Genomic DNA, 57671 nt, shown 5'->3' on the forward strand with positions numbered 1-57671 from the left:
ACTCGGTGTCGAACCTGATCTTGCTGCCGCGCTCCGCGGCGTGCCCGATCAGGATCGGCTCGAGCAGGGTCTGCGGGAGGTCGCAGTTCTCGGACGGGCTGGCCAGCGTGTAGTCGGCCTTGCGGGCCGGGTGCGTCCCCCAGGTCCGGACCCGGCCGATCTCGTCGCCGGCGAGGCTGGTGCAGAAGACCGTGTCACCCATCAGCCCGGCGGGCGTGCCCTGCGCCTTGACGTCCTCTTCGATGCCCATGTCGCGCAGGATCTCCACCGTGCGCTGGTTGGTGATGTGCGCGCGCGGGGTGTTGGCCGTCCACCGGTACTTGGTGATCACCAGGTGGTCCACGCCGTAGGTGGCGAGGAACAGCGCGGCCGAGGCGCCCGCCGGTCCGCTGCCGATGACCAGGACGTCCGTGGTGACCTGGCCGGGGTTGTCTGGGTTGTCGCTCACGCTGCCTCACCTCTGGGTCCGCTTCGACCGGTGGAACGAGTATGCGAACTCCCCGGCTATACGTCCAATACGAAGTCACCGTCGCTGATATAGCCTCTGAATATGGATTTGCGGGCGCTGGAGTGCTTCCTGGCCGTCGCCGAGGAAGGCTCGGTCAGCCGCGCCGCCGCGGCGCTGCACATGACGCAGCCTCCGCTGAGCGTGCGGCTCCAGACGCTGGAACGCGAACTCGGCGTCCCCCTGCTGATCCGCCACGGCCGCGGCGTCGAGCTGACGGCCGCGGGCCGGGCGCTGGCGGAACGCGCGCGCCGCCTGTTTTCCGAGCTCAACACCACGACCGAGCTGGTGCGCACGATCGGTCTCGGCACCCGGGGACGGCTGACCGTCGCCGTCGGCCACACCGTCTCGCCCCGGCTGCTGCCCCACCTGATCGGCGGCACCATGCTCGAACCCGGCGTCGACCTCGTCCTCACCGAAGACGCCGATGCCGACGTGGTCGAGCGGGTCCACCGCCGCGACGCGCACGCGGGCCTGCTCCACCTCGAACCCGGCGGCCCCGGCCGGCCCCGGCACGCCGCGAGCCGAGCCCGGGCACTGGAAGTCGCGGTGGTGGCCCGCGAGCCCCTCGTCGCGGTGCTCGCCCGGACGCATCCCGCCGCCGGCCGGGACCGCATCGACCTGGCGGAGGTGGGCGGCGAACGGGTGGTGGTCACGGCCGAGGCCGGCGCGGGGCTCGCCGCCCACCTGCGCGCCGCCTGGGCCGACGCCGGACGTGCGGAGGACGCCCGCCGCGATGCGACCTCGGTCATGCACGCACTCGCCCTCGTGGAGGCCGGCGCCGGGGTGACCCTGCTGCCTGCGCAGTACAGCTCGATGCTCTGGCCGGGCTTGGTCGCGCGCCCGCTGCGCCGGCACACGGCCGTCGTCGAAACCGCCGTCTGCTGGCGCCCCGACGAGGACTCACCGGTCCTGCGCCGCTTCCTCCGGACGGCGCTGTCCACCCCCGAACCCGACATGCTGGCACCGGAGCACGCCAGGAGCGACGGCTAGGCGGATGGCCGGCAGGTCGGCAGCTTCTCGACGCGTCGAAGTACACCGCACCGACGATTCTCAGAAAGCTCTGAGATCCCGTCACTAGCGTGCACCGATACGTATTCGCCCCGGTTTCGGGAGGGATTCAGGGAGAGTGACGATTCGGATCGCCAGATCGATGCTCGTCCTCGCCTCGGTGCTCCTCTTGCCCTTGGTCGGCACATCCGTTGCCTCGGCGCAGACCCGGACGTGGCAGCTGGAGCAGTTCGACCGGACCAGCCGGATGTGTGTCCAGCACGGTCCCGACGGGCGTACCCACGGCTCTTACTTCATCTTCGTGGTGAGCGGGACGTGGACCACCGACCTCGCGTTCGGGATGCGCGACCTGCCTCCCGGCTGGACCGCCACCGAGCACTACCTCCCGCCGGGATCCAACCTCCACAACCCTGACGGCTCGATCACCGTCAACGGGTTCGTCGGCGTGCAGGGACCCGCGTCGGTGCCGATGGCGACGTATCGCTCGCACATCTGGGTGTCGGACGGGACCGTGACCGAGACCCTGCCGACCGATATCGTCGTCACCACCGAGTCCTGGGTGGACTGCATGAATCGGCGGTGAATCCCGGCGTGGACGCGACACCGGCTACTGACCGAGGACGTCGGCGACCCACTCGGCGATGTACGTGCTCGTGTGGGACAGGTGGTCGAGTCCGATGTGCTCGGTCGCGCCTTCCTCCGCGGTGAAGATCCGCGCAGTCGTCGATGCCGCCACGCTCCTGCTCGCCGTGGCCGGCCTGCTGAACGAGCCCCACCACCGAGCAGCGGTAAAGTGCCGTTGACCAAGCCTTGAAGGTTCCCGGAGGAGCTGGACGGCTGCCGTTCGCCTCAGTGTCGCGAAGCCGGCACATGCGTGGGCGAGCATCCGCACATGGAAATCCCGAGAGTCGGCGTTCCCGACGCACTGGCTGCCCGCCTCACCATGGCCGAGCAGCACGAGTACCTGTCCCGCCGATCGCTGCTCAAGGGCGCGGCGGCGACCGGCGCCCTGCTCGCCGCCGGCCCGCTGCTGCTGCCCGGCACCGCCTACGCCGATGGCGCGAAGGTGGCGCCCGCCGGCCGTCACCTCGCGTTCGGCCGCAACCCGCGCACCGACATCCGGGTCGCCTGGCAGGTCCCCACCCGCGTGAAGAACCCGTTCCTGCGGGTCGCCGAGCACCACGACCGGCGGGGCATCCAGTGGGGACACCGCATCCCCGCCGAGACCCGGGCACTGCACTCCGAAGTCGCGGGCGTGATCGCGCCGTACGACCAGTACTACCTGCACGCCGAGGCGAACTGCCTCACGCCGGGCCGCACCTACACCTACGCCGTCGGCCACGACGGCTTCGACCCGGCCAAGGGCGACGGCGGTGCCGCGGCGATCTCGACGTTCACCACCGCGCCCGCCCGCGGCTTCCCGGCCGGGAAGTTCACCTTCACCGCGTTCGGCGACCAGGGCGTCTCCACCACCGCGCTGGCCCAGGACGGCGCCGTCGCGAAGCAGAACCCGCGCTTCCACCTGCTCGCGGGCGACATCGCCTACGCCGACCCGAGCGGCGCCGGCCTCCCGCCGGGCACCGTCGCCGACGGCGGCCACGACCTGTTCGACCCGAAGGTCTGGGACGCCTACTACACCCAGATCGAAGGCGTCGCGGCTTCGGTGCCGTGGATGGTCACCACCGGCAACCACGACATGGAGGCGCTGTACTCGCCCGACGGCTACGGCGGCCAGACCGCGCGCTGGGACTTCCCCGGCAGCGGCCCGGCCGAGTGCCCGAGCGTGTACTCGTTCATCTACGGCAACGTCGGCGTGATCTCCCTCGACGCCAACGACGTCTCCCACGAGATCCCCGCGAACCTCGGGTACTCCCGCGGCTCGCAGACGGCGTGGCTCAAGCGGCGCCTGCGGTACCTGCGGCTGCAGCCGGACGTCGACTTCATCGTCGTGTTCTTCCACCACTGCGCCTACTCGACGACCAACCAGCACGCGTCCGAAGGCGGCGTGCGCGAGGAGTGGGTGCCGCTGTTCGACCAGTTCCACGTCGACCTGGTGGTCAACGGGCACAACCACATCTACGAGCGCACCGACGCCCTGCGCGGCGGCCGCATCACCCGCAAGGTCGCCATCGGCGACACGGTCGACCCGGACCGCGACGGCACGGTCTACGCCACCTGCGGCGGTGGCGGCCGGAGTGTCTACAGCTTCCCGGTCCCCGACACCTTCGACGGCGAATTCACCTCCTACCACTGGGTGCAGGGCGGTGGGAAGGAGACCGAGACCGTCGGCTGGTCCCGCGTCCGCTACACCGGCTACTCGTTCCTGGCGATCGACGCCGAGCCGGCCTGGTTCGGGCGGAAGACCACCCTGACCGTGCGCACCCTCCGCAACGACGGCGTCGAAATCGACCGGTTCACCCTGCGCCGCACCGCGGGCCTGCACACCGCAGCGGCGCACTTCGGCACCTCCGGAGTCGGCTCCGACCCCGGCGACGCCTGAGCGGCACGTCCCGGCCCGGCAGGAGCAGCCTGCGAACGATCGGCTGCTCCTGCCGGCGTTCGAGATTTTTTCAACCGATCCAGCCCGGGAGCCGTGTCCCCAGTGTGACGACACTTCTCGCGAAGGACACCCGGCAGGCCGCAGCCGTGCGCTACGCCCTCGCGCTCATCGCCCTCGTGCAGGCCGGGCTCGGGTTCGGCGCGCTGTTCCTGCCCACCGACGCCGGCATGACGGCCATGCCCGGGATGACGCACCCCGTCCAGCCGGCCGGTGTTTCCTGGAACCTCGCGCTGGGCGCCGGGTTGTTGTGCGTAGCCCTGTATCCCCGGCTGGCGAGCGCCTGGCTGCCGTTGTACGGCGGCTTGACGGTCGTGCTCGGCGTCGCCTCGGTGAGCGACCTTCTCCGTGGCCTGTCGATCACCGGCCGGATCTCGACCCACGCGCTGAGCGTCATCGGCCTGGTTCTGCTGCTCGTCGTGTACCGCCGCCGGCAGACTGAGGGCGTCACCGGTCCGCGGTAGCGCAGATCGACAAGACCAGCGAACTCTGGACCATTCCCCGAGCTCGCGGAACACCTGGCGGCGGTGGTCAACGCCGAACTCGACAAGAGCGGAGCGTTCAGTCGTCGGCGGGCACCCCTGATCCGGGCACGGCGTACCGGGCGGCGATGGTGCGGACGGCCTCGTCGACCACCTGAGCGACGCGTTCGGCGCTCACCTCCCAGCCCGGCACCAGGAGTTTCGGCCAGAAGACGTGGTTGGAGATCATGCCCAGGAACTGGGTGGCCACGAGGTCCACGTCCTCGACCCGCACCGTTCCCGCCTCCTGTTCAGCCAGGAGGTAGCTGCGCACGGACTCGAAGTAGGGCATCTTCCCGCGCGAGAACTGCGCATGGGCCAGCTCGGGGAACCGCGGCAGTTCGGCGATCACGATCCTGAACAGGTCGGTCATCCGGGCGCGGCCCAACAGCTCGGCGTACCGACGGCCGATGATGCCGAGCCCGTCGACGACGTTGCCCGCCGGCGGGGGATCCTCCTCGCCGGCGGCCGACCAGGACTCGGTCACGATGGCGTCGAACAACGCGGCCTTGCTCGGGAACTGCTTGAACAGGGTGGCCCGCGAAACGCCCGAGCGCTCCGCGATCCGCGCCAGCGATGTCCGGTCGTAGCCCAACTCGAGGAACAGTGCGGTCGCGGCCGTCACGATCAGCGCGCGCTTCTCCTGGGCGACGCGCTGGTGATACGTCGTCACGGCCCGGCTCATGGACCCAGCATACGAGGTGAGTGGCTTGACTCACCACTGCCACCGACCTAGTGTCGAAATGGTGAGTCGACCGGCTCACCATCGGCCCCCCAGGTACCGAAGGACCATTCGATGCCCCGTTTCGACAACCAGACCGTGCTCGTGACCGGTGGGACCGGCGGCCAGGGCTCGAGCCACGTGCGCGCCTTCCACGCGGCGGGAGCGAACGTGGTGATCGGCGACATCGACGCCGAACGCGGCGCCGCTCTCGCCGACGAGCTCGGGACCCGCGCTCGCTTCGTCCGCCTCGACGTCACCGACGAGCGCTCGTGGTCCGCCGCCGTGCCGGCCGCCGAGAGCGCCTTCGGCGCCCTGAACGTGCTCGTCAACAACGCGGGCGTGCAGAACCCGCCGGCGACGATCGAAAACACGGACCAGGCCACGTGGTCGCGCATCCTCGACATCAACCTCACCGGGACCTTCCTCGGCATCAAGGCCGCGGCGCCCGCTCTGCGCCGCGCGGCAGGAGGAGCCATCGTCAACGTCGCCTCGACCATGGGCCTGGGCGGCACGGCTCACTACGCGCCGTACGTCGCCGGCAAGTGGGCCGTGCGCGGCCTCACCCGAACCGCGGCACTCGAGCTCGGCCGCGACCACATCCGGGTGAACACCATCCACCCCGGCGTGATCTCGACCCCCTTCATCCACGAGCCGGCAGCCGGCGCGGACGCGGCGATCGCCGAGTTCTACTCACCCGAGCCGTTCGCCATCCCCCGGCTCGGGGAGCCGGCCGACGTCAGCCGTCTTCTCCTGTTCCTCACGTCATCGGACGCGTCGTTCATCACGGGGTCGGAGTACGTCATCGACGGCGGGCTCCTGCTCGGCCCCGCCCTGCAGGCCGATGCCGCATGAGCACTCCGGACTCGTCTTCGTCCCACCTGCCCGGCCACATCCGGCAAGCCGTCGAGATCACCCCCGCCGCGGGCACCCGGGAACGGATCATCGACATCACCACGCTGGGGCGCCGCACCGGCCGACCACGCCGCATCGAGATCTTCTTCTACCGAGCCGCGGGCGCCACGTACCTGTGCAGCGGCGCCGGCGGTGCCGCCACCGACTGGCATGCGAACCTTCTCGCCAACCCCGGCTTCACGTTCCACCTCAAGAACGGGATCCGCGCGGACCTGCCCGCGCGGGCCACGCCCGTCACCGACCCAGCCGAACGTCAGGCCGTGCTGGCGGAGATCGTGGCGGATCTCAACCAGCCCCACGACCCCGGCACCATCCGGCCGACCCGGCTCGAAGACTGGGCGGACAGCCGGCTGATGCGCATCAGCTTCCGCCATCGGCCGTAACCGTCCTCGAACGGCACTACCTCGCGATACCCTGCCCACGCGGATCCGGTGTAACGCCCGGACTCGGGACACACGACTTCCCGGTGTCCGGGTGCCTGGTGGAGGGAAACGCGTGAGCTGGCAGTTCGGGCCGTACCGCGTCGAGTCGCTGATCGCCCGCGGTGGCATGGGCGAGGTCCTGCGCGCCTACGACACGCGCCACGACCGCGTCGTCGCGCTGAAGCTGCTCGCGCCGGAGTTCGCCGCCGACCGCGAGTTCCAGGAGCGGTTCCGGCGGGAGGCGCACGCGGTGGCGCGACTGCGCGAGCCGCACGTGATCCCGATCCACGCCTACGGCGAGATCGACGGCCGCCTCTACCTCGACATGCGCCTGGTCGAGGGCGACGACCTCGGCACCCGGCTGGCCGCGGGCGGCGCACTGGCCCCCGCCGAGGCGGTCGACGTCGTCGCGCAGGTCGCCCAGGCCCTCGCCGCCGCGCACGCGGAAGGCCTGGTGCACCGGGACGTCAAGCCGTCGAACGTGCTCGTCGGCGCGACCGGGTTCGCCTACCTCGTGGACTTCGGCATCGCCCGCGCGGCCGGGCCCGGCACGGAACTCACCGCGACCGGCGGTGCCGTCGGCACGCTCGACTACATGGCGCCGGAGCGCTTCACGGACGCGCCCACCGACCACCGCGTCGACGTCTATTCGCTGGCCTGCGTCCTGCACCAGTGCCTGACCGGCAGCAAGCCGTTCGCGGCGACGACGGCCGCGTCGCTGATCGGCGCCCACCTGCACCAGCCGCCGCCCCGGCCGGGCGACCTGCGGCCCGGCCTGCCCGCGGCGTTCGACGCCGTCATCGCGCGGGGCATGGCGAAGGACCCCGCGGCGCGGTTCGGCAGTGTCACGGAACTGGCGGACGCGGCCCGGGCCGCGCTCGGCGGCACGATCCCGGTCCAGGCCACCGCTCCCCCGACGCACCAGGCCACCCGGGTCGCGCCCGTGACCGGAGGAGGGCGGCGGGCGTCGAAGGCACCGTGGCTGGTCGCGGCGGTCGCGCTGCTCGCTCTCGTGGCCGTCGCCGCGTGGTTCACGATCCTGAAGCCCTCGTCGCAGGCCGGGACGACGACGGCCGGCACGACACCGCGCTCGACGTCGTCGACACCACCGCCGTCGCCCACACCACCGGTGACGGCCACGACCACCCAGGTGACCGTCCGGACGTCCGTGGCCACCAGCATCTCCGCCGGCGCCGACCTCGGCCTGGCGACCGCGATGAGCACGCCCGCGTGCGACGGGTCCTTCATCGTGATTTTCGGCTCGGCCGTCACCCCGGCCCGCTACCGCGCCGACGTCCAGCGGTTCCTCGCCGCCCACCCTGGCGCGGCCTACCTCCACGCACCAACCACCGGCTGCGGCTCCCTGCGGCAGCAACTGAACGGCGCCGACATCTACGCCGTCTACAGTGGACCATTCGCGACGAAGGATGCCGCGTGCGCGCGACGCAGCGGCGGCGCCTACGTCAAGCGGCTCAACAACACGACTCCGCCGACCCAGGCGATCACCTGCTGAGCCCGTCCCAGGGACGGAACGGAGGTGCGTTACGCGGCCATCGGGGGAAGATCTTCGATCTCGGGCATCCAGGTGTGCTGCATGACCACGTGGAGGCAGTTGTCCCGTTTCAGGTCACCCCAGTAGTCGTTGTGACTGGCGAAGTCCTTCCACCGCAGCGCGGTCCACAGGGTGAGTTCTTCCTCCGTGAACTTGCAGGACGTCACGTCGATGTCGAGAAGCGGGTCGACGTCGGCGTCCTGGTTGCCGCCCGGGAGATCCGAACCGAACACGTCGGCGGGGATGAACACGTTGGTCCACTTCAGCGTGGGCACTCTCACCCCGCGCTTTCTCAACAGGTAGCGAGGCTCGTAGAGCCGGACGACGTCGAGCGGGCAGCCCATCGTGACCAGCGACCGGATCGATTTCTTGTGCCGTCGGTCCAGGTCCGGTTCCAGATCGAGACACGGATACAGGAAATCGTACGCCACCAGGCACCCGAAACTGTGCGCCACCAGGTGGATACGGCGATTTGCATCCTCCTCGATCACCGCGTCCACCGCGGCGGCCAGCGGCAGCGTCGCGCTCGAGGCGTGCATTTCGTTCTGCGTGTACTCGACCATTTGCCGGAGGAACGGCGCCGCCTGCTCCGCGATCGACTTGAATCTGGCGAGGACGAGCAACGCGACCCCGCCGATGCCGAGTCTCCACGCGCTGCTCAGCGAGGTCGGCAGAATCACCTCGGGCACCACGTCGGCCGCTTGGAGCAGAGCCCAGATCGAGAACAACATCGTGCCGATGAGGAAGGTCAGGGCCACAACGCCCAGCGCGATCTGCAGTTTGGCGCGCCAAGTCTTGGCGGCCTTCCACGCCGTAACACCGTTCCGCCTGCGCTTGACGGCACCGATGACCGGCCAGCCCGCATGGAGCACGTAGGTGAAGTTCAGCCAAACGCGGCGGGCGACGCCGATTTCAGGGCCGATCGGATCGAGGTTGGTCCGGTATTCGACCGTGTGGATGTCGACAACGGGTATGGGATTGGCCGTGTCGGTGCGGACGATGCGGCGTCCGTCGAGGAGATCCGTGGACGGGCTGCCGATCTTCTCGATGGTGTAAGTGCCCTTCCGGAGGTTGGCCTTGTAGGCCAGGAGTTCGGCTATCCGGGCACTGGAATTCTCCTCCGAGGTGGCGAGTCCCGGCAGGAAGAGGATGACAGGGTGCTGTGACATGGCGACTCCAGCTGTGGTGCCTAGTGCCCTGATGTCGCATTTGCCCGAACCCCCGTTACAGGGAGCTACCCGAACCTGAATCCGTTTCTCGAATGAAATGCTTTCGCGATTCGACCTGCAGCGAGATGGCGGTCACGAGACGCCGCCCCCGGTGGCGAGCCCCACCTCGGGCGTTCCGCCGGCGCCGGTCAGGCCCGCGTAGCGGTGCGCGAGTCCGCCGGGAAGCAGGTACTCGGCCAACAGATTGCCGGCGCGGCGGGACGGTAGCCCCATGTCGTGCATGAGCTCGTCCGCGCAGTGGATGTCGTACGGGCCGAAGTCGTAGCCACCGGAGCCTGGAAGCACCCGCTCCTGCCAGGCCAGGCGAGCGTCGATGCCCTGCCGCATCTCCTGCTCACTCGGCGCTGTGCGCAACGCCGACCGGAAGTGCCGGGCCAGCCAGTGCGCGGTGAGTTCCATGCCCATGATGTTGTTGAAGACCTGCCGGAAGCCGACGAATCCCAGCCGGTCGGTGCCGGGTGGGACGATGCCCCGATACAGGCGTATCCGCCCGGCGGGATCGTGCACCTGCACTTCCGGATCCAGGAACGGGAAGATCTTGTGGTGGCCGGTGGCGAACACGATGACGTCCGCCGGCACTTCCTCGCCGGTCGCCAGGCGCAGCCCCTTGTCCGTGTACGCCTCGACCGCGCTGACCTTGGCGGCGATCACGCCGCGGCGGACGGCCCGTGCGTAGCCGCGGGGCATCACTCCGGCGTGTGCCAGGTGGAAGGGAAGTGGGTGCGCGGGCCGGAGCTCCTTCGGCAGCCGGTGCAGCCCTGTGGAAATCAGCATGTCGCGGGCGATGAGCCGCCACAGGGCTCGCTTGACCCGGTCGTTGACGCGGTCGATCGGGCGGACGCAGGCCGGGTCGTGGTACCGGGGCAGCAGCGCCTCCCCGAACCGGGTGAACAGGATCCACTTGTAACCGACCAGCCCGAGCAGGAGCCGTTCGGGGACCATCCAGTTCACCTTGCGCTGCACGATCGTGGCCGAGGCCGCCTCGCGCCCGGCGCGGGTGACCAGGTCGAGCGCGGACTTGCCGCCGCCCACGACAACCACCCGGCGGCCGGCGAACGTGCCGGCCCGCACCTCGTTGGAGTGCAGCACGGTTCCGCCGAACAACGCACGTCCGGGCAGGTCGGGCAGCCGGGCGTGGTGATGGGCCCCGCTGGCGACCACGACGTAGTCGAACGTTTCGCGACGAACCTGCGCCGCCTCGTCCCCGGCGGCCCGGGAGCCGACCGACCAGCCGGCGGCGCCCACCCGGCCGGGCCCGTCCACCGGCCGGACGGAGATCACCTCGGTGCCCGGCCGGAGGCGATCCAGCACGCCGAACTTCCCGGCGTAGTCCTCCAGATAGCGCTGGGTGTCCACGGCGCCGGCGAAGTGCAGGCGGTTGGGCAGGTCCGCGAACTCGAAGATGCGAAGTGCGGACTGGTTGGCCAGCCCGTCGTAGCAGCCACCCGGTGCCCAGATTCCGCCGACCCGCTGGTACTTGTCGAAGACCGTGACGTCGAAACCGTGTTCCAGCAACACCTTGGCGGTGACGATTCCCCCTGGTCCCGCGCCGACAACACACGCTCGCACAGGCTGCCACTCCCCCGGGATCATCGGCACATCCGGCCCACCCATCATCCCGGCCGCGGCCCCCTGCGCCAACCCACCGTGCTCACGACGATTTCAGGAGTCGCCCACAGAAATTGTGGCCGATTTCGTACTGGCCACTTTTTCTCCCATTGTCAACGTTGACAACCGATCTTGTCCGGACAACGACCCGCTGTGCCGGGGCGTGTCGATCCGGGTGTCCCACAACGGCCGGACCCTCACCGTGCCCGTGGTCGACAAGTGCCCGAGCTGCGACAGCGCACACATCGACCTCAGCCAGCCGGCGTTCGCCCAGCTGGCCGACACCAACCTGGGCAACATCCCGGTGACCTGGTCGTTCGTGCGCTCGTGACCCCGCGCCCGCCTCAGCAGCAAGTGGTATGAACCAGTTCAGGAAGATCCTGTCCTCGCGGCCGTGGTCGTGGCCGCGCTCGGCGGCCCGGCAGGCGCGGTCTCGGGCCAGGACTTCCACTGCGTCGTCGGCGACTGCGCCGTGTACGCCGACCACTGCGTCACCGGTGAACAGCCCGCGAGCCTGGCCGAGTTCAACTTCGACACTCAGCTACGGCAACGCGTTCTCCCTGCCGATCACGATCGAGCCGGTGAACGCGACGGTGCCCCCCCAGGGGCCCGGCAAAGTTGTTTGTGCTGGTCATGTGGGGATTCCGTAGAGGGTGAGGGGCCGGGTGGCGTGGCGGGCTGTGTGGCGTAGGGCGGCTGCGATGTTGGTGCGGCCTGCTGCGCGGTGGGCGCTGATGGCGAGGTTGCGGAGGGTGGCCATGGCGCGGGGTGCGGTGCCGGTGCGGACGCGGGAGGCGTCTTCGCCGTAGGTGGTGTCGCGGACCCAGTGCAGCCGGTTCTCGATGCTCCAGTGCCCGCGCAGGAGAGTGGCGATGGTGGCGGGGCCGGCTTGGTCGGGGGTGAGGGGGGTGATGCCGTAAACGGTGTGATTTTCCCGTTTTCCGCTCACGCGGTCGGTGCGGTAGCGGGTGGTCTGGAAGACCTGTGCGGCGTGCGGGAAGTCGAGGTCGTCGGGGGCGGGCAGGACTTCGGTGGTGCGTTGTTCGAGGCGTCCGTGCCCGATTCCGGTGCTGGTGTGGCGGGTGGCCTGGGGCCAGGGCAACGCCTGCAGCCGGGCGTGGAGGCGGTGCTGGTTTTCCTTGACGGTGAACACATAGTGCGCGTCGCGGTGGGTGAGGTAGCGGGCCAGGCCGCGGGTGGTGTGCAGTGCGTCGGCGGTGACCACGACGCCGGTGAGGTCGATGCCGTCGAGCAGGGGCTGCATCCAGGTGATCTCGCTTGTTCCCCTGGCCACGTTCTGCTGGGCCAGCACGATCGCGTCCTGGTGGGTCAGTGCGGAGAGCAGATGGACCCCCGCTCCGCCGGTGCGGGCGAAGGTGCCGCGCAGTGATTTGCCGTCCACCGCGATCGCTGTTGGCGTGCGTTCCGATGGGCTGCCTGCGGTGGTGGTCGCGGTAATCCAGGCGCTGATCGCGGTGTCGAGGTCGTCGCCGTCGATGCTGGAGAGCACCCGTCGCACGGTGGCCTCGCCCGGGGCGACGTGCCGGTCACGGCAGGGGTCGAACCGGGTGCCCAGCCGGGCCAGCACACGCTGTGGTGCATCCGCGGCCCACTCGCCGATTGCGGTGAACGACTGGGCTCCCGCGGCGACCGCGGCGGCGGCCAGCGTCAGGATCGATTCCAGTGAATGCCGTATCCCGCGCCGCTTCCGTGGATCAGGCACCAGGACGAGATATTCCCGCAGGTCAGCGACCTGGTCAAGGTCAGCGGCGGTGGCCAGCTGAGCCACCGCGGCAGGAATGGGAGAAGATGCAACAGCAGGCACGGCTCTCTCACAGATCATGGGCTTCGACAACCACATGATCACCACCGAGAGCCGTGCCTGCCTGCAACGACACGACTTTGCCGGAACCCTGCCCAGGGAGGGCAGGGTTCCGGCAAAGTTGTCCGAGCAGCCGCGCTGCTGGGCTCAGCCGGGCGTGGCAGCGGGTTCGAACGTCATGAAAGTGTCTTTCATGACGTCTGGCGCAGTGAACGAGTCGTTCACTGCATCGGCGACAGCTCCACCGGCCTTCGGCCACCCGGTGAAGGGTCACTCAGCGATCGACTTTGCCGGAACCCTGCCCCCCCCCCCCCCCCCCCCCCCCCCCCCCGGGTCCGGCGTCGTGCGGCACGACGGGCTGCCCGGAGGCGTACGCCTGGTCCAAACAGGACATCGAGCCGGGCAACCAGACGATGTACCAATGCGCCTCCTGCACGGCTTCACGATCGCCTTCCACGGCTAGCCCTGGCATCAGGATTTGAGATCGGAGCCCGTGACGTACCAGGCTCCGGCGTGTTCCTCGACCTTGAGGCTGAGGCTGAACGAGCCGGTGTCGCCGGTGGCACCGATGAGTTCGAGCCTCTTCGGCCACCTCAGGATGTACGCCGCCGGAAACCGGCGGTTCTCGAGGCGTCAGGGCAGGCCCGCGTGCGGGACCTCCACCCGGACCGCGAGCAGCTGAGCCTCCCGGACCGGACGGCGTTCGTGCTCGGCGAACGACGGTGCCGCGCAGAGGAACAGCGTCCGTCCGTCGTCGCCGCCCAGCATGCAGGCGAAGACTCCGGTTCCGGCGTTGATCTCGTCGAGGATCCGGCCGCCCTCCTCGACCCGGAGGACACGGTTGTGGAGGGCGTCGGCCACCCAGATCGCGCCTTCGGCGTCGGCGCAGATGCCGTCGGGCGCCACCTCGAGGCGCTGCAGCACCTCGCCGACGTCGTCGGTCCGCGGGGTTTGCCCGAACTGGGCCCACACACGCCGCCCGCTCAGCTCGCCGTCGCCGCCGATGTCGAACGCGGTCAGCCGGCCGGCGAAGGTCTCGGCGACCACCAGCACCCCGCCGGGCATGATCACCATGCCGTTGGGGAACCCGAGGTCCTCGGCGGCGACGGCCACGCTCCCGTCCGCGTCGACGCGGGTGAGCGTGGTGTACCGCACCGGAGCGCCACCCATGAGGTCGAAGCCGAAGTTGCCCACCCACGCGCGCCCGTGGTCGTCGACGACCATGTCGTTGAGCACCCCGGACACCACCCCGGACAGGTCGGCGTGCTCGGCCAGCCGCCCCGCCTCGTCGCGCACGAGGACGCGGTGGTCGCGCATCGACACGACGAGCAGGCGCCCGTCGGGCCGGAACCCGAGACCCGACGGCTGGCCGGGGACCTCGGCGACGACCTCACGGCCACCACGCTCGTCGACGGCGACGACCGTCCCGGTGTAGAAGTCCGACACCCACAACCGGCCGTCGTGCCACCTCGGGCACTCGAGGAAGGAGAAGCCGTCGAGGACGACGGCCGGCTGCCTGGACGCGGACTGCCCCATCGCGGTTCTCCTCGTGTCCTCGTCGGTGGTCAGGTGCATCTTCCGGCAACCGAGCCGCCGTCACCAGCCGACGGCGACCACCAGCCACTGCGGGTCTCCGTGCGAGACGAACGTGGACTGAGCGGCCACGTCGTCGTACGGGAAACCGTAGGCGAGGCGGTTGATGCCGTGATCGTGCCAGAACTTCGCGTAGTAGTTCGCCGGCGCCGCCTGGTAGTACCGCGACGGGTCCTGCCACTGCGACTGCGGCAGGTGGGCCGTGTGCCGGTTCAGCGCCGCGCACATGTCGGGATTGCCGGCCAGCGATCCGGCGCAGCCGGTGATGTTCGACGTCGGCTCGTTGACCCCCACCGACTGGGCGTAGGAGGTGAAGTAGTTCGCGTACCTGCCGCCGGTGCGGAAGTCCGGAGCGCTGCCCGGAGCCGGGATCCGGTACGGCGCGTTCACCGTCGCCAGCCCCTTGAACTCGGCAGGCACCTCGGCCTGGAACCGGGCGAACGTGGCCGAGCGGTCCTCCTGGAACAGCTCGTAGGCGTCGCCGACCTGCACGTCGTAGCCGTCGTGCGCGTGCAGCCGCATGGCCAGCTTCAGCGCGAACGCGTCCACCCGGGTGGTGTTGCCGTTGAACACGTCCGGGCCGACGGTGAACTCGATGAAGTCGGCGTACTGGCCGTTCGGGGTGCCCAGGTAGAAGTACATCCGCCCGGCCGAGTTGGCCGGCATGTCGAGGTAGGGCTGCTCGGCGATCGAGTGGGTCTGCCCGCCGAAGTTCCAGTACACCTGGCTGTCCGGGTACTTGCCGTTCGTGCGGTTGAGCACCTTGACCGTGAGCACGTTCCGCGCGGCGGGGATGCTGCCGGTGTCGCCCCAGAACGAGTCGGGCGGAACGCCGGTCCCGGGCTGCGTGGTCCCGCCGCCGGTGCCGATGACCTGGAACTCCCACAGCGAGACGCCGTAGGGCGTGGCCCGCGCGGTCGTGGACAACCGCACGTACCGCCCGGAACCGGTCACGTTCAGGGTCTGCGTGCCGCCGGTTCCCGCGGTCGTCTGGTACACAGTGGACCAGCTGGATCCGTTGTCGGACAGCTGGATCTGGTAGGCCGCCGCGTAGGCGGCTTCCCAGCGGAGCACGACCTGGCTGACGGTCGCCGCGCCGCCGAGGTCGACCTGGATCCACTGTGGATCGCTGAACTGCGACGACCACCGGGTGCCGGTGTTGCCGTCCACCGCGGCGGACGCGGGAGTGCCGGCGTTTTCCACCGACGAGGCGGTGGCGGCTTTCCCTTGGGAGATCACCGTGTCGGCGGCGCTCGCCGAAGGGACGGCGAAGCCGAGCGCGGCGACGGCGAGGGCCGCCGCCAGCGTGGTCAAGCGGGCACCGGGTCCGCGGCGACGGCGCCGCGGCGAGGCGTTCGTGAACATGGTTCCTCCCTGGCCGGGAACGGGCGGACCCGCCGCCGGTCGGCGACGGCGTGATCCGGCTCGTCCTGAGCGCCGGGCGGATGCCCTCGCGGGCCGGCGGGAACGATCGAAGAAAAGGTTCATACCATCACCCCCGGCCTGTCAACCCTTGACAGGCCGGAGCGGGACAGCGATTCTCGGCACCGGTTCCATCTCGAGCCTCTGCGTGGCGCCGCCACCCGCTCAGGGGCCGGCTCACCAGGAGTCAGCCAGGCGAAGCGACGTGCACCGTCGGCGTGGGCGCGCCGAGGACCGCGCCCTGCAGCGCGGGCAAGGGGCCGGTGTGCCGCGCCGACCTCGTCCCGCAGCCCTGCCGGGCGGTCACGGTTTCCCCGGCGTCCCTCCCGGCCCCGCGGCCTTCGCGCCGTCCGGGCGTGGACGGCCGCGATCGGACAGCACCGGATCACCGTCCGGCTTCGGCGGGCGGGCCTTCGGGTGCGCGGCGTCCACGACGTCCACCGTCACTGGCTTCGCGGCGCGCGACGAGGCCACCACCACGGTCGACGCCGGGGGTAGGGTGACCGGGGACGGAACCACGACCGAGCCGGTGGGCGGTGCGGCCGCGGGCAGTGGCCCCGGCGTGGTCGTGGGCTCGGCCGGCCTGGTGAGCACCCCCGCGAGCACAGCCGCCGCGGCCACGGTCACCAGGCCCCCGGCCGCGGCCACCGCACGCCGCCGGGCCGGCGCCGGAGCGACGAGTGGCACCGCGGTGACCAGAGGCCTGCTGCGCAGCAGCTGCGGTATTTCCTCGGCGCTCGGCCGTTCCCCGGGCTCGCGGGCCGTCATCCGGGTCAGCGCGTGCGCGAGCGGGTCGGGTGTGGCGGCGGGAATGCGCGGCGCGCGGTGCAGCCGGGCCGTCGCCGACTCCGCCAAGGTGCCGGGGAACTCGAGCTGGGCGGTCAGGCACTCCAGCAGGATCAGGCCGAGGGCGTAGATGTCGGCCGGCGGCCCGGCCGGCTCCCCCAGGATCTGCTCCGGCGCCAGGTACGCGGCCGTGCCGGTGACCAGGCCGGTGCCGGTGATCCGGGTGGCGTCCAGCGCGTGCGCGATGCCGAAATCGGTGATCAGCGGACCGTCGGGACCGAGCAGGACGTTCGCCGGCTTCAGGTCGCGGTGCACGATGTGCCGGGCGTGGACGTGGGCCAGCGCGTCCGCCAACCGCACCGCCAGCTCGCCGACCTCGTCCGCGGCCATGGGCCCGGCGCACAACCGCTCGGCGAGGTTCTCCCCGTCGACCAGCTGCATCACCAGGTACGGCCGGTCGCCCTCGGTGCCGCTGTCGAACACCGCGACGACCCCGCGGTGCTGGACGCTGGCCAGCAGCGTCTTCTCCCGCGCCCGGCGCAGCTGCTCCACGGCAACGACGTGGCTGTCGTAGACCTTGACGGCCACCTCGCGCCCCAGCTCCCGGTCGACGGCCCGGTGGACCCGGGCGGTGGCTCCCCGGCCGATCAGTGCCCCGACCTCGTACCGCCCGCCGATCACGTCCGGCAGCTCGTTCGTCATCGGCAGGCCTCCATCCAGTCGGCTACCCCTGCGGTACCCGCTGCGGAAGACCGCGCAAACGTGACTTCGGGGGGCCGGGCTTCATCGCCGCACTTCGACCGGGTACCGCCGGTTGAACTGCGGCGGCGAGTAGCTCACGTACCGGCCCGGGCTGCCGTCCGCGGCCGTCGCCAGGTGGTTCAGCGTGGCCGGTGCGGTGTCCGGCCAGTGCCCGGTCCGCAGGCGGGTCAGCATCCGGTCGATGGCGGCCTGCTGTTCGCCGGTGGTGTAGGTGCAGTGCCCGGCCGTCTGGACGTACGTCTGCCGGAGGAGGGACGCGTTGCCCGCCTCGCGCACCAGGGCACCGTAGGACTGCTGCTGGGCCACCGTCGAGATCTGGTCGCCGGTGCCGTTGACCGTCAGGACCGGGATCCGCAGCTCGCCGGTGAACACGATGCCGCGCTCCAGGTACGCCACCGCAGCCGGGTCGGCGGCCACCCGCGGCTCGGCTGCGAGACGGGCCAAGTCGGCGCGCAGGTCGAGGCCCGCGCGGGAGTACAGCCGGTGCACCGCGTTCCGCTGCTCCGGTGCCGCCGAGGCCAGCTGGCGCGCGTAGTCGACGCCCGTGTTCCAGGACGGGTTCCCGCCCGCCAGCTGCTCGATCGTCCGCCTGCTGCCGACCGCCTGCCCGAGGTACGGCAGCGGGCCGCCGGCCAGCGCCAGGAACATCCCCTGCTCGACGCCGTCGGCGTCCCGGGCGTCCGGCACCGGGGTCGGCGTGCCGTCGGCGGCCAGGCCCCAGCCCGGCACCTGCCCGATCGCCGCCGCCAGCGCGATGCGGGCCTTCCCGGCGGCGGTCACCTGGGCTTCACTCATCGCCGCGAGCCACTGCTGCCGGGTTCCCGGGACGTCGGCCGGGATGCCGGTCACCGGCAGGGCCGAGTCGCGGAACAGCAGCGTCTTCAGCGTGAACACCGTGTCGAGCTTCTGGTTCCACTGCCCCACCGCACCGCCGAGCCCGCCGCACATCGGAACCGCCGCGGCGAACCGGCCGGGGTACACCTGCGCGACGCCGGCGGCGACCATGCCACCCATCGAGCGGCCCTCGGCGATCGCGTACCGGGCGCGGCCGAACGCGCTTTCGAAGCGGCCGAGCGCCTCCGCCTGGTTGTCGATGGCGCGCGCGATGTTCCAGCTGCTGATCGTGCGCGTGGTGCCACCGACCGCGTACCCGCGTTCCAGCAGGCTCGCGGTGAGCGGGCTCGCCAGGCCGCCGGCGGCGAAGTCGAGGTCCACCAGCACGGCGCCGTTCCACCGGCTCGGTTTGGCGAAGGTGTACGGCGTCCCGTCGGTCAGCTGCCCGTCGGTGCACCGGGCGATCACCGGGCACGACGAATCCGCCGCGTGGGCGGCCGCGGGCGTCCCCGCCGCCAGCACGATGACCGCGGCCAGGCCGCTCCAGAACCTGCTTCGCATGCCTTGCTCCTGTCAGAAGTTCTTGCTGGTGACGGTCCAGCCCGGGGTGGCGCACAGGCCGCAGCCCGCGCCGAGGAAGGAGCCGCGCGCGGTGCGGTTGCCGTTGAGGGTGAAGTCGAACCAGTCGACGAGCACCCGGACGGCTTCCTCGCGGACGCTCGGGTCGGGATTGCCATCCCGCTGGCCGTAGACGAAACCGGTGTGGCCCGCGGCCGGGTTGGTCGCGCGGACCGCCGGCACGGTGACGAGGTCGTAGTTGGCCCCGCTGTTCTCGTAGGCGACGTCGGCCGGGCCGCCGTCGACGAACAGCACCGGCGTGTGCAGCTTCCGCAGGTTCTCCCGGCCGTAGCCGAGGGTGCCGTCGGCGAAGAAGCCGCTGTCGAGGGACAGCACCGACTTGACGCGCGGGTCCGCCCCGGCGACCAGGGCTTCGATGCCGCCGCACGAGTGGCCGGTGACGCCGATCCGCCGGGTGTCGAGCCGGTGGCGCAGGTCGCTGCCGGGCCGGCCGTTCTCCCGCTCGGCCCAGGTGATCGCGTCGGTGATCACCGCCGGTACCGGGCTGCCGTTCTCCGTCAGCGCGGGCTCGTCGAACCCGCCGACGGCCACGACGACGAACCCGTGTGCGGCGAGCAGCGTCTCGACGGTCAGCAGCTCGTCGTTGCTCGTGTGGCGGCAGGCGCCGTTGCCGAACACCACGACCGGCAGGCGGCCGGGCACCCGGTCGAGGTCCGCGGGCCGGTAGACGGTGTACTCGGCGGCGTAGTCCCCCGTCCTGGCCGCGGCTTCGCGGACCACCGGGTGGAACACCGCCGACGCGGGCGGCGCGGGCGAGGCCGCGACCTCCGCCTCGGGAGCCCCGGGGACGAGGACCGCCGCCGTCGCCGCGACCAGAGCCGTCGCGGCGGCGACGAGAGCAGGCTTGAGCAAGGCCATCGGAAGTCCTTTCTCCGGACGGTCAGGACAGTTCGTCGAGCCACGCGGTCATCCGCGCGGTCAGTCCGTCGCCGGTGCGGGCGTCGACGTTGTCGGCGTGCAGTTCCAGCACCGGGATGCCGGCGGCGCGCAGGGCGCGGGTGGTGAAGTAGCTGCCGCGGGCGTCGTCGGAGACGAGGTGCACGACCCCGTCGACGCCGTGCAGCCGCGCCTCCTTGACGTACCACTCGGCCGACCACGGCGGGGTGTAGAGCTGGTCGCCGAAGGCGGCGAACCGGGCGGCCAGCGCGCGCAGCGGGTCGTCGCCGTAGCGCAGGTAGCCGTCGGCGGCGATGGCGAGGTACATGGACCAGACGAACACCGCGCCGTGCGACTCCTGGAACCGCCGGTAGAACTCGAGGTCGAACCACAGGCCGCGGCCGATCCACATCAGCCGCAGCCGCTCGCCGGGGCACACGGCGACACCGGCGTCGACCCGGTCGCGCACCTCGTCGTGGAACGCGCGGGCGGCGTCGCGCGCCCACGCCGTGCCGCGGTGCCACTGGGGCACCATGACGCTGGGGATACCGTCGGTGACGGCGATCGGGCACGGCCGGGCCGCGGCGATGAGGTCGCGGGTGCGCCGGTTCCACTCCTGCTGCTCGTTGACCAGGTCCAGGACCTCGCGGAACCGGGTTTCGGAGAACACCCGGCCGGTGGTCTGCTCGAGGAACCGGATGAGCCCGGTCAGCTCGCCGGTCAGCAGGTCGAGCCGGTCGCGGCCGATCGCCTCCTCCCAGCGGTACGGCATGAGCTCCCACCACCGCTCGGGGACGGCGTTCTCCGCCGCACTCTCCAGCGCGTAGTAGGTGACGCCGGGTTGCGCGTCCCAGACGTCGAAGATCTTGCGGGCCGCGTCGCCGGTGGTCTCGCCGAGCACGATCGACGGCTTCGGCAGCCCGCCCCACGGCGCCTGCTCGGGGTCGTCCTCGAACGCCGAAGCCAGCGAAGTCGCGCTGTACTGCTCGATGTAGTCGGGATACCCGCGCTCGCGCAGCAGGCCGAGGTACCGCTGAGTCTGGCGTTTCGCCGCGACGATCGAGGCCCACCACTGGTTGACGACGTACGGGATGTCCATCGCCCGGAAGATCTCCTGCGGCGCGTCCGCGTTGACCAGTGCCAAGGGACCATCGGCCTCGCGCATCCGGGCGAACCACTCACGCTGGTAGGCCGTCGCGGTGGTCGCGGACGCCAGCCGGGCGGTCACGCCGCCGCTCCCACCGGGACCAGCGCCGCCAGCGCCTCGGGAGTCAGCTCGCCGTACGGCTGCCGCTCGGCCAGCACCGCGGGCAGTCCGGTGGCCGCCCGCTGCTCCGGGAAGTCCCAGGGCGGCGCGTCGTCGTGGACGCGGGCGTAGGAGAACAGGACTTCGGCGCCGCACGTCCGGGCGGCCGCCGCGGTGTGGGCGGCGCGCTGCCGGATGGACGCGCGGGGCGCGGCCGGTCCGTTGTGCTGGTAGCGCTCGGCGAGCGCGAGTTCGGTCGGCGCCGCGCAGGTGCGGGCGAAGAGCAGCTCACCCCAGTCGTGGTCCTCCCCCACGACGAGGAAACCGTTGCGCTCCAACGTTTCGTACACCGCCGGGTGATCGTGGGAACTCCCGGTGAGGAACAGCCGGACCCCGTCGGCCTCGCGCGAGCCGGCCGGCACGCCTTCGACGAGCGCGGTGGCGTCGGCGACCGGCAGGGTCGTGGTCGCGGCGACGACCTCGAGGAACCGGGTGCCGCTCAACCGGTTCTCCCGGCGCAGCGCGGCGAGCCGGCCGAGCGCCCGTCGCAGGGTGTCGTGGGCGGTGATGGCCGCGGCGAGGTCGTCGTCGCCGATGGGCCGCCACCGGCCCAGCCACTCGCGCAGCTGGGCGATCTTCGCGTGGACGTACCGGGTGGTCGTGTGGTGCGGCAGGTGCAGGACGTCGACCAGCCGCACCGGCGGCAGCCGCAGCTCCGGCTCGACCCGGTGCAGCTCCCGCAAGGCGTAGAACAGCCGCAGGGAGGCCTCACAGTCGCGGGAGACGACGATGGCTTCCAGCGGCCCGTAGTCCCCGGTGAGGATCCGCGTCAGGACCGACCGGGCGACCGGGTCCACGCCGCGGCCGAGGTAGCGGTCGCCCAGCGCGCTGTCCTGGTCCGGCTTCCCGGCCAGCCGCAGCGGTCGCAGCCCCGCCGCGGTGATCAGCTCGACCGGGACGTCCGCGCCGACGTACCCGACGGTGCTCAAATGACCGCCTCCGCGACGAGGTCCGCCAGCTGCTGTTCGGTGTAGCCGAGCAGCTCGCGGTAGACGTGCTCGTTGTGCTCGCCGAGGGCGGGCGCGGGGCGGTCGAGGGCGACGCGGGCGGCGGAGAACCGGATCGGCACCCCGGTCCCGGCCAGGTCGGCGACGTCCCCGTGCCGCGGGTGCCGCAGCGGCACGACCTCCTCGCGCGCCAGGACCAGCGGGTCGCGGACGGCCTCGCGCGGCTCGCGGACCTCGGCGGCGGGCACGCCTTCGGCGGTGAACGCGGCGAGGATCTCCGCCAGGGGCCGGGTCCGGCACCATTCGCGGATGAGCCCGTGCAGCTCGTCGGCGGCGCGGACGCGCTGGTCCCGCGTGCGGTAGCGGTCGTCTTCGGCCAGTTCCGGACGGCCGATGGCGCGCAGCACGCCGTGGGCGAACGCGTCGGTCGGCGCACAAAGGGCGACGTACCCGTCGAGAGCCGGCAGGATCCCGAACGGCGCCAGCCGCGGCACCATCGACCCGGTGCGCTGCGGCAGGCCGACCGCGTCGAAGGCGTCGAAGGGCTCGCACGCGACCAGCGACGTCAGCGCGCCGAGCATCGACACGTCCACGTGCTGGCCCTCGCCGGTGTGCTCGGCCTGCAGCAGCGCGGAGACCGTGCCGACCACCGCGAACAGCGGGGCGAGGAGGTCGCCGATCGGCAGGCCGAAGCGGACCGGGCCCTCGTCGGGCTCGCCGGCGGTCATCATCACCCCGCTCAGCGCCTGGATGATCGAGTCCATCGCCTTGCCCGACCCCGGGCCGCCCTGGGCGCCGAACCCGCTGATCGAGGTGTACACCAGCCGTGGGTTGACCTCCCGGACCCGGTCGTAGGAGATGCCGAGCCGCTCGGTGACGCCCGGGCTGTAGTTCTCGACCAGCACGTCGGCGTCCCGGACGAGGTCGGTGAAGACGGCCCGCGACCGCGGGTTCTTGAGGTCGAGGGTGACGCTGAGCTTGTTGCGGCCGCGCAGCAGCATCGACACCGACAGGTCGTCGTCGTGCCGCCGGGCGAGGTTCAGCCCGTCGCGGCCGACGTAGGGCGCGTTGTTGCGGGAGGAATCCCCGCCGGTGGCCGGGTTTTCGACCTTGATCACCGTGGCGCCGAGCCCGGCGAGCAGCAGCGTCGCGTACGGCCCGGCGAGCGCGGTGGTCAGGTCGACGACGGTGCGGCCGGCCAGTGGCTGGTCGGTCATGCGGGAACCCCCTCGGTGAGATCGACGAGCACTTCGGTGCCGCGGGCGGTGAACCGGCCGTTGAGCCGGGCCCCGCGGGTGATGTCCTCGACGTATTTCGTGACGGCCTCGCCTTCCGGGGTGCCGCCGACCGGCACCGGACGGCCCCGGTCGTCGATCCAGCAGGGCACGAACCCGGCTTCGCGCAGGCCGGTCTCGTCGAAGCGGCAGAAGGCGATGGCGGTGTTGCGGCTTTCGGGGTGGAACGGGAAGAACGGCATGTCCGGATCGGGCGCGAAGCCGTACAGCTTCGTCCGCCGCTCGGCCCACGCGCGCAGCTCGTCGGCGCCCACGCCGGCCCCGGGCGTCAGGGCGTGGGTGACGGTGACGAAGTTGCCGAGGCCGTGGAAGATCGGCCGTCCCCGGTGGACTTCGACGCCGCGCATGATGTGCGGGTGGTGGGAGAACACCGCGTCGGCCCCGGCGTCGACCGCGGCGCGCGCGACCGGGCTTTCGTACATCGCGACCACCACCGGGGTGTGCCCGACGCCCTTGTGCAGCGACACGAGCACGACGTCGGCCTCGGCGCGCAGCCGGCGGATGTCGTCGGCCATCGCCTCCAGGCTGTCCGGATCGGCGAAGGTGTAGATCTTCGGCGGCCCGCCGGGGCTGGCGTGGTCGAGCTCGTAGTGGGTGAGGACGTGGACGTACGCGCAGCCCGGCTTGCGGGAGGTCGCCCACGAATCACGCGGCCCGACGCAGTTGTACGACAGCACGCCGATCCGCAGGCCATCGCGTTCGACGATCGCCGGGCGCCGTGCTTCGGCGAGGTTCGCGCCGGCCCCGGCGGTGGCCAGCCCCGTCGCCCGGGCGTGCGCGATCGTGTCGGCCAGGCCCTCGTCGCCCGCGTCGCAGATGTGGTTGCCCGCCAGGGTGACCACCGCGAACCCGGCGTCCGCCACCGCTTTCAGCGCGGCCGGGTCGGCCGGCGGGGCGGGGACGTCCGTGCTGCGCTGGACGGTCGTCGTCGAGTGCGGCACTTCGACGTGCCCGATGGCCAGGTCCAGCCCGCGCAGCACCGGCGCGGCCGGGGCGAGGAACGACTCCGGATCCGGCTCGTCGAGGATGAGGTCGCCGACGGCGCCGACAGTGATCACGAAGCACTCTCCTTTTCGGACCGGTGACGGGACAGGAAAGCCCGCAGCCGGTCGGTTCGCGGCCGGGCGAACAGCTCGTCCGGCGGGCCTTCTTCGACGATCCGGCCCGCCTCCATGAACACGCACCGGTCGGCCACCTCGCGGGCGAAGGCCATCTCGTGGGTGACGACGACCATCGTGGTCCCGGCCGCGGCGAGGTCGCGGAGCACGGCCAGCACCTCGTCGACCAGCTCCGGGTCCAGGGCGCTGGTGGGTTCGTCGAACAGCATGATCCGCGGCCGCACCAGCACGGCCCGCGCGATGGCGACCCGCTGCTGCTGCCCGCCCGACAGCTGCCGCGGGTAGTGGTCCTCGCGGCCGGCCAGGCCGATGCGCGCCAGCAGTTCCCGGGCTTCCCGCTCCACAGTGGACCGATCGCGCCGGTGGACGCGGATCGCGGCGTCGGTCACGTTGCGCAGCACGGTGAACTGCGGGAACAGGTTGAACTGCTGGAAGACCATGCTCATCCGGCGCCGCTGGGCGGCGATCCGGCGCTCGTTCAGCGCACGCAGGCCGCCCGGCGCCCGCCGGTGGCCCAGCAGCACCCCGTCGAGGTACATGGCCCCGCCGTCGATCGGCTCCAGCTGGTGGGCGCAGCGGACGAGCGTCGACTTGCCCGACCCCGACGGCCCGATCACGACGACCGTCTCCCCCTCGTGCACGTCCAGGCTGACCCCGGCCAGCGCGGTCACCGCGCCGAACTCCTTGCGGACGTCGCTGATCCGCAGCACCGGGGCGCTCACCGGACACTCCGGTGGCCGCGCGAGAACCGGCGTTCCAGGCGACGCTGCCCGGCGGTCAGGAGGGTGACCACGACCAGGTACCAGAAGCAGGCGACCAGCAGCATCGGGACGATCTCGTAGGTGCGGTTGTAGATCACCTGCACCGAGTGCAGCAGGTCCGCCATGGCGATGACCGACACGAGCGCCGTTCCCTTGAGGACGTTGATGAACTGGCTGCCCGCGGGCGGGATGATCACCCGCATGGCCTGCGGCAGCACGATCCGGACCAGCGTCTGCCCCGGCGGGTAGCCCATCGCGCGGGCCGCGTCACGCTGGCCGGGGTCGACCGAGGACACCCCGGCCCGGAAGATCTCCGCCAGGTACGCCGACTCGACCAGCGACAGGCCGATCACCGCGGCGGTCAGCGGGGTGATGACGCTGTTGGCGTCCCACGTCCCGAAGACCGGCCCGAAGGGGATGCCGAGGGACAGCTTCGGGAGCAGGTAGGCGAGGTTGAACCAGAAGATCAGCTGCACCAGCGGCGGGATGCCGCGGAACAGGCCCACCCACAGCGTCGCCACCCACCGGGCCGGGCCGAAGCCGCTCAGCTGCATGGCCGCGACCACCCCGCCGGCCAGCGAACCGAGGACCATCGCCGCGACCGCGAGCAGCACGGTCGTGCCCAGGCCCGCCATGACGCTCTTCTCGAACAGGTACTTCGCCACGACGTCCCACTGGAAGCGGGAGTTGCCGACGAGGAACACGACCAGCTGGGCGCCCAGCAGGGCCAGGGCGAGCACGAACAGCCAGCGCAGCGGCCGGAAGCGGGTCCGCGACGCGGCGACGTCGTCGGGCGCCGTGGTCGATTCCTCCACAGTGGACATGGCGGTCATTTCGCGGACGCCACGTCGAACAGCGGCTGCGGGACCGTGACCTCGTCCAGGCCCCACTGGTGCATGATCCGGGTGTAGGTGCCGTTGCGGAACAGTTCCTCGAAGGCCTTCTGCAGCACCGGGCCGAGCTTCAGGGACTTCGGCGTGTAGAGCGCCAGGTTGTCCTTCGTGGCGCCCTGCTCCTCGGTCTGCGTGACGTACTCGTACTGGCCCTTCTGCTGGGTGGTCACGTCGATCGCGGCGGCCTGGGTCATCCCGGCGGCTTCGGCGCGGCCGGACTTCGCGGCCAGCAGCGTCGCGTTCGTGTCGTCGAGGCCGACGACCTGCACGGCCGGGCGATGTTCACGCTCACAGAAGGCGGACAGCTTGGCCAGCTGGTCTTCCACCACGCTCGCCGCGACCACCGCGACGCGCTTGCCGCACAGGTCGGCGGCCTGCTTGATGCCGGCGGCGGAGTCCGCGGGGACCACGTAGGAGGTGCGCGTGGTCATCCAGGTGACGGTGTCGAACTGCTTCTCGCGTTCGGCGGTGGCCTTCACCGGGCCGTTGAACGCGTCGTACCGGCCGCTCAGCATGCCCTGCAGCGCGGCCGGGAGACCGCTGACGATCGCGGTTTCCGTACGGACGCCCAGGAGCTGGCCGAGTGCCTGCTGGAAGTCGTGGTCGATGCCGGTGACCGTCTTGCCGTCCGGGCCGACCGTGCGGTACGGCGGGTGCGAGTCGCCGGCGAAGCGGAGGACGCCGGCGTCCTTGACCGCCTGCGGCAGCTGGTCGTGCAGCGCCGGGACGGCCGTGAGGGCCGCGGCGCCGGGCGCGGAGGCCGCGCCGTCGTCGACGGTGCAGCCGGCCAGGGCCAGGCCGGCGACGGCCGCGGCGAGCGTGCTTCGACGCCATTGACGAAGTGAGGGACCCATGTCGTTTTCTTCCTGCGGAGGCCGTCCGGAGCGGAGGGCGCGGAAACCTGGGAGAACGATTGGTTGCTATCTGGGCGCCGATCGTCGCATGATGTGTCGCGTGTTTCAACCCCTCGCTCCACCCCGCACGGACGGCACTGCCACCATGGACCCCCGCGGCGCACCGGCCGCCGATCCCGGAGGAGACAGGCGCGCGATGACGGACCCGCTGCCCCGCTCCCAGCAGGGAGCCGAACCCCAGCTGCTCCTGACGTCCCTGCTCGGCGACTTCTGGTACTGGCGTGACGAGCACATCCCGTCGGCCGCGCTGGTGCAGTTGCTCGGCGAGTTCGACATCAGCCCGGCGAGCGCCCGTGCGGCGATCCGCCGGCTCGCCGCCCGCGGCCTGCTCACGGTGTCGCGCAGCGGCCGGACGACGGCGTACGGCATCCCGGCCCGCACGTCGGAGGTGATCATCGAGCGCACCCACCGGATGCTGACCTTCGGCACGACCCCGCCGGACTGGGACGGGCAGTGGACCGTGGTCACGTTCTCGGTGCCGGAACAGGACCGCGGCCTGCGCACGGCGCTGCGGTCGCGGCTGCGGGTCCTGCGCTTCGCCGCGCTCTACGACGGGGTCTGGGTCAGCCCGCACGACCTCGCCGAAGCCGCCCTGGCGGCACTGCGCGAACTCGGGCTGCGCAGCGCGACGGTCTTCCGCGCGACCGAGCTCCCCGGTTCGGCCCCGGCGGCCACGGCTTTCGACCTCGAACCCCTCGCCCGCGAGTACGAGCAGTTCGTCACCCGCTACGAACAGGTGCTCTCCGGCCTGGAGGCCGGTCTCATCAGCCCGGCGCAGGCGCTGCGGACCCGCACCGAGCTGCGGGTGGACTGGCGCCGCTTCCCGGAGACGGACCCCGACCTCCCCGCCGAGCTGCTCCCGGCCGGCTGGGCGCGCGACCGGGCCCAGAAGGTGTTCCTGCAGATCTACGACCGGCTCGGCCCGCTCGCCGAACAGCGGTTCCGCCAGGTACTGGCGGACACCGACCCGGCACTGGCGGAGCTGTCGTCACACCACGACTCGGTGGAGGTGGCGGCACTGTTCGCCGAGCTCGGCGACCGCCACCCGGCGGGCGACACGCCGTTCGAGCAGGCCGCCGAGGCCCGCCGCCTGGACGACGCGCGCAAGCGGTAGGAGAGCCGCCACCGACGATTCCGGCCAGTTCAGCTCCCGAACGCCTTGAGAAACGTCCCCGCGGCAGCGGGTACCGAGCCGGGATCGGGTGTCCAGGCTGCCGGTGAGCAGGGTGGCGAGCTGGGTCGCCGCCATCTCCGGGTTGTCGATCCGGAGGCCGCCGGCCAGCGACAGCCGGGCGAGCCGGTCGGCGAGCACCTGCGTAACCCGGCGCGCGACGTCGTCCATTCATCGGCGTCGACGTCTCGGCGGAAACCCTGCGCGAGTGCGCGAAGCAGGTGGCCGCCGCCCGGGCGGACTGGCCCTGATCCAGATCAAGTACGACGCCGGACGCCGGCGCACCAAGCCCCGCCGCCGCGCCTACCGCTCGGGACTCGCGGAGATGACCACCTACCCCATCGACGGCTTCTGGCAGCTGGCGCAGCGATGCGGGCTGACGCCGCAGGCGGTTCACCTTGTCCCGAAGAACGAGCGCTACGCGTACTTCTCAAGACCGCCGGCTGACAGCGGCCCCCGGCCCCGCCGCCCGGTCACGCAGGAGTGCGGCGGCCCGCACACACCAGTCGTGGTGTTCCTGCTCGAACCGCCGGCCGCGCAGGCACGTCAGGTAGGGCCCGATCGGAGATCCGTGACGCAGGTAGGTCTCCTCGTCGAGATCCCCGCGGTAACGCCGCAGGATCTTGTCGAGGATCTCCACCTTGGCCGCGGCGGCCGCGGCACGGTGATCCAGCTGGGCGATCACCGGTGCCGCGTCGACGTGGTCGACGGCCTGGACCTTGACCAGCAGCTCGTCGCGGATGAACGACGGCTTGCTCACCGCGGCGGCGAAGTGCGCCAGTTCGGCGAGGCCGGCTTCGGTGACCATGAACAGCCGCTTGTTGGGACGGCTTCGCTGGACCACCTCCCGGCCGCTGATCAACCCGTCCTTCTCGAGCTTGGACAGCTCCAGGTAGAGCTGTTGCGGCCGGGCGTACCAGAAGTTGGCCACCCCCACGTCGAACGCCTTGGCCAGCTCGTAGCCGCTGTACTCGCCGGACAGCAACGCCGCGAGCACAGCATGCCGCAGACTCACCGGCGCATCTCCTCCTCGTCGACCATGGGGACACGCCCATCATAAGCATGGTTATGATTAGTCATCATTATGACTAGGAGGATGGCGTGACAGGCAGCGGCAAGTACCTGCGCTACGTCGCCTTGGGTGACAGCCAGACCGAAGGCGTCGGTGACGGTGACGACATCGTGGGCCTCCGGGGCTGGGCCGACCGGCTCGCCGAACGCCTCACCGTCGACAACCCCGAGCTCCAGTACGCCAACCTCGCCGTCCGCGGCCGCCGCGCGGACGAAGTCCGGGCCGGGCAACTGGGGCCGGCTCTGGCGCTGCGTCCCGACCTGGCCACCGTGGTCGCCGGAGTCAACGACCTGCTCCGGCTCCGAGTCGAAACCGCCACGGTGGCCGCCCACCTGGACGCGATGTTCGCCGCGCTCACCGGCGCCGGAGCCCGCGTGGCGACCGTGACCTTCCCCGACCTCACCAGGATCATCCCCCTCGCCCGGCCGGTTCGTTCCCGCATCCTCGACATCAACGACCGGATCCGTGTCGCGGCCGACCGGCGCGGAGTCGCCGTCGCGGAGATCGCGCTCCACCCCTCCGTCGCCGACCGTCGCTTCTGGAGCGAGGACCGGTTGCACTGCAGCCCCCTGGGGCATCAACTGATCGCCGACGCGGTCGCGCACGCCCTGCAGGTGCCGGGCAGCGACGATTCCTGGAACGAACCTGCACCGCCGTTGCCCGTTCCCCCGTCGACGCGGTGGCGCGCCACCGCCGAACTACGGTGGGCAGCCACCTTTCTCGGCCCGTGGCTCGGCAGGCGCCTGCGCGGCCAGTCGTCCGGGGACCAGCGCACGGCCAAACACCCTCAACTGCACCGCATCGAAGACCGCAGAGCTTGACGTGGCGCGGGTCAGCTCGACGACGCCCGTCCCGATCGTGCGGGACTACGCCGGGTTCTCCGCGACGGCGAGGTAGTCCGTGTAGATCTGCGGCGAGCCCGAGAACGAAGCCAGCTGCTTCCACTCCTCGTACATCTGCTTGGTGTCACGGTGGGCAGCCGCGAACACCGCGGCCTCGCCGGTGGCGATGTCGGGCTCGGGGTAGAAGACGTCCAGCGCGTCCAGGCTCGCGATCTCCATCATCATCACGTACTGGTCGAGGCGGTTGCCCCGCTCGCCCTTGAGCACGTGGAACCGCCAGTCCGGGTAGTCGTCGATCCGGTGGTGGTTCTCGGCGATGAAGCGGTCGAACACCTCCTCGGTCACCCCGGCGCGCAACGCCAGGTTGTGGATCCCGACGACCCGGGCGACGGACTCCTCCCCCGGACGGTCGCGGTAGCGGGGACCGGGCGTGACCGTGCTCCGCGGATTGTCGGCCAGCAGCCGGTAGTCGGTGAACAACGTCGGCAGCTCAGCGTAGGTGCCCAGCTGCCGCCACCGCGCCAGCACCGCTTCCGCCTCCGGGTGCCGCGCCCAGAACTGCCGGGCCGGCTCGGTCTGCTCGCCCCGGGCCGTGACGTAGCGGTCGCGCTGCTCGGCGCTCTCGATCTCGAACAACATCAGGTACTGCCCGGTCCGCTCGCCCCGCAACCCGCGCAGCAGAGTCCACCGCCACCCCGGGTACAAGGGCAGGTGAACGCCTTCACCACGCACGAAGGTCTCGAACTCCTCCGGCGTGACACCAGCCTCGGTGTCGATGGCGATGTACTGGAAAGTGAACACCGACGAGCGTCCCATTGCGTCCAATCCTCGAGCCGGGAACGGGAACCCGCGTCCGACGAGCACGACTCCCCTGCCCGACATCCTGCCCGCTCCAGAGCAACGGGGCACGCGAGCACTTCCCGCCGGACGCGATCCGGCGGGTCCGTCACCCGGAGTTCCGGATCTGAGGCGTTACGAGCCGGCACCCGGCGCCGGCCGAAATACGGCCGCACCTCGACCACCCGCCGCGGCAGGCAGCCGGCGGGCGTGGCGCAGTGCCAAGGCCGCATCACCGGAGGAAGTGCAGCCAGCAGGTACTCCGGGGGCAGCTGGAGCTGGAAGAGTTTGGCCACCACGTGCGCATCGCCCGAGAAAGTGCCTGTCCACCGCCCCGGGGCGCCGGTGCGGGTACCGCGCAGACTGCCTTCGATGCCGAGGATCTTCTCCGACTGCAGCCGCACCACGGGAGTGAACCCGGTGCGCAGCGGGGGGTTCACCTCGGTGTCGTGGTGGCGTTCGGACAGGTGCGGGCCGTACTGGCGGACCATGGTCGTCCGCCGCAGGTGGGCGGTCCGGTACTGCAGGATCCCGGTGGCGAAGCCGACCACGATCATCCAGAGCAGCGCGGTCGCGCCCAAGGTGAGCCAGCCCGGCGCCACGGGCGACAGGGCGGCCACCATGCGCCGCGCCTCGCCGGGCGCAAGCGCCGATTGCGGGAAACGCCCGTGACGGGTCCGGCACTCCTTGTAGTCTGGACCGGGTGGAGCAACCGAGCGGGTGAGGGGGCCGGGTTGGCGCTGCGGTACTACATCTACATCAGCGATGCGAAGGTCGACATGCTGTTGCCGCAGGTCGATCCGAAGTTCGCCGGCAAGCGCAGCACCGAGGTCGGGGTCGACCTCAAGCTGGTCGCCGGCAAGCGCAAGGTGGAGTCCGAGGCGGACCGCGTCGCACGGTTGGAGCGGGTGGTGCGGCACCTCGACGACTTCTGCGACGTGGGCACGATCGACGAGCCCGGCCAGTACTTCCGGGGCAGGCTGGCCATGCGCACGCAGCAGGGGCGGGGCTTCAGCTACTTCGCCGGCGCGACCGAGGACACGGTGGTCGGGCTGGGTGGCTCCAGCGGTCACCTCGTCGGCGGGGGCACGCTGGAGCCGGACGGGTTGTTCCCGCGGTCGATGCTGCCCGGAATGGTCGCGGGCCTGACGGCGATGGCCGCCGACGAGGCACCGAAGGACGCTCTGGAGCTGGCGTACCTGGCGCACCGGAACGGGCGCGGCGACGAGCAGGAGCTGGAGTTCGTGGCGAAGCGGCTACGGCACGGACCGAGCCCGTACCCGGAGCTGGACGCCGGCCGGCCGGTGCAGGTGCTGGTCGGCAGCCCCCTGTTCGTGGCGCTGGCCGACTGATGGCCTGGCAGCCGGGGGAAACCGTCCTCGGCCTGTACGAGGTCAAGGACGTGCGCAGTGGCGGCATGGGTGTGGTGCACCGGGTGCGGCACCTCGGCTGGCAGGTCGACCTGGCGGTCAAGACACCGCGACCGGAGTGGGTCACCACGCCGGACGACCGCCGGCACTTCGAGCTCGAAGCCGGCACGTGGGTGAACCTGGGCCTGCACCCGCACATCGTCAACTGCGTCTACGTGCGCACGATCGACGCGACGCCGCGGGTGTTCGCGGAATGGGTGGACGGCGGCAGTCTCGCCGAAGCGGTGCACCGGGCCACCCCGTCCGGCGACGGCCTGGCACGGGTCCTCGACATCGCGATCCAGACCGGGTGGGGCCTGGCCCATGCGCACGAGTCGGGTCTGGTGCACCAGGACGTCAAGCCGGCCAACGTGATGCTCGAGCCGGACGGGACGGCCAAGGTCACCGATTTCGGGCTGGCCAAGGCGCTGCGCTCCGACGGCGAGGCCCCGGCCGGTGTCAGTTTCGCCGGCATGACGAGGGAGTACTGCTCACCCGAACAGGCCGAGGCCATGGCCGGCCGCACCGGGGTGCGCATCACGGCGGCGTCGGACGTGTGGTCGTGGGGCGTCACGGTGCTGGAGATGTTCAACGGCGAACGGCCCACCGGCTTCGGGCAGGCGGCCGGGGCGGCGCTCACGGTGTTGCTGGCCGAGGGCCCCGACGACCCGCTGGCCCCGGTGCTGCCGCGCGAGGTGGCGGAGCTGCTGCGCGCCTGCTTCGCCGACGACCCCGCGCAGCGCCCGACCGCGCTCGACGCCGCCGCGAGGCTGAGTGACATCTACGAGGACGTCGTCGGCACGGCCTACCGGCGGTCGCGGCCGAAGGCGGCGAGGCTGCTCGCCGACGGCCTGTCCAACCAGGCCCTCTCGCTGCTCGACCTCGGGCGCACCGAGGAGGCGGAAGAGCTGTGGCTGCGGGCGGTCGGCGCGGACCCGTACCACCTGCCTGCCGTGTACAACCAGGGCCTGCACAAGTGGCGGACCGGTTCCCGGACGGGCGAGGAGCTCGTGTCCGACCTGGAGGCCGCCCGCGCCACCGATCCGTCCGGCAGCCTGGGGCCGCTGCTGCTGGGAGCCGTCGAGCTGGAACGGCACGAGAACGAGCGCGCCGGCGAGCTGCTGCGGGCGGCCGCGGCCGCCGATCCGTCGTCCGAGGACGCCAGACTGGCGCTGGCCGCGTTGGGCCGCCGTCCGCCGCGGGTCCACGCCGACCTCGAACACGAAGGTGTCAAGGCGATCGCGCTCGCCCCGGACGCCGCACGGGTGCTGTTCGGCGACAAGCAGGGCCGGCTGGTGCTGTGGACGCCGGCCAAGGGCACCGGCCGCCGGGCGCGCGAGGTCCTGAACCGTCGCGGGCAGCCCGTCGACGCCGTCGCGATGAGCGCCGACGCCACGGTCGGCGTGATCCTCCGCCGAGGCGCGGTCGAGCTGTGGGACCTGGCCCGCGGCCGGCAGCGACGCGGGCTGCGCGAGGCCGGCGGTGTGTGCGCGATCGCCGTGAGCGCCGACGGCCGCTGCTACGCCACCGGGAAGGTCTCCGGCACCGTTTCGGTCTGGTCGGTCGAAGGCGAGCGCCCGGTCGCGACCCTGCCGGCGCACTCCGGGCGGATCGACTCGCTGGCCCTGACCCCGGACGGCCGCCGGGTCGTGTCCGCCTCGTTCCGTGACCGCGACAGTTCCGTGCGGACCTGGGACGTGGCCACCGGGGCCTGTGTCGCGGAACTGACCGGCCCGCAACGGGGAACGCGGCACGGGGTGCCCCTGCATTCGTCCGAACTGGACGTCGGCGCGGTGGCCGGGGACGCCGGCCACGCCGTCGTCGCGTGGTGGCAGGGGCCACTCACCACCTGGGACGCCCAGCGGGGCGTCGTGGTGGGCGAGGTGCCGAACCGGCTGCCGGAAACGCACACCGTGCTGCTCGCCGGCACGACCATGATGAGCACCTACGAACCGCCGGTCCGGGTCTGGGACGCGCCGACCGGCCGCTGCCTGCGCGTGCTCGGCCGCGACCTCGACGCTCGCGCCCAGTTCGTGGACGCGGCGGCGATGACCGCCGACGCGCGCGTCGCGGCGCTGGCGAGCGAGTACGCCGGCATCGCGCTCCGGTCCCTGCCGACCGCCGGCTACCGGGCCCCGTGGTGCTATGCGCGGCCCCGTGCGGTCGATGAGCTCGTCACCACCGAAGACGTGTTCCGCGACCGCATGGACCAGGTGCGGGACCTCACCGAGCGCGAGCGGTTCGCGGAGGCCGCCGGAGTGCTGCGGTCGGTTCAAGAGGTGGCCGGTTACGCCCGCAACCTCGAGGTGCGGGAGGCGTGGGCCGGGCTCGGCGCCCACGGCACCCGGGCGAACCTGCTCGGCGGCTGGTCGCTCTACCACTACGAAGCGGACGGCGAGTTCACCCAGCCGCCGTCGGTGCTGCTGCGCCGGGACGGCCGGTACCAGCTCAGCTGCCGGTGGACCGGCGAGGTCGACGTGTGGGACTTCCGCGCCGGGGAACGGCTGCTGACGTTCGACCGCGGCGAGGGCGGCATGGCCAGAGACGTCCGCTTCGCCGTCGACGGCATGCTGGCGGTGGTGCTGACCTCCGCCGGCACCATCCGCCAGCTCGACTTGGCCGAGGGCGGCAAGCGGATCTTCACCAAGGACGACGGCCGGCTCACCGCGTTCGACGTCGATGCGGCCGGCACGACGATCGTCATCGGCAACGAGCACGGCGTGCTGCGCGTGCGCAACCTGCCGCGGGGCCACATCACGGCCGAGCTCGACCCGCTCGGCGGACCGGTCCACGCCGTCGCCGTGAGCCCGAACGGCCGGTACGCGGCGGCGGTGGGCGGTGGCCGCCGGGGCATCGACCACCAGGAGAACGAGATCCACGTCTGGAGCAACGCGAGGACTCCCCTGTGGACCCTCGAGGAGCGGTCCGGCGACGAGGAACTGCGCTTCACGCCGGACGGCCGCATCCTGTTCGTCTCGCTCAAGCCGTGGATCGGTGCGTGGGACGTGGCGACCGGCGAGCTCCGGTACTCGGTGCAGGGCGGCGCCATGATGCGCGGGTTCGAGCAGGGCCTGGCGTTGAGCGGCGACGGCCGGCTCGCCGCGACGCCGGGCAAGGACGAGCTGACCGTGTGGCGGACCGAGGACGGGGCGGTGCAGCGGTCGCTGCCGGTGACCGGCCGGGTGCACGCCTTCACGCTCGGCGCCGACGGCACGTTCGCGGTCACCGGCGACCAGGACCGGCTGATCCGGGTGTGGGACCTGCGCACGGGAAATTGCCTGCGGGAGCTGGAGGGGCACCGCGCCGACCTCTACCGCATGATGCTGAGCGACGACGGCAGCAGGTTGCTCACCACCGACATCGGCTCGACCATGCACGCGTGGGAACTGGTGTGGGACTACGACATCCCGTGATCCGGTTGTCCTGCGGAGACTTGTCGACGGTGGTCACCGGCGCCTGCACGATCGGCCGCGCTCCGGACTGCGGCTTCCGGATCGCCGCCGACCACAAGGTCTCCCGCCGGCACTGCCGCGTCGACGTCGGCCCGGTGTCGGTGACCGTGCACGACCTGGGCAGCCGCAACGGCACCTTCGTGAACGGAACCGCCCACGACACCGTCGAACTGCACGACGGCGACGAGCTGCGGATCGGCGACACCACCGTGCGGGTGTCCCTGTTTCCCCACGTGGTCGGGGAACTCGGCCGGGGCGCCCAGGGGGTGGTGGAGCTGGTCGAGCGGACGCCGGGCGAATTCGCGGCCGTCAAGACGCTCACCGAGCAAGGTCGGGTCGACCCCGATGCCCGCGACGCCTTCCAGCGCGAGCTGGACTGCACGAAGGCGTTGCGGCACCGGCACATCGTCAGCTGCCTCGGCAGCGACACCGAGAACGGCGTGCTCCGGATCCACTACGAGTACTGCGCCGGTGGCCACATCAGGAGCCGGTTGCCGGTCGAGCAGGCCGTTTCCCTTGCGGAGCAGGCTCTCGACGCCCTGGCCTACGCCCACGAGGCCGACGTCCCGGTGCGGCTGGCCGATGGCAGCACCACGATCGGGCGTGGCCTCGTGCACCGGGACATCAAGCCCCCGAACCTGCTGCTCACCACCGACGGCAGGCTCAAGATCGCCGACTTCGGGCTGGCCAAGGCGTTCGACCAGGCCGGCCTGTCCGGCCGCACCCGCACCGGCGCCGTCGGCGGCACCGTCGCCTTCATGCCACGCCGGCAGGTGTTCGACTACAAGTACGCGCGCCCCGAGGTCGACCTCTGGGCCGTCACCGCATGCCTGTACTGGATGATCACCGGCCTGCCGCCGCGCGAGTTCCCGCCGGACACCGACCCCGTGGCCGTGGTGCTGCGTCAGCCGCCGATCCCCATCCGCGACCGCCTCCCCACCGTGCCCACCGCCCTGGCCGACGTGATCGACGCGGCGCTCGACGAGACCGATCGGGCCGGCCCGGAGTCCGCGGCCGAGCTCGCGGCAGCCCTGCGCCGCTGATCGTCGAGCAGGACACGGCTGCCGGCCGGCACGGCGGCGGCCACGATCCGGAAGATCGCCGTCGCCGCGTGCTCGCTGCCGGCACCACCGGACGGCATCGCCTGCACCTCGAGCTGGGGCCGAGCGCGGGCCGCCTCAGGCGAGCCACCGGTCCACTACGCGTGCCACCTCCCGCGCGTTCTCCTGTTCCATCACGTTCATGTGGTTCCCCGGCACCTCGACCGTCTCGTCGGCGAAGGGGATCTCGTGCCGCCAGATGGGGTGGTCGGGACCGACGCCGTCGGCCTCCGAGGGGAGGGGGTCCAGCGCGCGGACGAACAGCATCGGCGCCTTCGTCGCGCGCGGGGTGAACGTGTCCAGCACGTTGAGGTGGCCGCCCATTCCGGTGAGCCGGGCGTGGCCGATGCGGCCGAAGAAGTCCTCGCGCGCGAACATCTCGTCGGCCAGGGTCGGCTCGATCAGCGGCAGGTCCGCGTCGAAGAAGTACGTGTCCACGAGGACCACGCCCGCCGGGGTGCGGCCGCGGTCCTCCAGGCGCAGTGCCGCCGCCGTGGCCAGCCAGCCTCCCGCCGAATAGCCGACCAGCGCGAACGGCTCCGCGCCCGCGGCCCGCTCCACCGAATCCGCCAGCAGACCGGCCATCGCGTCGAACGACGCCGGCAGCTTCTCCCGCGCGTCGGCGTACCCCGGCAGGTACACGACCGAGACGTCCCTGACGCCTTGCAGTTCGGCCGCGAACCGCGCGTAGTGCAGCGGGCTCGACGACGCCGCCAGCGTGGGGATGCAGATCAGCCGCGGCCGGGCGGGGCCGGTGGCCAGGGTGACCGGCGGCGGCAGTTCCGCCAGGTATGCCGCGTCGTCGTACTTGGGCCGCAGCCGCGCCGCCGCGCGGAGGAACTCGTTGCCGGCGGCGATGTCCCGCCGTTCCCAGGCCTGGCGGTACAGGGCGTTGACGGTGTCGCCCGCGTCCGCCGGGGCGGCGGGGTGGCCGGGCGCCAGCTCCCCGGCGAGGCGAGCGGCCAGCGCCGCGGGCGTGGCCAGGTCGAAGACGACCGACACGGGCAGCCGCGTCCCGGTCGCCGCGGCGAGGCGGTTGCGCAGTTCGACCGCCGTGAGCGAGTCGAACCCGGCTTCGAGGAAGGGCTGCCCGGCGGTGATCGCGTCCGCGCTCGCGTGGCCGAGCACGACGGCGGCCTCCTGCCGCACCAGCTCCAGGACGCGGGCTCGGCGGTCCTCTTCGGACAGTCCGGCGAACGCCCCGGCGGAATCGGGCGCGGTTTTCGCCGCCGGCCGGACGGGGGCCCGGACCAGCCCGCGCAGCAGCGCCGGCACCCGCTCGCCGGAGTTCCGGAGCGCGGCCCGGTCGAGCCCGATCGGCACCACGACCGCCTCTTCACCGGCGAGCGCCGCGTCGAAGAGCCGCAGACCGTCCTCTTCGGACAGTGCGACGACGCCGGCGCGGGCCATCCGGTTCCGGTCGGCGGCGCCGAGACCGCCCGCCATGCCGTCGTCCTGCTGCCACAGGCCCCAGGCGAGGGCCGTGGCGGGCAGGCCGTCGGCCCGGCGCCGCCGGGCCAGCGCGTCGGCGAAGGCGTTCGCGGCGGCGTAGCCTGCCTGTCCCGGCGCGCCGACCTGGCCGGCGGCCGAGGAGAACAGGACGAACGCCGCCAGGCCGAGGTCCCGGGTCAGTTCGTCGAGGACGAGGCCGCCGTCGACCTTCGGCCGCAGGACGGCGTCGAGCTGTCCGGGCCGCAGCGAGGTGAGCACGCCGTCGTCGAGCACGCCGGCGGTGTGCAGCACGGCGCTGAGCGGATGCGCGGCGGGCACCCCGGCGAGCAGCGCGCGAACGGCTTCCCGATCGGCGACGTCACAGGCGGCGACGGTCACGTCGGCGCCCGCGCCGGTCAGCTCGGCGGCGAGGTCGGCGGCGCGTTCCGGCCGCCGGGCGGCGAGCAGCAGGTGCCGCACCCCGTGGCCGCGGACGAGGTGCCGGGCGAGCACGCGGGCCAGGTCCCCGGAGCCACCGGTGAGGAGAACGGTTCCGTCGCGGTCGAAGGCGACCGGCCCGGCACCGGGGACGGCGGCGGTCAGCCGGGGCACGCGGGCGACGCCGTCGCGGAGCACGAGCTGTGGCTCACCGGTGGCCACGGCACCGGCGAGCGCTTCGGCGGAGGCTTCGGTGGCGTCGCTGTCGACGAGGACGAACCGGTCCGGGTGCTCCGCCTGCGCCGACCGCAGCAGGCCCCACAGCGGTGCTTGGACCAGATCGGGAGCGGGGGTGGCGACCGCGTTGCCGGTGACGAGCACGAGTTTCGAGCCGTCGAACCGCGCGTCTTCGACCCAGGAACGAGCGAGAGCGAGGGTGCGCTGGACGGCATCACGAACGTCGGCGGCGCGCACGGTCCCCGTTCCTGTGCCGCCGGCAGGGACCGTGGCCAGCACCACCGGCGGCACCGCCGCCCCCGCGTCGAGGGCCCGGCCCAGCTCCGCCGGGTCGCCGTACTTCGCCGATACCGTCACGTGTTCCGGTGCCGGGCCGACCACCGGCCACGCCGCCTGCTCGGCCGCCGCGAGTGGCAGCCGGGGCCAGTCGACCCGCAGGAGCTCGCCCGCCCGTGGCCGGTCGCCCAGCCCGCCGGCCGGGCGCAGGACCAGCGACTCCACCGTCAGCACCGGCCGGCCTGCCGGATCCCACGCCACCAGCGAAAACGCTTCTCCCCCGGCCGGGGCGAGCCGGACCCGCAGGCTCGTCGCCCCCACCGCGTGCAGGCGGACGCCGCTCCACGCGAACGGCAGCCGGGGTACTCCCGGCTCCGCCGCCGACGCGAGGCGTGCCGCCGCGTGCAGGGCCGCGTCGAGCAGGGCCGGGTGGATGCCGAACCCGTCGGCGTCGACCGGCAGCGTCACCTCGGCGAACACCTCCTCGCCCGCTCGCCACGCGGCGTCGAGGCCCTGGAACGCCGGGCCGTAGCCGAGTCCCGCGGCCGCCAGGTCGTCGTGCAGCTCCGGGACGGACAGCTCCTCGCCCGCCGGTGGCCAGTCCGGTGCCTCGCCGGGCTCCTCGCCCGCCGCCACGACGACGGACCCCGTCGCGTGCCGCGTCCACGGCCCTTCGCCGGTCTGCGCGTGGACGCCGACCGTGCGGCGGCCCGACGGCTCGGGCGCGCCGAGCACCACCTGGACGCGGGTCGCCTCGTCCGGCAGGACCAGCGGGGCCTCGAGCGTCAGTTCCTCCAGCTGCCCGCACCCGGCTTCCTCCGCGGCCCGCAGCACCAGCTCCACGACGGCGGCACCCGGCAGCAGCCGCTTGCCCAGCACCTCGTGGTCGGCAGGCCACGACCCGGCCGCGGCCGGAAGCCGCCCGGTCAGCACCAGTTCACCGGTCGACGGCACCGGCACGCACGCGGTGAGCAGCGGGTGCCCGATCGCGGTGAGCCCGGCGGCTTCGACGTCCCCCGCCCGCGGCGGCTCCCGGAGCCAGAAGTGCTCGCGCTGGAAGGCGTAGGTCGGCAAGTCGACAGTGCGGCCCTCCGCGACCACCGCCGCCCAGTCCGGCGCCAGCGTCGTGAGCGCACCGAAGAGCGTTTCCGGCTCCGGCCGCCCGTCCCGCAGCCCGGGCACGAAGCGGATGTCGCCGGTGCAGGCCGGGCCCATCCCGGACAGCACGCCGCCCGGCCCGAGTTCCAGGCAGGTCGTCACCCCCGCGGTCCGCAGCTGCTCGACGGCGTCGGCGAAGCGCACGGTCGCGCGGACGTGCGTCACCCAGTAGTCCACAGTGGACATGTCGGCGGCGCGGGACACCGTCGAGTGCACCGGGATCCGCGGTTGGGCGAAGGTGAGGCCTTCGACGACGCGGCGGAACTCCGCCAGCATCGGTTCCATCAGCGGTGAGTGGAACGCGTGCGACACGGCGAGGGCCTTCGTCCGGCGGCCCTGCCGGGCGAACGTCTCCGCGATCCGCTCGACGTCCGCCCGCGCCCCGGACACCACGACCGCCCGCGGCCCGTTGACGGCGGCGATCCCGGTCGTGTCCCCCAGGTGCGGGCGCACTTCGGCCTCGGCGGCCTCGACGGCGGTCATCGCCCCGCCCGCGGGCAGGGCCTGCATCAGCGCACCGCGCGCGGCGACCAGCGTCGCGGCGTCGTCGAGCGAGAGGACCCCGGCGGCGTGCGCGGCCGCGATCTCGCCGATCGAATGCCCGGCCAGCGCGTCCGGGAGCAGGCCCCACGACTCCAGCAGGCGGAACAGCGCGACCTCGACGGCGAACAACGCCGGCTGCGCGTACTCGGTGCGGTCGAGGGCTTCGGCGTCCTCGAAGACGACTTCCCGCACCGGCAGCGGGAACCGCGCGCACACCGCGTCGAAGGCCTCGGCGTAGACCGGGAACCGGTCGTACAGCGCACGGCCCATGCCGGCGCGCTGGGCGCCCTGGCCGGAGAACAGGAACGCCACCTTGCCCTCGGCGGCCGGTTCGGCCTGGGCCCGCGCGAGCGCGTCGAGCAGCGCCGTCCGGTCCGCTCCGGCGGCCACCGCCCGGTACCCGAACCGGGACCGCGTGACGGCCAGTGACCGCGCAACGTCCACAACGGACAGTTCCGGCCGCTCCGCCACGAAGGACGCCAAGCGGGCGGCCTGGTCCCGCACGGCCTGGGCGGTCCGGCCGGACAGCACCCAGGGCACCACCCCGGTTTCCGGGCCGGGCGCCGGTTCCTCGTCCGCAGGCACCTGCTCGACGATCACGTGCGCGTTCGTCCCGGACAGCCCGAACGCCGACACCCCGGCCCGGCGGGGGCGGCCGGTCTCCGGCCACGCCACCGCCTCGGTGAGCAGCCGCACCGCGCCGGCGGTCCAGTCCACCTGCGGGGTCGGCTCGTCGACGTGCAACGTCCGCGGCAGCACACCACGGCGCAGCGCCTCGACCATCTTGATGACCCCGGCCACCCCCGCCGCCGCCTGCGTGTGCCCGATGTTCGACTTCACCGAACCCAGCCACAACGGCCGGTCCCCCGGCCGATCCCGGCCGTACGTGGCCAGCAACGCCTGTGCTTCGATCGGGTCGCCCAGTTTCGTGCCGGTGCCGTGCGCTTCGACGGCGTCGACGTCCGAAGCAGACAGCCCGGCGTTCGCCAGTGCCGCCCGGATCACGCGCTGCTGCGCGGGTCCGTTCGGGGCGGTCAGGCCGCTGCTCGCGCCGTCGGAGTTGACCGCCGAGCCGCGGATCACCGCCAGCACCGGGTGACCGCGGCGGCGGGCTTCGGACAGCCGTTCCAGCAGCAGGATCCCGGCCCCTTCGGCCCAGCCGGTGCCGTCCGCCGCGGCGGCGAACGGCTTGCACCGGCCGTCCGGGGCGAGGCCGCGCTGCCGGGAGAACTCGAGGAACGCAGCCGGCGTGGCCAGGACGGTGACCCCGCCGGCCAGCGCGAGCGTGCATTCCCCGCGCCGCAGCGACTCGCTCGCCAGGTGCAGCGCCACCAGCGCCGACGAGCACGCCGTGTCCACCGTGATCGCCGGGCCTTCGAGACCGAGGGTGTAGGCGATCCGGCCGGAGGCGACACCGCCGGCGCTGCCCGTGCCGAGGAAGCCCTCGAGTCCTTCCGGCGCCCTGCCGTTCCAGACGCGGGCGCCGTACTCGGTGTAGATGACCCCGGCGAACACCCCCGTGCGGGTGCCGCGCAGCGACGCCGGGTCGATCCGGGCGCGTTCCACCGCCTCCCATGCGGTCTCCAGCAGCAGCCGGTGCTGCGGGTCGGTGGCCAGTGCCTCGCGCGGGCTGATCCCGAAGAACCCGGCGTCGAACTCGGCCGCGCCGGGCAGGAACGCGCCCGCCGCGGTGGTGGACGTGCCGGGGTGGTCGGGGTCGGGGTCGAACAGCCCGCCGAGGTCCCAGCCCCGGTCGGCCGGGAACTCGCCGACCGCGTCGACGCCGTCGGCGACCAGCCGCCACAGCCGCTCCGGCGACTCGGCCCCGCCGGGGAAACGGCAGGCCGTCCCGATGATCGCGATCGGCTCCCTGGCCCGCTCTTCGAGTTCGCGCTGTTTCCGCCGGGCGTCGCGTGCCTCGGTGACCGCGCGCTTGAGGTAGGTGCGGAGCTGGTCCTGCTCGGCCATGTCACGTCATCCCGAAGTCGTTGTCGATGAGGTCGAAGAGTTCTTCGTCGGACGCCCCGTCGAGGTCACGGGGGCCGTCGTCCGGCGCGGCGCCGGGATCGGCGGCGAGGGCCCGCAGGCGGGTGAGGATCCGGGCCCGCGCGTCCGGCCCGGCGGTCCGGAGCGCGGCGGCCACGCCGTCCAGGCCGGCGAGGGCCGCGGCTGTGGCGTCGTCGGCGTCCCCGGCGAGCCGGGCCTCGGTGAACGCGGCCACCGCGGCCGGCGACGGGTGGTCGAAGACCAGCGTGCTCGGCAGCTTGACGCCGGTGGCGGCGCTGAGCCGGTTGCGGAACTCCACGGCGATCAGCGAGTCGAAGCCGATCTCCAGGAACCCGCGGTCGTCGCGGACCGCCGCGGCGGACGCGAGTCCCAGCGCGTCCGCGGCCAGCTGCCGCACCAGGCCGAGCACGGCCTCGGCGCGCTCCGCCGGGGCCGCGCCGCGCACCCGCCGCGCGAAGCCGGCCGGGTCCGGGCCGCGGCCGGTGTCCCGCCGCCGCGGCCCGGCCAGGCCGCGCAGCACCGCCGGGACCTCGGCCGGATCCGCCGCCGAGCGCAGGACGGTCGTGTCGACGCGCACCGGGACGACGACGGCGTCGTCCACGGCCAGCGCCGCGTCGAACAGTTCGAGGCCCTGGTCCGAGGACAGCGGGAGCAGGCCGATCCGGGCGCCGCGGGCGAGGTAGACGTCGCCGAGGCCGCCGCTCATCCCGCTCGGCTCGGCCCACAGGCCCCAGGCCAGCGCCTTCGCCGGCACGCCCGCGGCGCGCAACCGCCGGGCGAACGCGTCGAGGAAGGCGTTCGAGGCCGCGTAACCGGCTTGCCCGGCCGTCCCCAGCAAGCCCGACGCCGACGAGAACAGCAGGAACGCCGCCAGGTCGTGGTCCTTCGTCACCTCGTGCAGGGCCAGTGCCGCGTCGAGCTTGGGCCGCAGCACCGTCTCGATCCGCTCGGGGGTCAGGGCCGTGACGACGCCGTCGTCCAGCGCACCCGCCGAGTGCACGACCGCGGTGAGGTCCGGCAGGGCGGCCACGACCTCGGCCAGCGCGGCCCGGTCCGCCGCGTCGCACGCGTGCCAGCTGACGTCGGCACCCCGGTCGCGCAGCTCCGCCAGCAGGGCGGCGGCTTCCGGGCTACCGGCCCCGCGCCTGCCGAGCAGCGCGAGCCGGGTGACGCCGTGGTGGCCGACCAGCCGCCGGGCCACCAGGCCGCCGATCAGCCCGGAGGCGCCGGTGACCAGCACGGTCCCGCCGCCCCACGCCGGAGCCGCCGCGCCGGGGGCCGCCCGGGTCAGGCGCGGGACGCGGAACTCGCCGTCCCGGACGGCCACCTGCGGCTCGCCGAGGGCGACAGCTGCCGCGAGGTGGTCGCCCGCCGGGTCGTCCACGAGCACGAACCGGCCGGGGTGCTCGGACTGCGCGGAACGCACCAGGCCCCAGAGCGCGGCCTGCGCCGGGTCCGGCAGCTCCCCGGTCGCGGCCGCGACGCCGCCGCGGGTGTGCAGCACGAGCCGGTCGGTCCCGGCGCGGTGCTCGTCGCCGAGGAAGGCCTGCACGAGTTCCAGCGCCCGGAACGTCGTCCGGCGGACGGTCGCCGCCGGATCGCCGTCCTCGGCGGCGAACCCGGCCAGCAGGATCCCGCTCGCGGCCGCCACGTCGTCCACTGTGGACACCTCGGTCCAGCTCGACGTCGGCTCGGCCAGGGCCGCGACGGGCACCCAGTCGAGCCGGTGCAGCCCGTCGGTGGCCGGGCGGGCCGGTTCGGGGAGCGGCCGCGTCACCAGCGCGCCGATCCGGGCGACCGGCTCCCCGGTCTCGCTCGCGACGGTCACCGCGAGCCCGTCGCCGGCCGGGGACAGCCGGACGCGCACCGCGGTGGCCCCGGCCGCGAACCGCGTGTAGCCGGTCCACGAGAACGGCAGGCCGTCCGGGGCGTTCCGCAGGCCGGACGCGTGCAGCGCGGCGTCCAGCAACGCCGGGTGCAGCCCGAAGGAGTCCGGTGCGCAGCCGTCCGGGAGGCGGACCTCGGCGTAGACGTCGTCGCCTGCCACCCAGGCCGCGTGCAGGCCGCGGAAGGCCGGGCCGTAGCCGTAGCCCCGGTCGGCGAGGTCGTCGTAGAAGCCGGCCAGGTCGACGGGAACCGCGCCGGGCGGCGGCCATCCGGGCAGTCCGGTCGGGGTCGGCGCGGCCGCCGACAGCACCCCGGTGGCGTGGCGTGTCCAGGTCTCCTCGCCGCCGGTCCGGGAGTGGACGGTGACGGCCCGCCGGCCCGACTCGTCCGGCTCGCCGACCAGCACCTGCGTCTCGACGGTGCCGGTCGTCCCGAGCACCAGCGGTGCTTCGAGCGTCAGTTCGTCGACGTCCGGGCACCCGGTCCGCTCGCCCGCGGCGCTCGCGAGTTCGAGGAAACCGGTGCCGGGGAACAGGATCACGCCGTGCACGGCGTGGTCGGCGAGCCACGGCCGTCCCGCGACGCCCAGCCGTCCGGCGAACGCGACTTCCGCGCGCCCGGCGACGGCGACGACCGCGCCGAGCAGCGGGTGCCCGGAGCCGGGTGGCCCGTCCGGCGAACCGCCGGACGGCGCACCGCGGTCCAGCCAGAACCGCTCGCGCTCGAACGGGTAGGTGGGCAGCGGGACGCGCCGCGCGTCCGGGAAGAACGGCCGCCAGTCGGCGGGCACACCCCGCACGTGCAGGGTGGCCACCGATTCGGCGAACCGGTCCATGCCGCCGTCGTCGCGGCGCAGGGTGCCGGTCACCACCGCGTCGGTGCCCCGGTTCTCGACGGTTTCCAGCAGCGCGTTCAGCAGCACCGGGTGCGGCCCGACCTCGACGAACGCCGTGTGCCCCAGCCCGGCCAGCCGCTCGACGACCGGTTCGAGCAGCACGGTCTGCCGCAGGTTCCGGTACCAGTAGCCAGCGTCCGTCGCCGGGCCGTCCAGCCGTTCGCCGGTGACGGTCGACCAGAACGCGATCTCGGGCACCCGCGCCCGGATCGGGGCCAGCTCGCGCAGCAGCCGGTCGTGGATCCGCTCGACGTGCGCCGAGTGCGAAGCGTAGTCCACCGGCACCGCCCGGGCCCGCACGCCTTCGCCGTCGCAGTACGCGATCAGCTCACCCAGGGCTTCGGGATCGCCCGAGACCACTGTGGACGAAGGCCCGTTGACGGCGGCGAGCGCGAGCCGGCCGCCCCAGCGGGCCGGCAGGTCCGCCGCCGCGGCCCCGGGCAGGGCGACCGAGACCATCCCGCCCTGCCCGGCCAGCTCGCCCAGTGCCCTGCTGCGCAGGGTGACCACGCGCGCAGCGTCCGAAAGGGACAGTGCACCGGAGACGCACGCCGCGGCGATCTCGCCCTGCGAGTGCCCGACGACCGCGTCCGGCTCGACGCCGGCGGACTGCCAGAGCCGGGCCAGGGAGACCATCATCGCGAACAACGCCGGCTGCACGACGTCGACGCGGTCCAGGACCGGTGCACCGGGATCGCCGAGCAGCACGCCGGTCACCGACCAGTCGGCGAACTCGCCGAGTGCGGCGTCGCATTCGGCCATCCGCTTGGCGAACACCTCCGACTCGCGCAGCAGCCGCGCCCCCATCCCCGCCCACTGGCCGCCCTGGCCGGGAAAGACGAACACGGTCCGGCCGGGGCTCGTCGCGGCGCCGGAGACCACCGAGGACGCCGGGCGGCCCGCCGCGAGTGCCTGCAGCGCCGCCCGTGGGTCCGCGGCCGGCAGCACCACGGCGCGGTGCTCGAACCGGGGGCGCGCGGCCAGTGACGCACCCAGATCCGCCCACCGGACGTCCGCTTCACCATCCACATGGGACAGCAGGCGGGCGGCCTGCGCGGCCAGCGCGGTCCCGGTCTTCGCCGACAGGACCAGCGGCCCGGCCGCCGGGGCCGGGGCCGGGCGCGGGCGCTCGCGCACCGGTGCCTGTTCGAGCACGACGTGCGCGTTGGTGCCGCTCATGCCGAACGACGAGACACCGGCCCGGCGCGGCCGGCCGCCGTCGGGCCACGTCACGGCCTCGGTGAGCAGCCGCACCGCGCCCGCGGTCCAGTCCACCTGCGGCGTCGGCTCGTCGGCGTGCAACGTCCGCGGCAGCACACCACGGCGCATCGCCGCCACCATCTTGATCACCCCGGCCACCCCGGCCGCCGCCTGCGTGTGCCCGATGTTCGACTTCACCGAACCCAGCCACAGCGGCGTTTCCCGGTCCTGGCCGTAGGTCGCCAGCAGCGCCTGCGCCTCGATCGGGTCGCCGAGCGTCGTGCCGGTGCCGTGCGCTTCCACGGCGTCCACTTCGGACGGCCGGAGCCCGGCCCGCGCCAGCGCGTCCCGGATCACCCGTTGCTGCGAAGGGCCGTTCGGCGCGGTGAGGCCGTTGCTCGCGCCGTCGGAGTTGACCGCGGAACCGCGGATCACCGCCAGCACCTCGTGGCCGTGGCGCTCGGCGTCGGAGAGCCGTTCCAGCAGGAGCACGCCCGCGCCTTCGCCCCAGGCCGTCCCGTCGGCGGCGGCCGAGAACGGCTTGCACCGCCCGTCCGGGGCCAGCCCGCGCTGCCGCCCGAACTCGACGAACGCGCCGGGGTTGCTCATCACGGTCACGCCGCCGGCCAGTGCCAGGGTGCATTCGCCGCGCCGCAGCGACTCGGCCGCCAGGTGCAGCGCCACCAGGGACGACGAACACGACGTGTCGATCGACAGGGCCGGGCCTTCCAGGCCGAAGGTGTAGGCCACCCGGCCGGCCACGACGCTGGCGGCGATGCCGGTGAGCAGGTGCCCGGCCGCGGCTCCGGCGGCCGAGTCCCACGGCGGGCCGTAGCCCTGGTGCGTCACGCCGGCGAACACGCCGGTGCGGCTGCCGCGCAGGCCGTGCGGATCCAGGCCGGCGCGTTCGACGGCCTCCCACGAGGTCTCCAGCAGCAGCCGCTGCTGCGGGTCCATCGCCCTGGCCTCCCGCGGGCTGATGCCGAAGAACGCGGCGTCGAACCCGGCGGCGTCGTCGAGGAAGCCGCCGGAGCGGGTGTAGGTCTTGCCGGGGAGTCCCGGCTCGGGGTCGTACAGGTCCCCGAGGTCCCAGCCGCGGTCGGCCGGAAAGCCCGAGACGGCGTCGCGGCCCTCGTGGACGAGGTCCCAGAACGCCTCCGGTGTGTCGGCACCCCCGGGGAACCGGCAGGCGATGCCGACGACGGCGATCGGCTCGTCGGCGGCGACCGGTGCGGCCGCGGTTTCGTCGAGGACGGTTCCCAGCGCCGCGCGGTGCAGTTCCGCGGCGAGCGCGGTGACGTCCGGGTGGTCGAACACGACGGTCGCCGTCAGCCGCAGCCCGGTGTCGCCGTTGAGCCGGTCGCGCAGGTCGACGGCGGTGAGCGAGTCGAACCCGAGTTCGCGGAAGGCACGGCCGGGGTCGACGCCGCCCGGCTCGTGGTGCCCGAGCACCGCGGCGACGTGCCCGCGGACCAGCGCGGTGACGAAGGGCAGCCGGTCGGCCTCGGGCAACTGCGCCAGCCGGGCCGCGAGCGGCGTGGTCCCGGCCGGGGCGGGGGCCGCGAACCGCCGTGCTTCGGGGAGTTCGTCCAGGAGGAAGCCGGGCCGGCCGGCGGTGAAGGCGGGCACGAAGGCGGCCCAGTCGACGTCGGCGACGACGACGGCGGTTTCGCCGTGGTCGAGGGCGTGCTGCACCGCGGCGACCGCGCGCCGGGGCGGCATCGCGGCGAGACCGCGACGGCGCAGGTGCTCCTCGACGCCGTCGTGGGCCGACATCCCGGTTTCGCCCCACGCGCCCCAGGCGATGGCCGTGGCCGGCAGGCCGCGAGCGCGGCGGCGCTGCGCGAGGGCGTCGAGGTAGGCGTTCGCGGCCGCGTAGGCCGCCTGGCCGTCGGCGCCCCACACCCCCGAAACGGAGGAGAACAGCACGAAGGCGTCCAGGTCGGTGCCGGCGAGCAGGTCGTCGAGGTGGGCCGCGCCGGCGGCCTTGGGCGCGGCGACCCGGGCCAGCTCGGCGGCGCTCGTGCCGTCGAGCGGGGTGAACTGCGCGACGCCCGCGGCGTGGACGACGGCGTTCGGCGGGTGCTCGGCCAGCAGCGCGGCGAGCGCGGCGCGGTCGGCGACGTCGCACGCGGCGACGGTCACCCGGGCGCCGAGTGCGGTCAGTTCGTCTCGCAGGTCCGCGGCGCCCGGCGCTTCGAGCCCTTGGCGGCTGCCGAGGACCAGGTGCTCGGCACCGTTCTCGGCGAGCCACCGGGCGACGTGCGCGCCGAGCGCGCCGGTGCCGCCGGTCACCAGGACCGTTCCGCGCGGGCGCCACGGCCGTTCGGGGGCGGTGGCGGGGGCCGCCGCCCGGACCAGCCGCCTGCCGTGGACGGCGTCCCGGCGGACCGCGACCCGGTCCTCGCCCGTCGTGCCGAGCAGGCCGGCGAACCGCGGCACCGCGCCGTCGGCGACGTCGGCGAGCCGGAGTTCGCGCTCCGGCGCCTCCAGCGCGGCCACCTGGCCGAGGCCCCAGATCCGGGCCTGGTCGGGGTCGGGGGTTTCGGCCGGGTCCACCGCGACGCCGGACCACGTGACGAGCCAGCACGGCGCGTCGATCCCCGCCAGGGCTTGCAGCGCGACGGTGGTGAGCGCGAGCCCGGCCGGGACCTCCGGGTGCCCGGGGTGGGGCGTGGTCCCGGCGGCCAGGAGCGAAAGGACACCGGCGGGGGTCGTGCCGCCCAGTGCGGAGTGCAGGCGGTCGGCGACGGCGTGGCGGTCCAGACCGGTGTCGAGCGTGACGGTGACGGCGTCCGGATCGAGGGCCCGGCGGATTTCCCCGGCCCAGGACGCGCCATCGGCCGGGAGCAGGACCAGCCAGGTGCCCGCTGGCGGGGTCGCGGGCCGCTCCGGCAGGGCCGGCCACGTGATCCGGTAGCGCCACGGATCGCCGGCAGGCTGGTCGTGCTCGAGCCAGAACCGCTCGCGCTGGAAGGCGTAGGCAGGCAGGTCGACGGTCCGCGCGCCGGCGAAGAACGCCGGCCAGTCGGCGTCCCGGACGTGCCCGAGCGCGGTCACGGCGGTGCCGGTCTCGGACTCCCCCGCTCGCAGGGCGGGGACGAAGGTGAGGTCTTCGGCGCACTCGGCACCCATCGCGGACAGCACGGCGTCCGGCCCGAGTTCGACGCAGGTCGTCACGCCCGCCTCGGCCAGCGCGCCGATCGCGTCGGCGAAGCGGACGGTCGCGCGCACGTGCTCGACCCAGTAGCCGGGGGTGGCCGGGTCGGCCGACGGCGAGACGGCCGAGACGAGCGGAATCCGGGGCCGCGCGTAGGACAGCCCGGCGGCGACCGCCCGGAATTCTTCGAGCATCGGCTCGACCAGCGGCGAATGGAAGGCGTGCGACACGTCGAGCCGCTTGGTCCGCCTCCCGAGTCCGGTGAAGTGGGCGGCGATCGCGGCGACGGCGTCTTCGGCACCGGAGACGACGACGGCTTCGGGCCCGTTCACGGCGGCGATGTCGGCGGCGATGTCGGCGGTGGCGGCCAACCGCGGACGCACTTCGGCTTCGGCCGCCTGGATCGCGACCATCGCGCCGGTCTCCGGCAGGGCCTGCAGCAGCCGCCCACGGGCGGCGACCAGCTTTCCGGCGTCGGCCAGGGAAAGCACCCCGGCGGCGTGGGCCGCCGCGAGCTCGCCGACCGAATGGCCCGCCAGCCGGTCCGGGCGGGCACCCCACGACTCGAACAGCCGGTAGAGCGCCACTTCCAGGGCGAAGATCGCCGGCTGGGCCAGGTCCGTCCGGGTCAGCTCGGCGCCGCCGAGCACGAGGTCGCGGTCGATCCCCGCGGCGGCGCACGCTTCGTCGAAGGCCCGCGCGTACACCGGGTACCGCTCGTGCAGCTCACGCCCCATCCCCCGGCGCTGGCTGCCCTGGCCGGTGAAGAGGAACGCGGGCTTCCCGGCCGCGACCCGCCGCGGCCGCGCGGTCTCGAACGCCGCCAGCAGCGTGTCCCGATCTTCACCGGCAAAGACGATCCGGTGCTCCCACGCGGACCGGGTGGTGAGCAGGGAGAACCCGATGTCCGATGGAGACAGTTCCGGGTGGTCCGCCGCGAAGGCACGCAGGCGCGCGGCCTGGTCCCGGGCCGCGGCCGGGGTGGCGCCGGTGACCACCCAGGGCACCACACCCTCGTGCGTGCCCGGTTCGTCGCCCTCCGGCGCCTGCTCGAGGACGACGTGCGCGTTGGTCCCGGAGATCCCGAACGACGACACCCCCGCCCGGCGCGGGCGGCCGGTCTCCGGCCACGGCACCGGTTCGGACAGCAGGGAGATCGCTCCCGTGCTCCAGTCCACCTGCGGGGTCGGCTCGTCGAGGTGCAGGGACTTCGGCAGCACGCCGTGGCGCATCGCGTGCACCAGCTTGATGATGCTCGCGACACCCGCCGCGGCCTGGGTGTGGCCGAGGTTGGACTTCACCGAGCCCAGCCACAGCGGGGTTTCCCGGTCCTGGCCGTAGGTCGCCAGCAGCGCCTGCGCCTCGATCGGGTCGCCCAGCCGGGTGCCGGTACCGTGGGCCTCCACCACGTCGACGTCCGATGTGGACAGTCCGGCGTTCGCCAGGGCGGCCCGGATCACCTGCTGCTGCGCCGGTCCGTTCGGGGCGGTCAGGCCGCTGCTCGCGCCATCCTGGTTGATTGCCGAGCCCCGGACGACCGCGAGCACCGGGTGCCCCAGCCGCCGCGCGTCGGACAGCCGCTCGACCAGCAGCATGCCGACGCCTTCGCTCAGCGCCGTCCCGTCGGCGCCGGCGGCGAACGAGCGGCACCGCCCGTCGGCCGACAGCGCACCCTGCCGGGCGAACTCGACGAACATCATCGGCGTCGCCAGCACGGCGACCCCGCCGGCCAGCGCCAGCGCGCATTCGCCGCGGCGCAGGGATTCGCAGGCCAGGTGCAGGGCCACCAGTGACGACGAGCACGCCGTGTCGACGGTGACCGCGGGACCGGCCAGGCCGAGGGTGTAGGAGATCCGGCCCGAGGCGACGCTGCCGGAGATCCCGGTGCTGAGGTAGCCCTCGAGGTCCTCCGGCGCCCGGCTCAGCCAGGACCCGTAGTCGTGGTAGACGAGCCCCGCGAACACCCCGGTCCGGCTGCCGCGCAGGGAAAGCGGGTCGATCCGCGCGTGCTCGATCGCCTCCCACGACGCTTCGAGCAGCAGCCGCTGCTGCGGGTCCATCGCGAGGGCTTCGCGCGGGCTGATCCCGAAGAAGGCCGGGTCGAAGTCGGCGACGCCGTCGAGGAAGCCGCCCGAGCGCGTGTAGGTGGTGCCCGGCCGGTCGCGGTCGGCGCTGTAGAGCGCGTCGAGGTCCCAGCCGCGGTCGGCGGGGAACCCGGAGATGACGTCGGTGCCGGAGGTGACGACCCGCCACAGGTCCGCCGGCTCCCGGACGCCGCCGGGGAACCGGCAGCTCATCCCGACGACGGCGATCGGCTCGGCGGCCCCGGCGGTCAGTTCCCGGTTCCGGTGCTTGAGCCGCTCGTTCTCCTTCAGCGCGGCGCGCAGAGCCGCGACGACCTGTTCGGGCGTGGTGGTCATCGTCGGCTCACCTTTCGTCGGGAGCGTCGGCGGGGTCGCCGAGGGCGAGCCGGACCAGGTCGGCGACGTCCATCGCGTCGATCCGGTCGTCGTCGGCGGGCGCCGCCGCCAGGTCGAGGACGGTGCGCACGAGCCCGGCTTCTTTCAGGCGCGCGTAACCGAGGGCGGAGAGGGCGGCGCGGAAGTCCCGTTCTTCGGTGTCCGCCGGTGGCCTGCCCGCGTCGGGGACGAGCAAGGTGGTGAGGTGGCCGGCGATGTCGGCCGCGGTCGGGTGGTCGAAGACGAGCGTCGCGGGCAGCCGAAGGCCGGTCAGCTCCCCGAGCCGGGTCCGCAGTTCGACGGCGGTCAGCGAGTCGAAGCCGAGCTGCAGCAGTCCGCGATCGGCACGCACGTGCGCGGGATTCGCCAGCCCGAGCACGGCGGCGATCTGTTCCCGCACCACCCCGAGCACGGCGGCCGGGCGGTCTTCCGCGGGCAGCGCGCCGAGCCGCTGGGCCCAGGTGCGGTCGGCCGCGGTGCGCTTGGCGGGCCGCACGAGTTTCCGCAGCACCGCGGGAACCGCGCCGGACGGCGAGGCAGGCAGCACGGCGGCGACGAGCCCGGTGACCGCGACCCGCCGCACGGCTTCGACGAGGTCACCCGGCGCACGTTCCGGCGGCGGTGCCTCGGGAAGTCCCCAGGTGAGGGTCCGGGTCGAGTGTCCCAGCGCCCGCCGGTGGGCGGCCAGCGCCTCGGCGAGCGGGCTGTCGGCCGGGCCGGTGATCAGGATCAGCTCGCCCGAGGACGGCAGCGGGGGAAGATCGGCCAGGGAAGCGATCCGCAGCCAGCCGGGAGAGCCGGGGTCGGCTGCGGCACGGCCGACAGCCCGCTCGCCGGACGCGGCGGCGGCAGCGGCTGCCTCGCCGGACCCGGCGCCACCTGCGGCATCAGCCGGCCCACCCGCCGCGGCACCGGAACCGGCGGCATCAGCGGCTGCCTCGCCGGACCCGGCGCCACCTGCGGCATCAGCCGGCCCACCCGCCGCGGCACCGGAACCGGCGGCACCAGCGGCACCGGCGGCTGCCTCGCCGGCCCCAGCGGCCGCCTCGCCAGACCCGGCACCACCTGCGGCATCAGCCGGCCCACCCGCCGCGGCACCGGAACCGGCGGCATCAGCGGCACCGGCGGCTGCCTCGCCGGCCCCAGCGGCACCAGCGGCCGCCTCGCCAGGCCCGGCACCACCTGCGGCATCAGCCGGCCCGCCCGCCGCGGCACCGGAACCGGCAACCACGCCCGCCGCGGCGCCGGGTGCCTCGATCTCCTCTCCGACCACCACGACCGTGCCGGTGAAGGGTTGCGGCTCCGCCGTCGACGGCTGCACCCGCTCCAGCCGCGGGACGTGCACCGCTCCCCCGCGGACCGCCAGTTCCGGCTCGCCGAGCGCCGCGGCCGCCTTGGCCAGGTTCTCCGCGTCCGGTGAGTCGTCGAGGTCGGCCAGGACGATGCGCTTCTCCGCGAGACCGCGGATCGCGCTCCACACCGTGGCCCGCGCCGGGTCGGGCAGCTCCGCGTCGGACACCGCCACCGCTGCGCGGGTGGCCACGACCACCGGGCCCGGACCCGCCGTGCGGACCCACTCGAGCGCTTCCGCGGGGTCGTCGCAGATCCGCAGTGCACCCTCCGGCGGTCCGGAAAGGACCGGCAACGGCACCCACCCGAGCCGGAAGAGCGCGACCTGGCCCGGTGGCCCGGCCGGCACCGGCCGCAGGGTCAGTGACTCGGCCGACAGCACCGGCGACCCGGCCGGATCGGTCAGCTCCACCGCCAGCGCGTCCGCACCCGTCCGGTGCAGCCGGACCCGCGCCGCGGCCGCACCGGCGGCGTGCAGCGACACCCCGGACCACGCGAACGGCATGAGGTCCGGCCCGGACACCAGCCCGCCGGGGCCGATCGGCTGCAGTGCCGCGTCCAGCAGCGCCGGGTGGACGCCGTACCGGCCGGCGTCGGCCGCCTCGCGCTCGGGCAGGCGGACCTCCGCGAGCACGTCGTCGCCGTGCCGCCAGGCCCGGACGGCACCTCGGAACGCCGGTCCGTAGTGGACACCCGCGTCGGCGAGCACGTCGTGGAGGCCGTCGAGGTCCAGTGGCTCGGCCCCGTCCGGCGGCCACGGCCCGGTTCGCGGCGCCGGCACGTCCCCGGCCGCCGTCAGGGTGCCCTCGGCGTGCTGGGTCCAGGCCGTGTCCGCGCCCTCCGGCCGGGTGAACACCCGGAACGGGTGACGGCCGGTCGCGTCCGGCTCGTCGGCGACCAGCCGCAGCTGCAGGGCGCCGCGGCCGGGCAGGACCACCGGCGCGGCCAGGACGAGGTCCTCGACGCGGTCGCAGCCGAGGTGCTCGCCCGCGCGGAACGCGAGTTCCAGCACCGCAGTGCCCGGCAGCAGCGTCGTCTCGCGCAGGGCGTGCTCGCCCAGCCACGCCGGGGCCGACGCCGTGATCCGGCCGGTGAACACGACCGCCTCCGACCCCGGCACCGCGACGACCGCGCCCAGCAGCGGGTGCCCGAGCGGGTTCACCCCGGCCGACGACACGTCCGCCGTGGCCGTGCCCGACCGCAGCCAGAACCGCTGCCGCTGGAACGGGTACGCGGGCAGTGGGATCCGCCGTCCGCCGGGCCGCAGCCCGGCCCAGTCGACCCCGACGCCGCGGACGTGCAGTTCGGCCGCCGACGTGACGAACTGGGTGAGCCCGCCTTCGCCGCGGCGAAGCGTGCCGGTCACGACCGGGGCCGGGGCGCCGGGCTCGTCGAGGAGTTCCCGGATCGCCGCCGGCAGCACCGGGTGCGGGCCGATCTCGACGAACGTCGTGTGCTTCTGCTCGGCCAGCGCCCGGACCGCCCGGTCGAACCGCACGGGCTGCCGCAGGTTGCGGTACCAGTACCCGGCGTCCAGCTCGTTCCCGTCGAGCACGCCCCCGGTGACCGTCGAGTAGAACGCCACCTCGCCGGTTCGGGGACGGACCGGGGCGAACGCGGCGAGCAGCTCGGCACGGAGCGGTTCCACCGCCGGGGAGTGCGACGCGAACGCGGCCGGGATCAGCCGGGCCCGCACGCCCTCCGCCTCGCAGCGGGCGACCAGCTCGTGCAGCGCGCCGAGGTCACCGGCGACGGCGACCGAGTTCGGCCCGTTCACCGCCGCGATCGAAAGCCGGTCACCCCAGCCGGCGACGAGCTCGGCCGCGGCTTCTTCGCCGAGCGCGACCGGCGCCATGCTGCCGCGCCCGATGAGCACCCGGGAAATGGCGCTGCGCATGGCGATCACGCGGGCGGCGTCCGCAAGGGACAGTGCGCCGGCGACGCAGGCCGCGGCGATCTCGCCCTGGCTGTGGCCGACCACCGCGTCCGGCCGCACGCCGGCGGCCGCCCACAGCTCGGCCAGGGAAACCATGACGGCGAACAGCGCGGGCTGGACGACCTCGACGTCGTCGAGCGAGGGCGCGCCCGGTGCGCCGCGCAGGACGTCGAGCACGGACCAGCCGGTGAACTCCGCCAGCGCCGCGTCGCATTCCCGCATCCGCCGCGCGAAGACGGGCGAGCTGTCGAGCAGCTCGACGCCCATGCCTGCCCACTGGCCGCCCTGCCCGGGGAACACGAAGACGGTCCGGCCCGGGGTCCCGGCGGTCCCGCGCACCACGGCGGGATCGCGGCGGCCCTCGGCCAGCGCCGGCAAGGCTTCCGCGGCCACGACGACGGCCCGGTGCTCGAACCGCGGCAACGCGGCCAGGCTGTGCGCCACGTCCGCGAGGTCTTCGGCTGCCAGGACGGTGGCGATCTGCCCCGCACGGGCCCGCAACGCCTCGTCGGACCGGGCCGAAAGCACCAGCGGCATCGGCTCCGCCGCGGGGCCGGCGGGCTCCGCGGGCGGCGCCTCGGCCGCCTGCTCCAGGATCAGGTGCGCGTTCGTCCCGCTGATGCCGAACGAGGAGACGGCCGCCCGCGGCGCCCGGCTCGTCTCCGGCCAGGCGCGGTGCTCGGTCAGCAGGCGGACCGTGCCGGGCGACCAGTCGACGTGCGGGGTCGGCTCATCGAGGTTGATCGTGCGCGGCAGTTCGCCGTGCCGCAGCGCCAGCACCATCTTGATCACGGCGGCGACCCCCGCCGCCGACTGGGCGTGGCCGATGTTGGACTTGAGCGAACCGAGCCACAGCGGGTGGTCCGCCGTCCGGTCACGGCCGTACGTCGCCAGCAGCGCCTGTGCCTCGATCGGGTCGCCGAGCCGGGTGCCGGTGCCGTGGGCCTCGACCGCGTCGACGTCCGACGGGGACAGCCCGGCGTCGGCCAGCGCGGCGCGGATCACCCGCTGCTGCGACGGCCCGTTGGGCGCCGTCAGGCCGTTGCTCGCCCCGTCGGAGTTGACCGCCGAGCCGCGGATCACCGCCAGTACCTCGTGCCCGCGGCGCCGTGCGTCGGACAGCCGTTCCAGCAGCAGCATCCCGACGCCTTCGCCCCACGCCGTGCCGTCGGCGGCCGCCGCGAACGGCTTGCACCGCCCGTCCGGCGCCAGTCCGCGCTGGCGGCTCAGCTCGACGAACAGGTCCGTGTTCGCCATGATCGCCGCTCCGCCGGACAGCGCCATCGAGCACTCTCCGCGGCGGATCACCTGCACCGCCAGGTGCAGCGCCACCAGCGACGACGAACACGCCGTGTCCACGGTGAGGGCCGGGCCCTCCAGGCCGAAGGTGTAGGCGATCCGGCCGGACAGGACGCTGGTCGTGCTGCCGGTCAGCCGGTAGCCCTCCAGCTCGCCGGGGAACTCGCGCGAGTCGGTGCCGTAGCCGAGCGACGCGCCGCCGACGAAGACGCCGAGCCGTTGTCCCCGCACGGAACCCGGGTCGACGCCCGCCGCTTCGAAGACCTCCCACGCGGTCTCCAGGAGCAACCGCTGCTGCGGGTCCATGGCCAGCGCCTCGCGCGGGCTGATCCCGAAGAACTCCGGGTCGAACTCGTCCGCGTCGTGCAGGAAGCCGCCCGCCCGCGCGTAGGTGGTGCCGGGGCGCTCGGGGTCCGGGTGGTAGAGCGCGTCGAGGTCCCAGCCGCGGTTGGCCGGCGGCCCGGTGACCGCGTCGGCGCCGTCGCGCACCAGCCGCCACAGGT

At 73.4% G+C, this 57671-nt stretch carries 37 protein-coding genes and 1 pseudogene (2 of these 38 only partly in view); 14 read left to right on the top strand and 24 right to left on the bottom strand.

Annotated elements, in window-relative coordinates:
* Positions 1-448, bottom strand: the start of a protein-coding gene (locus BLW76_RS31480; protein WP_091314243.1) for an FAD-dependent oxidoreductase. 1322 nt of this gene lie to the left of the window's left edge; 448 of the gene's 1770 nt are visible here — the first part of the coding sequence; its start codon is at positions 446-448; its stop codon lies off the left edge, out of view.
* Positions 449-550: 102 nt separating this feature from the next.
* Between BLW76_RS31480 and BLW76_RS31485 the strand changes: the two genes are divergently transcribed.
* Positions 551-1498 carry a LysR family transcriptional regulator gene (locus BLW76_RS31485; RefSeq protein ID WP_091314245.1) on the top strand — a complete coding sequence of 316 codons (948 nt, stop codon included), beginning with the start codon at positions 551-553 and terminating at the stop codon, positions 1496-1498.
* Between the two features lie 160 nt (positions 1499-1658).
* Positions 1659-2099, top strand: a complete 441-nt coding sequence (locus BLW76_RS31490; RefSeq protein WP_143060717.1) for a DUF5980 family protein — start codon at positions 1659-1661, stop codon at positions 2097-2099.
* Between the two features lie 24 nt (positions 2100-2123).
* On the opposite strand, the gene BLW76_RS50535 is transcribed toward BLW76_RS31490, so the two are convergent.
* Positions 2124-2252 (bottom strand): hypothetical protein, encoded by a 129-nt coding sequence (locus tag BLW76_RS50535; RefSeq protein WP_279627711.1) that lies wholly within the window; start codon positions 2250-2252, stop codon positions 2124-2126.
* 156 nt (positions 2253-2408) lie between these two features.
* On the opposite strand from BLW76_RS50535, the gene BLW76_RS31495 reads away from it, so the two are divergent.
* Together BLW76_RS31495 and BLW76_RS31500 are read left to right on the top strand one after the other, a co-directional pair.
* Positions 2409-4016, top strand: a complete 1608-nt coding sequence (locus BLW76_RS31495; protein ID WP_091314249.1) for a purple acid phosphatase family protein — start codon at positions 2409-2411, stop codon at positions 4014-4016.
* A 104-nt stretch (positions 4017-4120) separates the two neighbouring features.
* Positions 4121-4537, top strand: a complete 417-nt coding sequence (locus tag BLW76_RS31500) for a hypothetical protein (RefSeq protein WP_091314252.1) — start codon at positions 4121-4123, stop codon at positions 4535-4537.
* Positions 4538-4634: 97 nt separating this feature from the next.
* Here BLW76_RS31500 and BLW76_RS31505 read toward each other — a convergent pair whose 3' ends face one another.
* Positions 4635-5279: a TetR/AcrR family transcriptional regulator gene (locus BLW76_RS31505; RefSeq protein ID WP_091314253.1), complete on the bottom strand. Its 645-nt coding sequence runs from the start codon at positions 5277-5279 to the stop codon at positions 4635-4637.
* Positions 5280-5390: 111 nt separating this feature from the next.
* Between BLW76_RS31505 and BLW76_RS31510 the strand changes: the two genes are divergently transcribed.
* The 3 genes from BLW76_RS31510 (at position 5391) to BLW76_RS31520 (ending at position 8165) form a co-directional block, all read left to right on the top strand.
* A complete protein-coding gene (locus tag BLW76_RS31510; RefSeq protein ID WP_091314256.1) occupies positions 5391-6170 on the top strand; it encodes a glucose 1-dehydrogenase in 780 nt (259 codons plus the stop codon).
* On the top strand, positions 6167-6613 hold the full coding sequence (locus BLW76_RS31515; protein ID WP_091314257.1) for a nitroreductase/quinone reductase family protein: 447 nt from the start codon (positions 6167-6169) through the stop codon (positions 6611-6613). Before BLW76_RS31510 ends, BLW76_RS31515 begins: the two co-directional genes overlap by 4 nt.
* A 112-nt stretch (positions 6614-6725) precedes the next feature.
* Positions 6726-8165 carry a serine/threonine-protein kinase gene (locus BLW76_RS31520; RefSeq protein WP_091314260.1) on the top strand — a complete coding sequence of 480 codons (1440 nt, stop codon included), beginning with the start codon at positions 6726-6728 and terminating at the stop codon, positions 8163-8165.
* A 29-nt stretch (positions 8166-8194) separates the two neighbouring features.
* Here the strand turns inward: BLW76_RS31520 and BLW76_RS31525 are convergent, their stop codons facing one another.
* Positions 8195-9373, bottom strand: coding sequence for a lipase family protein (locus BLW76_RS31525; protein WP_091314262.1), 1179 nt, complete (start codon positions 9371-9373; stop codon positions 8195-8197).
* 132 nt (positions 9374-9505) lie between these two features.
* Positions 9506-11050, bottom strand: a complete 1545-nt coding sequence (locus tag BLW76_RS31530) for an FAD-dependent oxidoreductase (RefSeq protein ID WP_091314264.1) — start codon at positions 11048-11050, stop codon at positions 9506-9508.
* A gap of 67 nt (positions 11051-11117) precedes the next feature.
* On the opposite strand from BLW76_RS31530, the gene BLW76_RS31535 reads away from it, so the two are divergent.
* Positions 11118-11372 (top strand): RlpA-like double-psi beta-barrel domain-containing protein, encoded by a 255-nt coding sequence (locus BLW76_RS31535; protein WP_279627713.1) that lies wholly within the window; start codon positions 11118-11120, stop codon positions 11370-11372.
* 300 nt (positions 11373-11672) lie between these two features.
* On the opposite strand, the gene BLW76_RS31545 is transcribed toward BLW76_RS31535, so the two are convergent.
* The 13 genes from BLW76_RS31545 to BLW76_RS31605 form a co-directional block, all read right to left on the bottom strand.
* A complete protein-coding gene (locus BLW76_RS31545) occupies positions 11673-12902 on the bottom strand; it encodes an ISAs1 family transposase (protein WP_425266032.1) in 1230 nt (409 codons plus the stop codon).
* A 594-nt stretch (positions 12903-13496) separates the two neighbouring features.
* A complete protein-coding gene (locus BLW76_RS31550) occupies positions 13497-14399 on the bottom strand; it encodes an SMP-30/gluconolactonase/LRE family protein (RefSeq protein ID WP_091314269.1) in 903 nt (300 codons plus the stop codon).
* A gap of 60 nt (positions 14400-14459) precedes the next feature.
* Positions 14460-15821, bottom strand: a complete 1362-nt coding sequence (locus BLW76_RS50820) for a beta-1,3-glucanase family protein (protein WP_091314272.1) — start codon at positions 15819-15821, stop codon at positions 14460-14462.
* Between the two features lie 360 nt (positions 15822-16181).
* Entirely contained in the window at positions 16182-17366 is a 1185-nt protein-coding gene (locus tag BLW76_RS31560; protein ID WP_091314274.1) for a serine/threonine-protein kinase, read from the bottom strand.
* A gap of 81 nt (positions 17367-17447) precedes the next feature.
* Entirely contained in the window at positions 17448-18821 is a 1374-nt protein-coding gene (locus BLW76_RS31565) for a DUF6351 family protein (RefSeq protein ID WP_091314276.1), read from the bottom strand.
* A 12-nt stretch (positions 18822-18833) separates the two neighbouring features.
* Positions 18834-19757 (bottom strand): poly(ethylene terephthalate) hydrolase family protein, encoded by a 924-nt coding sequence (locus tag BLW76_RS31570; RefSeq protein WP_091314279.1) that lies wholly within the window; start codon positions 19755-19757, stop codon positions 18834-18836.
* 22 nt (positions 19758-19779) lie between these two features.
* The gene (locus BLW76_RS31575) at positions 19780-21003 is read right to left on the bottom strand and encodes a 2-hydroxyacyl-CoA dehydratase family protein (RefSeq protein WP_091314281.1); all 1224 of its coding nucleotides are present in this window, start codon (positions 21001-21003) and stop codon (positions 19780-19782) included.
* Positions 21000-22010: a 2-hydroxyacyl-CoA dehydratase family protein gene (locus BLW76_RS31580; protein WP_091314283.1), complete on the bottom strand. Its 1011-nt coding sequence runs from the start codon at positions 22008-22010 to the stop codon at positions 21000-21002. Before BLW76_RS31580 ends, BLW76_RS31575 begins: the two co-directional genes overlap by 4 nt.
* A complete protein-coding gene (locus tag BLW76_RS31585; protein WP_091314285.1) occupies positions 22007-23245 on the bottom strand; it encodes a CaiB/BaiF CoA transferase family protein in 1239 nt (412 codons plus the stop codon). Before BLW76_RS31585 ends, BLW76_RS31580 begins: the two co-directional genes overlap by 4 nt.
* On the bottom strand, positions 23242-24381 hold the full coding sequence (locus BLW76_RS31590) for a CapA family protein (protein WP_091314287.1): 1140 nt from the start codon (positions 24379-24381) through the stop codon (positions 23242-23244). Before BLW76_RS31590 ends, BLW76_RS31585 begins: the two co-directional genes overlap by 4 nt.
* A complete protein-coding gene (locus tag BLW76_RS31595; protein ID WP_091314288.1) occupies positions 24378-25163 on the bottom strand; it encodes an amino acid ABC transporter ATP-binding protein in 786 nt (261 codons plus the stop codon). Before BLW76_RS31595 ends, BLW76_RS31590 begins: the two co-directional genes overlap by 4 nt.
* Positions 25160-26035, bottom strand: coding sequence for an amino acid ABC transporter permease (locus BLW76_RS31600; RefSeq protein WP_341866515.1), 876 nt, complete (start codon positions 26033-26035; stop codon positions 25160-25162). The genes BLW76_RS31595 and BLW76_RS31600 overlap by 4 nt, the downstream gene beginning before the upstream one ends.
* A complete protein-coding gene (locus tag BLW76_RS31605; protein WP_091314291.1) occupies positions 26032-26949 on the bottom strand; it encodes a transporter substrate-binding domain-containing protein in 918 nt (305 codons plus the stop codon). Before BLW76_RS31605 ends, BLW76_RS31600 begins: the two co-directional genes overlap by 4 nt.
* Before the next feature lie 196 nt (positions 26950-27145).
* On the opposite strand from BLW76_RS31605, the gene BLW76_RS31610 reads away from it, so the two are divergent.
* Complete coding sequence (locus tag BLW76_RS31610; protein WP_091314293.1) at positions 27146-28123, top strand: PaaX family transcriptional regulator; 978 nt, start codon at positions 27146-27148, stop codon at positions 28121-28123.
* Positions 28124-28201: 78 nt separating this feature from the next.
* Here the strand turns inward: BLW76_RS31610 and BLW76_RS49995 are convergent.
* Both BLW76_RS49995 and BLW76_RS31625 read right to left on the bottom strand, forming a co-directional pair.
* A pseudogene (locus BLW76_RS49995) lies at positions 28202-28351 on the bottom strand (TetR/AcrR family transcriptional regulator C-terminal domain-containing protein); the annotation flags it as partial.
* 259 nt (positions 28352-28610) lie between these two features.
* Complete coding sequence (locus BLW76_RS31625; protein WP_091314295.1) at positions 28611-29195, bottom strand: PadR family transcriptional regulator; 585 nt, start codon at positions 29193-29195, stop codon at positions 28611-28613.
* A gap of 86 nt (positions 29196-29281) precedes the next feature.
* Here BLW76_RS31625 and BLW76_RS31630 point away from each other — a divergent pair, with 86 nt between their 5' ends.
* Complete coding sequence (locus BLW76_RS31630; RefSeq protein WP_091314297.1) at positions 29282-30073, top strand: SGNH/GDSL hydrolase family protein; 792 nt, start codon at positions 29282-29284, stop codon at positions 30071-30073.
* 45 nt (positions 30074-30118) lie between these two features.
* On the opposite strand, the gene BLW76_RS31635 is transcribed toward BLW76_RS31630, so the two are convergent.
* Positions 30119-30910 carry a hypothetical protein gene (locus tag BLW76_RS31635; RefSeq protein ID WP_091314299.1) on the bottom strand — a complete coding sequence of 264 codons (792 nt, stop codon included), beginning with the start codon at positions 30908-30910 and terminating at the stop codon, positions 30119-30121.
* 393 nt (positions 30911-31303) lie between these two features.
* Here BLW76_RS31635 and BLW76_RS31640 point away from each other — a divergent pair, with 393 nt between their 5' ends.
* From BLW76_RS31640 to BLW76_RS31655, 4 genes are all read left to right on the top strand, one after another.
* Positions 31304-31603, top strand: coding sequence for a hypothetical protein (locus tag BLW76_RS31640; RefSeq protein ID WP_143060719.1), 300 nt, complete (start codon positions 31304-31306; stop codon positions 31601-31603).
* 62 nt (positions 31604-31665) lie between these two features.
* Complete coding sequence (locus tag BLW76_RS31645; RefSeq protein ID WP_091314303.1) at positions 31666-32283, top strand: DUF7019 family protein; 618 nt, start codon at positions 31666-31668, stop codon at positions 32281-32283.
* Positions 32283-35753, top strand: a complete 3471-nt coding sequence (locus tag BLW76_RS31650; RefSeq protein ID WP_091314304.1) for a WD40 repeat domain-containing serine/threonine protein kinase — start codon at positions 32283-32285, stop codon at positions 35751-35753. The genes BLW76_RS31645 and BLW76_RS31650 overlap by 1 nt, the downstream gene beginning before the upstream one ends.
* Before the next feature lie 29 nt (positions 35754-35782).
* On the top strand, positions 35783-36835 hold the full coding sequence (locus tag BLW76_RS31655) for a protein kinase domain-containing protein (RefSeq protein ID WP_244170694.1): 1053 nt from the start codon (positions 35783-35785) through the stop codon (positions 36833-36835).
* 135 nt (positions 36836-36970) lie between these two features.
* Here BLW76_RS31655 and BLW76_RS31660 read toward each other — a convergent pair whose 3' ends face one another.
* The 3 genes in view from BLW76_RS31660 to BLW76_RS49300 are tightly spaced (at most 40 nt apart) and all read right to left on the bottom strand, a layout consistent with a single transcriptional unit that may run on beyond the window.
* The gene (locus BLW76_RS31660) at positions 36971-42943 is read right to left on the bottom strand and encodes a type I polyketide synthase (protein ID WP_091314309.1); all 5973 of its coding nucleotides are present in this window, start codon (positions 42941-42943) and stop codon (positions 36971-36973) included.
* A gap of 1 nt (position 42944) precedes the next feature.
* Positions 42945-52511, bottom strand: coding sequence for an SDR family NAD(P)-dependent oxidoreductase (locus BLW76_RS50000; RefSeq protein WP_425266064.1), 9567 nt, complete (start codon positions 52509-52511; stop codon positions 42945-42947).
* A 40-nt stretch (positions 52512-52551) separates the two neighbouring features.
* Positions 52552-57671, bottom strand: partial view of a type I polyketide synthase gene (locus BLW76_RS49300; RefSeq protein WP_208613428.1) — the end only. 13048 nt of this gene lie beyond the right edge of the window; 5120 of the gene's 18168 nt are visible here — the last part of the coding sequence; its start codon lies off the right edge, out of view; the stop codon is at positions 52552-52554.

This window comes from Amycolatopsis tolypomycina (assembly GCF_900105945.1).
Taxonomy (GTDB): Bacteria; Actinomycetota; Actinomycetes; order Mycobacteriales; family Pseudonocardiaceae; genus Amycolatopsis; species Amycolatopsis tolypomycina.

Excerpts from the sequence above, each read along its gene's own strand:
- BLW76_RS31495 (WP_091314249.1), top strand. The coding sequence starts at position 2,409 with ATGGAAATCCCGAGAGTCGGCGTTCCCGACGCACTGGCTGCCCGCCTC.
- BLW76_RS31605 (WP_091314291.1), bottom strand. The coding sequence starts at position 26,949 with ATGGGTCCCTCACTTCGTCAATGGCGTCGAAGCACGCTCGCCGCGGCC.
- BLW76_RS31610 (WP_091314293.1), top strand. The coding sequence starts at position 27,146 with ATGACGGACCCGCTGCCCCGCTCCCAGCAGGGAGCCGAACCCCAGCTG.
- BLW76_RS31530 (WP_091314264.1), bottom strand. The coding sequence starts at position 11,050 with ATGATGGGTGGGCCGGATGTGCCGATGATCCCGGGGGAGTGGCAGCCT.
- BLW76_RS31490 (WP_143060717.1), top strand. The coding sequence starts at position 1,659 with ATGCTCGTCCTCGCCTCGGTGCTCCTCTTGCCCTTGGTCGGCACATCC.
- BLW76_RS31525 (WP_091314262.1), bottom strand. The coding sequence starts at position 9,373 with ATGTCACAGCACCCTGTCATCCTCTTCCTGCCGGGACTCGCCACCTCG.
- BLW76_RS31570 (WP_091314279.1), bottom strand. The coding sequence starts at position 19,757 with ATGGCCTTGCTCAAGCCTGCTCTCGTCGCCGCCGCGACGGCTCTGGTC.
- BLW76_RS31505 (WP_091314253.1), bottom strand. The coding sequence starts at position 5,279 with ATGAGCCGGGCCGTGACGACGTATCACCAGCGCGTCGCCCAGGAGAAG.
- BLW76_RS50820 (WP_091314272.1), bottom strand. The coding sequence starts at position 15,821 with ATGTTCACGAACGCCTCGCCGCGGCGCCGTCGCCGCGGACCCGGTGCC.
- BLW76_RS31600 (WP_341866515.1), bottom strand. The coding sequence starts at position 26,035 with ATGACCGCCATGTCCACTGTGGAGGAATCGACCACGGCGCCCGACGAC.
- BLW76_RS31660 (WP_091314309.1), bottom strand. The coding sequence starts at position 42,943 with ATGGCCGAGCAGGACCAGCTCCGCACCTACCTCAAGCGCGCGGTCACC.
- BLW76_RS31510 (WP_091314256.1), top strand. The coding sequence starts at position 5,391 with ATGCCCCGTTTCGACAACCAGACCGTGCTCGTGACCGGTGGGACCGGC.
- BLW76_RS31585 (WP_091314285.1), bottom strand. The coding sequence starts at position 23,245 with ATGACCGACCAGCCACTGGCCGGCCGCACCGTCGTCGACCTGACCACC.
- BLW76_RS31635 (WP_091314299.1), bottom strand. The coding sequence starts at position 30,910 with ATGGGACGCTCGTCGGTGTTCACTTTCCAGTACATCGCCATCGACACC.
- BLW76_RS31565 (WP_091314276.1), bottom strand. The coding sequence starts at position 18,821 with ATGCGAAGCAGGTTCTGGAGCGGCCTGGCCGCGGTCATCGTGCTGGCG.
- BLW76_RS31485 (WP_091314245.1), top strand. The coding sequence starts at position 551 with ATGGATTTGCGGGCGCTGGAGTGCTTCCTGGCCGTCGCCGAGGAAGGC.
- BLW76_RS31545 (WP_425266032.1), bottom strand. The coding sequence starts at position 12,902 with ATGTGGTTGTCGAAGCCCATGATCTGTGAGAGAGCCGTGCCTGCTGTT.
- BLW76_RS31640 (WP_143060719.1), top strand. The coding sequence starts at position 31,304 with ATGCCGAGGATCTTCTCCGACTGCAGCCGCACCACGGGAGTGAACCCG.
- BLW76_RS31515 (WP_091314257.1), top strand. The coding sequence starts at position 6,167 with ATGAGCACTCCGGACTCGTCTTCGTCCCACCTGCCCGGCCACATCCGG.
- BLW76_RS31650 (WP_091314304.1), top strand. The coding sequence starts at position 32,283 with ATGGCCTGGCAGCCGGGGGAAACCGTCCTCGGCCTGTACGAGGTCAAG.
- BLW76_RS31550 (WP_091314269.1), bottom strand. The coding sequence starts at position 14,399 with ATGGGGCAGTCCGCGTCCAGGCAGCCGGCCGTCGTCCTCGACGGCTTC.
- BLW76_RS31560 (WP_091314274.1), bottom strand. The coding sequence starts at position 17,366 with ATGACGAACGAGCTGCCGGACGTGATCGGCGGGCGGTACGAGGTCGGG.